Origin of the sequence: Streptomyces sp. NPDC091292 (assembly GCF_044757265.1) — a bacterium.
In the GTDB taxonomy this organism is placed as follows: Bacteria; Actinomycetota; Actinomycetes; order Streptomycetales; family Streptomycetaceae; genus Streptomyces.
On the sequence record NZ_JBIVUQ010000003.1, the window covers coordinates 167448 to 225118 of the forward strand.

The window sequence follows — 57671 nt, forward strand, 5'->3', positions numbered from 1 at the left end:
GGCACCACCGTGCCGGTCGAGGATCTGCCGATCGCCGTCGGTGTGCCCGAGGGCGCCGACCCGGCCGCACTCGCCGGGGACTGGAAGGTCGACCTGGCCCCGCCCGCCACCTCCCAGGACACCGGCGTCTCCGGCATGATCATGCGGGTCACCCCGCCGGCCGGCGCCGACCCGGCCGCGCAGGTCGCGCTCGCCGTCGACACGACCGCCTTCGCCGATCTCTACGGTCCCCAGGCGGCCGACCGCTTCGGCCTGATGCTGCTGCCCGACTGCGTCCTGGACGCCCCCGACACCGGCGACTGCGCCGCCGACGGCGGGACGACGACCCTCTCGGGCAAGAGCGACGCGCGGCCGGAGCGACTGCGCAGCACGATCGAGCTGGTCCCGGCGGGCGAGGCACCCACCCGCTCCCCGGCCGCCAAGAAGGCCGCCACGCGCAAGATCCTCTCCGGCTCGGTGCCGGTCGCCGGCCTGCTGGGCGACGACACGAAGGCGACCGACTCCGGTGCCTCGGCCCGTACGGCCGCCCTTTCCGCCGTCGACGCCTCCGGCCCCCAGGTCGTCGGCGCCCTCGACACCGGCTCCTCCGCCGCCGGCGACTACACCGCCGCCCCCCTGCTCTCCTCGGGCTCCTGGTCGGCCGGCTCGTCCTCGGGCGCCTTCACCTACGGCTACCAGATCCAGGTCCCGGAGGCGCCCGGCGGCCTCACGCCGAAGGTGAATCTCGCCTACTCCTCGCAGTCGGTGGACGGCCGCACCTCCGCCTCCAACAACCAGGCGTCCTGGATCGGCGACGGCTGGGACTACAACCCGGGCTCGATCACCCGCACCTACGCCAACTGCCGCGAGGACTCCAAGAAGGCGGGGTCGAACAACAAGACCCACCGCACTGCCGACCTGTGCTGGGGCTCGGAGAACGCCACCCTCTCCCTCGGCGGCACGACCACCGAACTGGTGTGGGCGGGCGGCACCTGGACGACCGCCAACGGCGACGGCTCCAAGGTCGAGCTGATCAAGGACCCGGCCACCGACAACGGCGCGCGGAACGGCGAGTACTGGGTCGTCACCACGCGCGACGGCACGAAGTACCACTTCGGCAAGCACAAGCTCCCCGGCTGGACCTCCGGTCAGCCGGTCACCGACTCCGTCCTGACCGTGCCGGTGTACGGCAACCACGAGGGCGAGGACTGCTACAAGGCCGGTGACTGGGCGGGCTCCTGGTGCACCCAGGGCTGGCGCTGGAGCCTCGACTACGTCGAGGACATCCACGGCAACGCCATGTCCCTGTGGTGGCAGAAGGAGAAGAACCACTACGCCCGCAACTTCAACTTCAAAGCACCGGTCTCCTACGACCGGGGCGGCTGGCTCGACCACATCTACTACGGGCAGCGCAAGGACAGCGTCTTCTCCGCGACCGCCCCGGCCCGCGTCGGCTTCACGGTCGACGAGCGCTGCTACGCCGAGTCCACGCTGACCTGCTCGGAGGCGAACTTCAGCGACAAGGACCCGGGCAAGTACCGCATCTGGTACGACACCCCGGCCGACCTGCGCTGCCAGTCCGGAAAGAAGTGCTGGAACGCCGGCCCGTCCTTCTGGTCCCGCAAGCGCCTGGCCGAGATCACCACATCGGCGCAGCGGCGTACCGACACCACCGCCCGTCAGGTGGTGGACAAGTACACCCTCAAGCAGAGCTTCCCCGTCCTGAAGACCGGTCCGAACACCGCCCTGTGGCTGGAGTCGGTCCAGCGGACCGGCTTCGCCCGCCGCGGCTCCACGGACGACAGCGTCACCCTCAACGCGGTGCGCTTCGAGTCCAACGCCGAGGACATGCCCAACCGGGTCATGCGGCCGAACGACCCGCGCCCCGGCTTCTCCCGGCTGCGGATCTCACGCGTCATCAACGAGTACGGCGGCGAGACCGTCGTCACCTACAAACCTCCCACCGACGGGTGCGCCACGGGCACCGGCCTGCCCGGCAAGAAGGACACCGCGGACCTCAAGGCCAACGACCGCCTGTGCTACCCCGCGTTCTGGAACCCCGACCCCGAGGTCGAGGACATCGACTGGTTCCACAAGTACGTGGTGGACACCATCGAGGAACTTCCCAACGTCGACGGCGCGTTCGCGACCCAGACGGCCTACGCCTACAAGAACCCGGGCTGGAAGCTCGCCGAGGCGGAGTTCACCAAGAAGTCCACCCGCACCTGGTCCCAGTTCGCCGGTTTCGAGCAGACCGCGGTGATCACGGGCTCGGACGAGCCGTCGATCGGCAGCAAGAAGTCCAAGTCCGTCACCCGCTTCTTCCGCGGCATGGGCGACACCGTCCCGGTCAAGGACATCACCGGCGCGGAGATCGCCAAGGACCGCGAACCCTTCGCCGGCCGCATCGCCGAGGAACTCACCTACAGCAACGCCGGTGACGCGGACACCGACTGGCTCTCCCGCAGCGTCACCGTCCCCGAAGCCACCGAACTCGCCAAACGCGACCGCGACGACGGCCTGACCCCGCTGCGCGCCTGGCGCGTCACCGAGCCCGAGGAGATCGCGTACACCCGCTCCTCCGGCACCGGCGACGACAAGCGCACCCTGCGGACCGTCAGAACCACCACCACGTACGAGCCGACGCACGGCCTGCCCACCAGGGTCGAATCACTCGGCGACACCGGTAAAACGGGCGACGAGTCCTGCACCAGCCTGGAGTACGTCCACCAGACCGCCAAGAACCTGATCGGCCTGACCAAGCAGGTCCTGGTCTCCCCGACCACCTGCGCCGCTGCCGACTTCGGTGATCTGTCCACCCTGAGCGGCGCGACCCGCACCGCGTACGACGGCCAGAACTACGGGACCGCGCTCGGCGCCGGCACGCTCGGCGAGGCGAGCCAGACCTGGTCGCTGAACGGCACCGGAACCGGTTTCCAGCCCGGTCTCAGGACCGAGTTCGACGACGTCGGCCGTGTGGTCAAGCAGATCGATCCGGACGGGAATCCGGCCAGCATCACCTACGACCCGCCCAGCGGCCAGGTCTTCACGGTCACCGAGACCAACGCCCTCGGCCACTCCCAGAAGCAGGAGCTGGAGCCGGGCCGTTCGACCACTCTGAAGACCACCGACGCCAACAACCTGGTCAGCGAGGCGAAGTTCGACCCGCTGGGCCGCCTCAGCGAGGCATGGGCGGCGGGCCGCACCCCGTCGGACTCGGCCGTACCGGACTTCAAGGCCGTCTATACGATCCCGGCCTACGACCCGCAGAACCCGGACCGCAAACCGCCGTACATCACCACCGAGGCGCGCGGCCACGAGAACCGGATCGAGACCTCCGTCACCCTCTACGACGGCCTCGGCCGCGAACGGCAGACGCAGGAGGAGGCCGACGGCGGCGGCCACCTGATCACCGACACGCTCTACAACACCTCCGGCGAGGTCTGGCAGACCAACAACGCCTACCTCACCCACGAGGCGAAGTTCGGCGAACTGTTCGCCCCGCTCGCCGACACCGCCGTACCGAACATCACCCGCTACTCCTACGACGGCCTCGGCCGCGTCCTGGCGGAGACCCCGGTACTCAAGGTCGCCGACCCGGTGACGCAGGAGGCGTCCTCGCAGCCGGTCCCGGAGCGGGCCACCCGCTACGAGTACGGCCAGGACTGGTCGAAGGTGATCAACCCGACCGGCGCCTCGTCCTACCGCGTCTACACCGACGCCCTCGGCCGGACCTCCCGCGTCGACACCTTCAACCCGGAAGCGCCCGACGGCTTCACCTCGACGCGGTACGCGTACGACCGGCACGGCCGTCTGGACAACGCGACCGCCTCCACCGACACCAAGCACCCGTGGTCGTGGACGTACGACCACCGCGGCCGGCAGGAGACCGCCACCGACCCGGACTCGGGCACCAGCAAGACCACGTACGACACGTTCGACCGCCCGCTGACCACCACCAACGCGCGGGGCGTCACGGTCTGGAACGGCTACGACGTCCTGTCGCGGCCGACCGAGCAGCGGCTGAACGACGCGGGCGGCACGCTGCTGGCCGCGATGGACTACGACAAGGCGCCCGGCGGCAAGGGCATGCCGTACTCCGCGACCCGCTACACCGACAAAGAGGCGTACACCCAGAAGGTCAACGGCTACACCAAGGACTACCAGCCGACCTCGACCACGCTGACGCTTCCCCAGTCCATCAAGGACACCTGGGGCCTGGACACCTCGTACACGTACGACTACAAGTACAACGACACCGGCATGCTGGACGAGGCCACCCTCCCGAAGGCGGGGCGCTTCGACGCCGAGAAGCTGGTCGTCCGCTACAACGAGGACGGCAACCCCCTCTCCATCTCCGGCAAGGACTGGTACGGCGCCGAGACGGTCTACGACTCCTTCGGCCAGGTGCTCCGCTCGACCCTGGGTACCCAGCCGTACCGGGTGTGGACGCAGGCCCTGTACGACGAGTCCGGCGGTGAGCTGACGGAGCAGTCGGTCTACCGTGAGCAGACCGGCGACCAGAACGTGGTCACCGGCAACCTCGTCTCCAAGCGGGCCTACTCCTACGACCCGGCCGGAAACGTCACCTCGATCCGTGAGCACTCCACCGGGATCGCGGAGCGCCAGTGCTTCACGTACGACCCGCTGGGCCAGTTGAAGACGGCGTGGACGGCGAAGGACCAGACGTCGTGCACGGGCCCCAAGAACACCGACGGCACGCTCAACGTGGCGGCCGGGAAGGACAGTTCGGGTTTCTGGCAGGAGTACGACTACGACCTGGCCGGCAACCGCACGAAGCTGACCGAGAAGGACCTGACGGGCGCCACGTCCAAGGACGCGACGACCAGCTACGCCTACGGCAAGGCGGACGGCACCCAGCCGCACACCCTGACCAAGGTGTCGAAGACCTACACCACACCGCAGGGCGCGCAGGTCAAGGCCGAGGCGGAGCGCCTGTACGAGCTGACGGGTGAGACCAAGTCCATCACGTCCGTGCAGAACGGCGACAAGCAGGAGCTGTCCTGGACGTATGACGGACAGGTCGACCGGATCAGCGGCCAGGGCTCGGGCGGGAAGACCCCGTACGTGGGTCTGGCCGGCAAGTGCCTCGACCTGAAGGGCGGCCTCGCGGCAGCCGGGCAGGCCATCCATCTGTACCCCTGCTCCACGGTTCCGGGCCAGACCTGGCGCTTCACCCCGAGCCCGGGGCAGACGGATCGCGACCGGGGCGCCCTGTCCACCTACGACGACTGGTGCGTCCAGCCGGCCGGGAACACGGCGGGTTCGGCGGTCCAGTTGCAGAAGTGCGACGGTTCGGCGGCGCAGGAGCTGAGGCGTACGACGTCGGGTCAGCTGACGCATGTGCCCTCGGGTCTGTGTGTGGCGGTGAAGGACGCCAACTCGGCGAACTCGACCCCCACCGTCCTGGCGGCCTGCGACGCGACCAAGACGGAGCAGCTCTGGTACCCGCAGAACGACACCCGGCACATCTACGGCCCCGACGGTTCGCGTCTGCTGACGGTCCAGGGCAAGCAGGCCACCCTGCACCTCGGTGACACCGAGGTGACGATCGCGCAGGGCGGGGTCCTGATCAACACCCAGCGCACCTACTCCGCGCCGGGCGGGGCGGTGCTGCGGTACTCGTACGGCCAGGGCAACGAAACACTGGTCGCGCTCGCCGGCGACCACCAGGGCAGTACGTACGCCGAGGTCGCGCTCAACAGCAGCAACACGGTGCGTATCCGCAAGCAGGATCCGTTCGGGAACCAGCGTGGTACGAGCACGGTCGGCATCAACTACCAGTCCCATACGGGGTTCCTGGGTGCGACGCGTGACGACGCCTCGGGTTTCCAGCCCCTGGGGGCGCGGCTGTACGACCCGGTGGTGGGGCGATTCCTGTCCGCCGACCCGGTCGTGGACCTGAACGACGTACTCCAGTCGAACGGCTACGCCTACGCCCACAACAACCCGGTGACGATGTCCGATCCGACGGGTCTGGCGATCAGCCTGACGGCGTCGGAGCGGGCGGCGGCGCTGGCGGGCGCGGGGCTGTCGGCGGCACAGGTCGCGCAGGCACAGTCCATGATGGGCAAGTCGCTGACCTCGGTGATCCTGTCGGTCGCGTGGGAGACGCTGAAGGACTTCGTCGGCATCAATGACGCGATGGCGTGTTTCGGCGGCGACATGTGGTCGTGCGGCAGTCTCATCATCGGCGCGATTCCCTGGACGAAGCTCGGGAAGATCCCGTCGGTGCTGAAGGCCGTCAACCGCACGATCAAGGCCATCGAATCGTTCCGGGCCGCGAAGCGCGCGGCGGAGCTGGTGCTGAAGGCGGCGAAGTCCGCCGAAGCGGCGGCCCTCCGGGCGAAGAAGGCGGCGATCGAGAAGGCGAAGAGGGAAGCCGCCCAACGCGCGAAGAAGAAGGCAGCGGAACAGGCGAAGAGAATCGCCGACGCGGCGCTCGCCGCGAAGAAGAAGACCGGCAACGCCGTCCAGAAACAGGCCCAGGCGAAGGCGGCCCCGAAGGTCTCGACGAGTAAGCCGCCCGCCCGTGGCGGCGGGGGCGGCAGCTCGGCCAAGGGCAGCTCCAAGCCGGGCGGCAACTCCGGCGGATCGTCGCGCGGCAGCGGGGGCTCCAGCGGCAGCGGGGGCTCCGGCAAGGCCGAGAGCGGCGGGTCGTGCAACAGTTTCGTGCCCGGCACCAGGGTCCTGATGGCCGATGGCACCACCAAGCCGATCGAACAGATCAAGGCCGGCGACAAGGTCGTCGCGACCGACCCGAAGACGGGCGAACGACGGACCGAGACGGTCACCGCCGAGATCACCGGCAAGGGCGTGAAGCACCTGGTCAAGGTGGTGATCGATGTCGACGGAAAGAAGGGCAAGAAGACAGCCCAGGTCACGGCAACCGACGGCCACCCGTTCTGGGTCCCGGAACTCGGAGAGTGGATCAAGGCGACAGACCTCCGGTCGGGCCAGTGGCTGCGGACGAGCGCGGGCACGTACGTCCAGATCACGGCACTGGAACGCTGGACGGCCCAGACGAAGACCGTCCACAACCTGACGGTCAGTGATCTGCATACGTACTATGTGGTGGCGGGGCAGACGCCGGTCCTGGTTCACAACTGCGATGAGGACCCCCAGAGTGCTCCCGGGGGACAGAACGGCGCTGCCGTTAGCATCAAGCAGGTGAAGATGGCGTTGGGCCGAGCGGGCATGAGTGTTTCGGATTATGACATCGAGCACGTGCCGGAGATTTACACCGCTGGGGATGGTCTGCCGGCGTACGGGGAAAGTCCTCATGACGGTGGCGGAACTCCGTACCAGGGTTCACGAGGACGTCCGCTAATCAATATTTCAAATATGGGATTGGCTGACATGGATACGGCTGTGGCCACGATCTTCCACGAGATCTATCACCACCGGTCCTGGGCCAATTGGGGCGTGCCGGGGACAGAGGGTGCTGCTGAATCGTACGGCCAAGCCATGCTCGGCGTTTTCAGGCGAAGGACGGGTTAATGATTCAGGTAACGCGCTTCACTCCCTCGGAAATCGAGACACTCGGAAGAGATAGAAATTTCCTCCGAGACCAGTCGGAGTGGCTTTGTCCTTCGTGCGGAGAGGTTTCGGTTCGCACTTACCTGAGAAATACGCAACACGCGGATCGTCCTGCTGTGATCAGCTACACGTGGTGTGCTGCATGCCGCAAGATGTCTGGCTCAACCGGTCCTCTGCCACCCGGTCTGACCATTTCGGATCCATGGCGGGAGTTGGACCCAGCAGAATGGGAACAGTTCGACACGAGCCTGCCCAGGCTCTTCGCCAGGCTCGATCGGCTATGGGAGGCCGGCGTGCTGCCACAAAGCGTCGCCTGGACGCGGTAGTAGAGCGTCGATCATGCTCGCGGGAAGAATTTCCAGCGGAAGGTGGTACGACCTGGATGGCTGAGACAAGCTCAGATCCCACGTGCTGTTTCTGCTGTCTCGTCATTCGACGTAGTGAGGATCCGTTGGCCATGCGAATCAAAGTGGGCTCGCTAGTCGGCGAGGTCAGTCAAATTCTCTATGCACACTCGCACTGCTTTCGTGCCCGGTTGCATGAGGAGATTGATTTCTGGTGGGAATACTGAGGTAGCGGGCGACCGGGCCGCCGGAGACGCACCGTTCAGCGGTCGGCGCTGCCTGGTGGTACCACCCATTCGGCGGGCTGGCCGGTGAGGGAGGCGATCATCTCGAAGTCGCCGTCGTAGTGGAGGACCGTCAGCCGGTTCAGTTCCGCTGTGGCGGCGATGAGGAGGTCGGGCAGTGACAGTGCCCGGTGGAACCCCGCGTTGAGAGCGTGGCGCTGCACCTCCAGTGCGCGGGTGAAGGTGCCGTCGTCACTGGAAATGTAGTCGAAGGCGTGGAGCCAGGTGCTGATTCGCGTTGCCTCGGCGGTATCCCGGGCCGAGTGGATCATCTCGTACTCGGTGGGTTGGCAGACTGCGAGCAGATAGCGCTCGTGGAGAGGCTTCAGCACCTCTCTCACACCGGGCTTCGTCCAGCGTGCCAGAGCTGATTTGTCGATCAGAAAGCGGTCCTGCATCAGGCGGCCCGGCCGCCATCGCGCTTCAGGGTCCCGTCGGCATTGCGAGGACCGGTGCTCTCGATGATCTCGCTGAAGTCGAAGTCGCCGGCGTCCATGGCGTCGAAGCCCTCTTGCCGCAGGTGCCGCTTGACGGCGTCCTCCATGGCGAGCCGTACGGCCTGGGCTTTTGTCTTCGTGCCGAAGATGCGCATCGCCGCGGCGACCATGGTCTCATCAAGGTCGATCACTGTCCTTGCCATGTGCTGGTCTCCTCGGATGATCGGGTACGCCAAACGATATCACCTTGCCTTGAGTGGCGATATCGTTTGGTGTTCTTCCGTGGGTTCGCCGGAGCGCCTGCGGAACGGGGTCGGCTGGAGTGCCAGCCACTGTTTCTCGGATCCCTCGACGCGAGTGGGGTGTTGGGGTCAGGCGGTCGGCACGGGTCGTGGTGATACGGCGATTGCGGAGTGGGATCGGATGAAGCCTGCCTCGTGGTGCGCGATGGGGTCGGTGGCGGTATGACGTGGAGGCGGGGAATGAATTTCAGCGCACCTGATCGAATGTTCAAGGTCTGGTCCTATTCGGTAACGCACAGGTCTCTACTCCTGCGTAGCGATTCCGACCTCGCACTCCGGCCGGCGCCACGGATCGAACTGTGCGCGGACAGCGTTCAGGTCATGTTTCTCCGACCTTTGATGCGAGGGCTGGCAGTCCGAAGGGTCTCGAATGATGAGGAGGCTGAGGAACTGGCGCGAAAGTATGATATCCGAGAGAACGTGGAATTCATTTTTCTGGCGGAGTCCGCCAGCGGAGAAGGGCTTATCGTCTCCGGTATTCCGTCCTGGGCGAAGGCGACCTGTCCCATTGATGCACCGTCGCTCTTCTCTCGATCTGGTGAGACCCATAGGTACGCCGACGGCTCGACCGGTCAGATTCAGTGACCAATTGGGCCAAGTCCAAGGTCGACTGTGACGGAGAAGGGCGCGACGGCTTTGACCACGCCGGTGAAAACATCGCCTTCCCGGTAAGTCCTGTTGGCTGGATCGAGAACGTACGTGTAGACGATCGGAACGCCAGTGGCAGCTTGCTCGATACGCCAGTAAAAGGGGATCCCGGCTTTGGCGTACTGATCCACCTTCACGATCCGGTCAGTGGTCTCCGAGTCGGGCGACACGACCTCGATCACGAGGAGCACATGCTCTGGACGAGTGGGTGTGAGGTCGATGGTCTCGGCCCGGTACACGGTGACATCCGGACGACGATTGGTGAGGGGCACGTCTTGCAGACGGACGTCGAAGTCCGTATCAGCGTTCCAGTCAGGACCTGCGGCAGCGTCCAGGGCGTTGGCCAGGATTCGAGCCAACCGGTGGTGCCGCTTGGACGCACTCGGGTCCACCACGACCATCCCGTCCACGATCTCAATGCCTGCGCACTGCTCCTCGGACCAGGAGTCGTACTGCTCCGCGCTGATCTGCGTGTGCATCCACGCGGGCGCGACCATCTCTGCGGTCATGGCGTACCCCCTTCGAGGATGTCCGTCAGGTCCGGAGCTGCTCGACTCGACGTACTGAGCATCCCGGTCGGCACACCGGCGCAGGACAGGAGCAGAAGCCCATCCACCCCGAGAGCGACCTCTGCACAAGTGGGTGGACCGGTTTTGACGGCCACCTGTGTCGCCACAAGCCGACCCAGCGAGCCAGGTGCTCGTCTTGCAGCAGTCGCCAGTGGCCCGACCGGGCGAAGGACAGGTTCCGAGGGGCCACGGCACGGACACCGTCCAGTGGATCGGATTCTCAACGTGGCGTGCCGTCCGAACGGCGGTGCCTGGATGCCCGGCGGCCTCGTAGGGCCGTGAGTTGCATGACAAGCGCACACGGGGAGTGATCGGCATGCGATAGTCGTCGGAAGTGGCGTTGTTGTGTCCAGGTGGGCCAAGTGGGGGAACGTTGGCGCAGTGGATGGAGCAGCTGGTCCAGGCAGTGGACGAGGTGCTGGCCGGTGAGAGCCGCGCCGGTGGCCGTTCGGAATCCCCAGGGCACACGCGGGTCGGGGACGTGCACTACCTGGAGGACGGCTGGTACGGGTTGCCCACCTATGCGAGCCGGATCGATCCGGACGACCTCCAGGACATGCGGCTGGCCACCGGGGCTGGGCCCGAGGATCGGAGGGGCCGGTCGTTCACTGTCCTCGGCTGGCGGGTCGAGTCGGAGCGGGTCCGCCTCCAGGTGGCGGCCCACGCACCCCAGACCGGACTGGCGCTATGGGCGGTGCGGCGCCCGCCTGATTTCCTGCTGCGCTCGCTGCGCGAGGCGCTGGCAGGCATGCCGGACCCCGGACTCGCGGAGCGGCTGGTCGGCGGCCGTATCGACACGGTCGCGCCCGCGGACAGTTCGGCCTGCGGTGGTGTCCTGAAGGGCGGTCAGGCACAGGCTTACCTGGCCTGCACCTCTCCGGGCCTGCGGCTGATCTGGGGGCCGCCCGGCACCGGAAAGACGACCGTGCTGACCCGTGCGTTGAGCGACCTGGCCCTTCGGGGCAAGCGGGTCCTGCTGGCCTCCGGCACCAACGTGGCGGTGGACAACGCGCTGGAGGGGGTGCTCAAGGAACGCGCTTCCCTTCCGCCTGGCCTGATGGTCCGGGTCGGCTCTCCCGCGCTCCGTCACGTGGCCGAGGACCCGCGAGTGTCGCTGCCCTCGCTGGTGCAGGCGAAGGTGGCGGAGGCCGAGCAGGCAGTGGAAGAGATCGCCGAGCGACTCGCCGCCTCGGCAAATGATCCGGCGCTGACGGAATTGCGCGAGACGGAGAGCCGACTCACCGGTTTCGACCCCGACATGTACGAACAGGCCAAGGGTCGTCTTGCTCACGGCGCTCTGGTGGAGCGCCTCGCGGTCGAACTGGAGGCGGCCGAAGCGGGCGAGGAGGAAGCCCTGACGCGGAGTGAGGATGCCTCCGACACGCATCGGGAGGCGCGAGAGCGCTGGGAGAGCTGGGCGCCTCAGCGGGCTTTGCTGGAGCAGGCGGCGCAGTGGCTGACCGAGATCGAGAAGGGGGAGCAGAGCCAGCAGCACCTGCGAGCCGCGCTGTTCGACGCCGAAGCCGCGCTGGCTGCGCTGGACACGGAGGAACGTGAACTGGACGGGCGAGGTCGCCTCAGGACCAAGCGGCGGCGTGGCGAGATCCAGCGCGAGCGAGCTGAGCAGACCCGACGCCGAGCTGCCCTCCAAGCGCAGGTCGCGCAGGCCGCCGAGACCTACTCCGCTCATCATGAGGTGCTGCGCCGACGCATCGGCCAGGCGCGGGCCGAGGCCCATCCCGTCGATGACGCCGCGCTGAGCCTGCAACTGGCCCTGATCGATTCGACCGCCGTCGATCAAGACAAGGTGGACCGGGATCTCACGATCGCCCGGCGGACGACCCAGGCCGCCGGGCATCGACTGCGGACGGCCCGGCAGGACCACCACCCCCGGCCCGGGGACGCCGATCTGGTAGCAACCTCCGAAAGCGCCGGACTGCCCCAACTAGCTGTACGGCTGCGGAAATTGAGAGTTTCCTGTGCCGGGCGACTTTCCATCCAGAAAGAGTTGGAGCGCGAGCACGAACGTCTTGTACGGGAGTTGGGACGGCGACGCTCCCAGGCCGAGCCGGAGATCATCCGCGGGGCGAGGGTGGTGGCCACCACCCTCGCCCGGTTGCGGCTACACCGGACCGTGGCCGAGGGGCCTTACGACGTCGTCCTGGTCGACGAGGCCGGGGCTGCGCTGTTGCCCGAACTGATCGTCGCGATAGCCAAGGCCAAGGAGACCGTCGTCCTGTTCGGCGACTTCTGCCAGCTCGGCCCGGTTATGCCCAAGCGCGTGCCGAAACAACCAGAGCTGGGTCGGTGGATCCGCATGGACTGCTTCGAGTGGACGGGCATTCGCACGCCGGCCGATGCGCTGGCGCACCCTGGTTGCGCGGCGCTGCTCACCACTCACCGGTTCGGGCCCGACACCACCGACCTGGTCAACCGGATCGCCTACGGCGGTACGCTCAGGTCGACGCGTCCGGTGCGGGATCGTGCCCTCGACCCGGAGATCGTTCTGGTCACCACCGACGGGCTCGGCGAGGGAGGCGACGGAATCGCCACCGTGCGCCGGGTGGCAGGCGGAACGGGCCGCTGGTGGGCGGCCGGCAGCCTGCTGTCGACCGCGCTTGCCGAGCGCCACCACGACGAGGGCGAGAGCGTCGGCATCGTCACGCCGTACAAGGTGCAGGCCCAGGTAACGCATGACTGGCTCCACGACCAGGGCCGCCTCTTCCGCACCCCTGCGGTGGAGGTAGGCACGGCGCACCGCTTCCAGGGTCGGGAGTTCGATGTGGTCATCCTGGACCTGGTGGAGGACGGTGCGCTTCCCGGCTGGGTTGCTGCCGGCGATTTCAAGGACGCGCGCCCCTTCCCCAAGGACGGGGCCAGACTCTTCAACGTGGGTGCGACGCGGGCCCGCCAGCGTGTCTACGTGCTCGTGGCCTGGGACGCCCTGGCCAGGGCGGCGGACGGAACAGTACTGGGCCAGTTGCGGGACATGGCGAGAGCGGAGCCCGAGGCGCTGGTGCGCGGTGTCCGTTCCGATCAACTCCTCGGCCTGCCCTCTGGCGAGTCGACGGGGCTGACCCCGTTGCAGCATGAGATCTGGCAGGCATTCGAAGGCCAGGTCCGATACACCGCAGTCCATGACGAGGACACCTATTTCCCGGACGCCCTCGATGCCATGGACCAGGCCCGCCACAGCATCTGGCTCTGGTCCCCCTGGTACACCAAGCGCATGTGGGAGGTTCTCTCGCGGCTTCAGGACGCGCGCCGCCGTGGTGTGCGGATCCACCTCTTCGTCACCAACGAGAGCGACAGCCTGCTGCAGGGCCAGCTGGCGAACCCGGCCACCGCGGCCGATGCTCAACGCCGACTGCCGGAACTCAAGGCGGTGGCCGACACTGTGGTGGAGATCAAGGACATGCACCAGAAGATCCTGGTGATCGACGAGCAGCTCTGCTTCCTCGGCAGCCTGAACACTTTGTCCCACGCACCCGGCAGTCAGGGCCGACGGGAGATCATGGTCCCGTTCCGAGGACGTCGCTTCGCCCGTCACATCCTTGACCACGAGAACGCCGACCTACTCCTCCACCCACCCACCTGCCCCGACCACGGGGGCCAGGCCGAACTGCGCAAATTCACCATCCCGCCCAAGCAGCGCCCCGTACGGACCTCGCACACGACCAACCACCCGGCCCAGCGCTACTTCGCCTGGGCCTGTCCGGCACGCACCACCGTGACCAAGCCCGACGGGTCAACTCGCACGAGCGGTTGTCCTCGCCGGAAGGCTCTGCGCGTTGACGAGACCGGTTACTTGGGGAAACAGCCGCCGCTTTAGCATCCCGGCTGCTGCTGCCTCGCGTCAGTGCTCGGGCGCCTGAACTGCCCGCAGCCGGTGTCCCGCAGAAAGGTCCACTACTCGGCAGATCCATTCGCGGACCCTGTAGAGGCAGGCCGGGTTCCACGTTCAAGGTCGGGGCGCTGTGAGAGGCTGGAACGTATGAACCGGCTGGCTGGTGTGACCTCGCCTTATCTGCTTCAGCATGCCGACAATCCGGTCGACTGGTGGCCCTGGACGCCTGAGGCTTTCGAGGAGGCGCGGCGGCGGGACGTGCCCGTTCTGCTGTCCGTCGGCTACTCCGCGTGTCACTGGTGTCATGTCATGGCGCACGAGTCCTTCGAGGACGAGACCACCGCCGCGGTCGTCAATCAGCATTTCGTCGCCGTCAAGGTCGATCGCGAAGAGCGGCCCGATGTCGATGCCGTGTACATGGAGGCCGTGCAGGCCGCCACTGGGCAGGGTGGGTGGCCGATGACCGTGTTTTTGACGCCCGATGCCGAGCCGTTCTACTTCGGTACGTACTTTCCGCCCGAGCCCCGGCACGGGATGCCGTCGTTCCGGCAGGTGCTCGACGGGGTGTGGCAGGCGTGGGAGGGGCGGCGCGGGGAGGTCGCCGAGGTCGCCGGGAAGATCACCCGGGACCTCGCCCAGCGCGAACTTACCTTCGGGGGCGGGGAGATGCCCGGCGACCAGGAGCAGTCGCACGCTCTGCTCGCGCTCACCCGGGACTACGACTCCTCCTACGGCGGATTCGGGCAGGCGCCCAAGTTTCCGCCCTCGATGGTCATCGAGTTCCTGCTGCGGCACCACGCCCGCACCGGGGCCGAGGGCGCCCTCCAGATGGCGCTCGACACCTGTGAGCGGATGGCTCGCGGTGGGATCTACGACCAGCTCGGCGGAGGGTTCGCGCGGTACTCCGTCGATCGGCAGTGGGTCGTGCCCCATTTTGAGAAAATGCTTTACGATAACTCCCTTTTGTGCCGGACCTATGCCCATCTGTGGCGCTCCACCGGGTCCGCGCTTGCCCGCCGCGTCGCCCTGGAGACCGCCGACTTCATGGTCCGCGAACTCCGCACCGCCGAGGGCGGATTCGCCTCCGCCCTCGACGCCGACAGCGAGGAGCCCGGTGGGTCGGGGCGGCACGTCGAGGGTGCCTTCTACGTCTGGACCCCCGAGCAGTTGCGTCACACACTCGGTGCGGAGGACGCGGACATCGCCGCGCACTACTTCGGCGTGACCGACGACGGCACCTTCGAAGAAGGCTCCTCCGTGCTCCAACTCCCGCAGAGCGACACCGTGTTCGACGCCGAGCGGATCACCTCCGTACGGGAACGGCTGTTCGCCGCGCGTGCGTTGCGTCCGGCGCCGGGGCGCGACGACAAGGTGGTCGCCGCCTGGAACGGGCTCGCCATCGCCGCCCTCGCCGAGACCGGCGCCTACTTCGACCGGCCCGACCTCGTCGAGGCCGCTACCGCCGCCGCCGATCTGCTCGTACGGCTGCACATGGACGAGGCCGCCCGGCTGTCCCGTACGTCGAAGGACGGCCGGGCGGGGGCCAACGCCGGGGTCCTTGAGGACTACGCCGATGTCGCCGAAGGCTTTCTCGCGCTGGCCTCCGTGACCGGTGAAGGCGTGTGGCTGGAGTTCGCCGGGTTTCTGCTGGAGCACGTCCTGGACCGGTTCACCGGCGACGACGGCGCGCTGTTCGACACCGCGTCGGACGCCGAGCCGCTGATCCGGCGCCCGCAGGACCCGACGGACAACGCGACCCCGTCCGGCTGGTCGGCCGCCGCCGGCGCACTCCTTTCGTATGCGGCCCTGACCGGCTCCGAGCGCCATCGGACCGCGGCCGAAAGGGCGTTGGGCGTCGTCAAGGCGCTCGGACCGCGCGCGCCCCGCTTCATCGGCTGGGGTCTCGCGGTCGCCGAGGCCGCGCTCGACGGACCCCGCGAGGTCGCCGTCGTCGGCCCCGCGGACGACCCGGCCACCAGCGCGCTCCACCGCGCCGCACTCCTCGGCACCGCGCCTGGCGCGGTCGTCGCCGCAGGCGAACCCGGAGCGGTGGAGCTGCCGCTCCTCGCCGATCGCCCCCTGGTCGACGGGCGCCCGGCCGCGTACGTGTGCCGGAACTTCACCTGCGACGCACCCACCACCGACGTCACACGGCTGCGGGCGGCCATCGGCGGGCGGGACACCGTCGCGTAGCGCCGGTGATCGTCTACGCACGATCACGTAGTGCTGACCGGACGAACCAGCCCGATCACGACAGTGCCGGATACGTCGTACTTCCGAACGCCACCCACCGAAACAGGCTATTTATCGGAACAGCACCCCGGTTTCACATGGCCCCCCTAGTCTCTCCGCATCGGTGGGGGGTGTGACGCGTCGTCGCACCACGGGGGATCTGGGGGGATCCAATTGCTTACGTCTGTCTTCGTCGCGTCCATTTCGCTTGCCCTTTTCTGGATGGCCGCCTTCACGCTGTGGTGGCAGATGCACGCCTGGCGGACACCGGAGACGCTCGCGTCGACCCGGTTCGGCAGCCCGGAGAGCGGCGGCGCGCTGTCGTTCTCGCTGCTGCTGCCCGCGCGCCACGAACAGGCCGTGCTCGACCACACCATTCAGCGACTGCTCGAATCGAGCCACACGGACTTCGAGATCATCGTCATCGTCGGACACGACGACCCGGAGACCACGGAGGTCGCCCGGGGCGCCGCCGCCCGTGACCCGAGGGTGCGGGTCGTCGTCGACACCCACACGCCCAAGAACAAGCCGAAGGCGCTGAACACGGCGCTGCCGCACTGCCGGGGCGACATCGTCGGCGTGTTCGACGCCGAGGACCAGGTCCACCCGGCGCTGCTCACCCATGTCGACCACGCCTTCCGCTCCACGGACGCCGATGTCGTCCAGGGCGGGGTGCAGCTCATCAACTTCCACTCCAGCTGGTACAGCCTGCGCAACTGCCTGGAGTACTTCTTCTGGTTCCGGTCCCGGCTGCATCTGCACGCGCAGAAGGGGTTCATCCCGCTCGGCGGCAACACCGTCTTCGTACGGACCGGGGTGCTGCGGGCGGCCGGCGGCTGGGACGGCGAGTGCCTGGCCGAGGACTGCGACCTGGGCGTACGGCTGTCCAGCGTCGGCAAGAAGGTGGTCGTCGCGTACGACTCCGCCATGGTGACCCGGGAGGAGACCCCCGGGACGCTGATGTCCCTGCTGAAGCAGCGCACCCGCTGGAACCAGGGCTTCCTTCAGGTCTACCGCAAGAAGGATTGGCGGCAACTGCCCACCACCGGGCAGCGGTTGCTCGCCCGGTACACGCTGATGACGCCGTTCCTGCAAGCCTTCTCCGGGGTGATCATCCCGGTCAACGCGGCCGTCGCGATCTTCCTCGACGTGCCGGTCGGGATCGCCTTCCTCACCTTCCTGCCGGCCGTCACCGCCCTGGTCACCTTCGTGTTCGAGCTGGTCGGCCTGCACGACTTCGGCAAGCAGTACGGGCTCCGCGTCCGGTTCACGCACTACGTCAAGCTCGTCGTCGGCGGCCCCTTCTACCAGGTGCTGCTCGCCGGGGCCGCGATCCGTGCCGTGTGGCGGGAGCAGCGCGGGCGCAGCGACTGGGAGCTGACCAGCCATGTGGGCGCCCACCTCAACGCGGGCTCCCTGAACGCGGGCTCCCCGAGCGCCACTTCCGTACACGCCGAGACCACCCGAGAGGACGTCCCCGCGCGACCTCCACCCTCACCGCGGTGGACACCCCTGACATCCAGGGTGTTCCCGCGCAGCGCTCCCGCGTGTCCAGGCGCGTCCTGACGCGCCGCCCGGTCGTCCGCTTCCGCCGCTCCCCGGCCGATCTCGCCCTGTGCGCCGTCCTGTTGGCGGCCATCCTCACCGTCCAGGGCTGGAACATCGCCGACTATCCGGCGCTCAGCGACGACGAGGGCACCTACCTCGCGCAGGCGTGGTCGGTCCAGCAGGGCACGGGGCTCGCCCACTACACGTACTGGTACGACCACCCGCCCGTCGGCTGGATGCAGATAGCCGCGCTGACCTGGGTACCGTCCCTCCTCAGCCCCGAATCGATGACCGTCGGCACCATGCGGATCGCGATGCTCGTGGTCAGCGCGGCGAGCGCGGTCCTCCTCTACGTGCTGGCCCGGCGGCTGTGGCTGCCGCGCTGGGCGGCGGGCCTGGCGATGGCGCTGTTCGGTCTGTCGCCGCTGTCCGTGGTGCTCCAGCGGGAGATCTTCCTCGACAACATCGCCGTGATGTGGATGCTGCTCGCGTTCTGCCTGGCCGCGTCGCCGAGCCGACATCTGTGGCACCACTTCGGCGCCGGGATCGCGGCGGCGACCTCGGTGCTCAGCAAAGAGACGATGCTCCTGCTGCTGCCCGCGCTGCTGCTCACCATGTGGCGGCACAGCCACCGCGACACCCGCAAGTTCGCGCTCACCGGCGCGATCACCGCATGCGCCCTGATCGGCCTGTCGTATCCGCTGTTCGCCCTGCTCAAGGGCGAGTTGCTGCCGGGCGTCGGCCATGTGTCGCTGTGGGACGGCATCACGTACCAGATGAGCCGCCCCGGCTCGGGGTTCATCCTCGACCCGGGCTCCGGGTCGTACGGGGTGCTTCAGTCGTGGCTCTACTACGACCGGGTGCTGCCGATCGGCGGGCTCGCGGGCGCGCTGCTGCTGCTCGCCACCTGGCGCTGGTCGGTGACCGCGCGGGCGCTCGCCGGACCCTCGCTCGCGGTCGCCACGCTGGCCCTGGTCGCGATGCGCCCCTCGGGCTATCTGCCCGCGATGTACGTGGTGCAGGCGCTGCCGTTCCTGGCGCTGGTCCTCGCCGGAGGCGCGGCGAGCGTCGCGCACGCCGTGCTGAGAAAGGGCGGGCGGCCGGACGAACGGCAGGTCGTACGGGGTGTACGGATCACGGTGGCGGCGGTCCTGGTGGCGGCGGGCGCCGCCTATGTCGTACCGCGCTGGTACGACGGGAACCACACCGCGGTCACCGCCGACGCCAACGCGCCCTACCGGCAGGCCGCCGCCTGGATGGCGACCGAGGTGCCCGACCCCTCCACGACCCGGGTCCTCGTGGACGACGCGCTGTGGCTGGATCTCGTGCACGCCGGTTACGCACCCGGCCTCGGCGCCATCTGGTTCTACAAGGCCGACCTCGACCCGGCGGTGACGAAGACGCTGCCCGACGGCTGGCGCGACCTCGACTACGTGGTGGCGTCACCGACGGTACGGCGGGACGCGGTCGACCTGCCCAACGTCAAGGCGGCGCTGGAGCATTCGACGGCGGTCGCCACCTTCGGCGACGGCGAGGACCGGATCGAGATCCGGCGGATCACGGGGGGCGACCGATGACGGGGTACGAGGGCGGGGCGCCGCGCGAGCTGGGGGTGCCGGGCGAGTTGGGGGCGCCCGGCGAGTTGGGGGTGCCGGAGGGGCTGGCGGACGGGCTGGCGGAGGACTTGCCGGAGCCGGGCGCCGTCACCGTCGTGGTGCCGACCTTCAACGAGGCGGGAAACGTACGGGAGTTGCTGCGCCAGGTCACCATGTCGGTGGAGTCGCGGCTGCCGTGCGAGGTCGTCTTCGTGGACGACTCGACCGACGACACCCCGGCGGTGATCACCGAGGCGGCGCGCGACTGTCCTTTTCCGGTCACGTTGATCCACCGGGACAAACCGGCCGGCGGCCTCGGCGGCGCCGTCGTCGAGGGCATCCGGGCGGCGACATCGGACTGGGTCGTCGTGATGGACGGCGACCTCCAGCATCCGCCGTCGCTGCTGCCGGAGTTGGTCGCCGCCGGTGAGCGCGCGTCGGCGACCCTCGTCGTGGCCAGCCGCTACACCAAGGGCGGCAGCCGCGCCGGACTCGCCGGAGGCTACCGGGTCGCCGTGTCGCGGGCGTCGACCTGGCTGACGAAGGGCCTGTTCCCGCGCAGGCTGCGCGGCATCAGCGACCCGATGAGCGGATTCTTCGCGATCCGGCGCACCGCCGTCACCGCCGACGCCCTCCAACCGCTCGGCTACAAGATCCTCCTGGAGCTGGCGGTGCGCTGCCGTCCCCGTACGGTCCACGAGGTGCCGTTCGTGTTCCAGGACCGGTTCGCCGGGGAGTCCAAGTCGGGCGTCGCGGAGGGGCTGCGGTTCCTGCGGCACCTGGTCGGCCTGCGCACCGCGTCGCCGCTGGCCCGCATGCTCGTGTTCGGGCTGATCGGACTCACCGGTTTCGTGCCGAACCTGGCCGCCCTGTGGGGGCTCACCCACGCGGGCCTGCACTATCTGCCCGCCGAGATCATCGCCAACCAGGCGGGCGTCGCCTGGAACTTCCTGCTGATCGAAATGCTGCTGTTCCGGGACCGCAGGCAGCACCGGCACTGGGCCGACCGCACCGCCCGGTTCGCGCTGCTCGCCAACGCCGATCTGGTGCTGCGGATCCCGCTGATCGCCCTGTTCGTGAGCGCGTGGCACCTCGCGGTGCTGCCCGCCACCGCTCTCGCTCTCCTCACCACCTTCGTCCTGCGGTTCGCCGGCACGGAGGCCCTGGTGTATCTGCCGCGCCGCACCCGCAAGGACCGCAAGACCGGTGCCCCCAACGCCGACAGCACGAGCCGCACCGGACCCACCTCCAGGAGCACGGCATGACACGTACATCCACCCGCGTACGGTCAGGCGTACGCACACGGTTCCGCCTCGGCGGGCGAAGAACGGCGGCCCTCGCGGGCGTCGCCGCCCTCACCGCCGGACTCCTCCTGACCTCACCGCAGTCCGCGTCCGCCGCCAACCTCATCAAGAACCCCGGCTTCGAGACCGCCGGTACGGACGGGATGCCGTACTGCTGGGAGAAGTCCGGGTGGGGTGACAACGACTTCACGTTCACGACGGTCGCCGACGCGCACTCCGGCGACCATGCCATGAAGGTCGAGCTGACGCGGCGCGTGGACGGCGACCGCAAGGCCCTGATCACCGAGTCGGCGGCCTGCGCGCCGGTCGTCCAGGAGGGCAGGCAGTACGACCTCGGGCTCTGGTACAAATCGACGACGCCCGATGTGTCGGTCACCCTCTTCCGGCACGACACGGTGGCAGGGTGGCAGTACTGGACCGACCTCAAGACCCTCCCCATCAGCGTGAATTGGTCGCAGGCAGAGGTCCGTACGCCCGAAGTGCCCCCCGGCACCGACCAGATCACCTGGGGCGTCTCCGTCTACGGCACCGGGTCCGTCACCACCGACGACTACACGATGCAGGACGTGTCGCCCACACCGCCCGACCCGGTGTGCACGGGCACCCCGCAGGAGTGCGCGGACGGCCGGTGGGACGTGCTGCCGACGCAGAACCCGGTCCGCTCGATGCACTCGGTCGTCCTCAACAACGGCAAGGTGCTGCTGATCGCCGGATCGGGCAACAGCGAGGAGATGTTCGAGGCGGGCACCTTCACCTCGGCCGTGTACGACCCGGTGGCGGGCACGTACAAGACGATCCCCACACCGAAGGACATGTTCTGCGCCGGGCATGTGCAGTTGTCCGACGGGCGGGTCCTGGTGATGAGCGGCAACAAGGCGTATCCGGCGGCGGACGGGTCGCACGGGTACGAGGGGTTCAAGGACTCGTACCTCTTCGACCCGGTGTCGGAGACGTATCAGAAGACGAACGACATGAACGACGGCCACTGGTATCCGTCGGCGACCGCGCTCGGCAACGGGGACGTGATCTCCTTCGGCGGGCTGCGCGAGGACTCCACAGGATCGGTGACCGCCGAGCGGTGGTCGGCGGCCGAGGAGAAGTGGCTGCCGCTGTGGCAGGTGAACCAGACCTGGTCGTACTGGGGTCTGTACCCGTCGATGATCCTCATGCAGGACGGACGGCTGTTCTACTCGGGCAGCCATGTCTTCGGCAACGGCACCCCCGGAACCGGCTCCTCGATCTACGACTACGACGCCAACACCGTCACCGATGTGCCGGGCCTCCAGCGCAAGGACGAGCGGGACCAGTCGGCGAGCGTGCTGCTGCCTCCGGCGCAGGACCAGCGGGTCCTCACGCTCGGCGGCGGCAACATCGACTCCAACCCGGACGCGAACCGGCTCACCGACCTCATCGACCTGAAGGCCGCGAACCCGGCGTACGTGGCCGGGCCGCCGCTGCCGCAGGGCACCGTCGACCTGGGCGCGGGCAAGCAGCCGCAGACCGGGCAGATGGGCAAGATGTACGTGTCCGCCGTGCTGCTGCCCGACGGGAAGGTCCTGGAGACCGGGGGCGCCCTGCACAACCGGGCCGACCCCGTCTTCGAGTCGTCGCTGTTCGATCCGGTGACGGAGACGTTCGACCCGGTCGCGGCCGACCCGGAGGCGCGCGGCTACCACTCGTCGTCGTTCCTGCTGCCGGACGGCCGGGTCATGTCGACGGGCGACAACCCGGGCAACGGCACCTGGAACCACAACGTGTCGATCTACACCCCGCCGTACCTGCTGAAGGGCCCCCGCCCGCAGATCACCTCACTCATCGACAGCGAGTGGCAGTACGGGGACACGCAGCGGATCACCGTGGACCGGCCGATCGCCAAGGCGGAGTTGATCCGTCCGGCGGCGGTCACGCACTCGTCGGACCCGAACCAGCGGTTCGTGGACCTGCCGCTGACGGTCGACGGCAACAACATCGACCTGAACGTGACGAGCAACCCGAATCTGGCGCCGCCCGGCTGGTACATGCTGTTCGCGGTCGATGCGAACGGGGTGCCGTCGGTGGCGAAGTGGGTGCACCTGGACGGACCCGCCGCGCTCTCCCGGGCCGCCGCGTCGCCGCACGTCCACGACTTCGCGGACGCGCCCGCCGCGCAGGCCAAGAAGCCGCAGAAGAAACGGAGTTCGGTCAAGGTCAGCCCGACGCTCTCCGGCTGCGACCGGCACTACGGCTCCGCCAACGTCTGCGTCCCGACGGACTTCCCACCGACGGTGAAGGCGACGACGGCCGCCCGCTGCGACTGGCTCGCGAAGAACGACTACGGCCGTCTGAAGGTCAACGGCAAGGACGATCCGCTCCGCCTGGACCCGAACGGGGATGGTGTGGCGTGCGGAAAGGGGGATGTGCGCGGGCGCTAATCAGACGGGGTTCCTTGGGCTCCGAACTCGGCGAGGGCGTCCGCCACCATCTGTTCCAGACGGTCGTGGTGGGCGCCCCGCCAGTACACGCGGGCGCAGTCGGCGCACTGCGCGAACACGTCGTACGAGCGCTGGGTGCCGCCTTCGAGCAGGTCGGCGACCTCGTCCCTGGTGGCGGTCTTGAGGAGCCCGTTGCAGGCGGTGCACCGGGTCCAGGGCCGCAGCTCGGGCGCGAACCGGCCCAGTACGTCCCGGAGTTGGTCGTCAGGCCGGTCGCTGTAGACATAGGCGCCGGCCCACAGCTCCCGGCGGCGCAGCAGCCCCCGGTCCCGGCTGAGCAGGACCCGCCGCTCCTCGGCCGACCGGGTGGCGAGCGCCGGGTCACCGATGTCGGTGGACTCGTACGCGGCGTCGACACCGAGGACGCGCAGCCGCCGGGCGAGGGTGCCGAGGTGGACGTCGAGCAGGAAGCGGAGGGGAGCGCCGGGGATGTGCTGGGGCCGGTCGACGGCACGGACGTCGACACGGTCACCGGGAAGGGGCACGTAGGCGGGCGGAGTGGCGCGCCCTTGTACGAAAAGCCCGCCGACCTCGGTCAACGGCACCCCCATCGACTCCACGACATGCCCCAGCGAGGACACCCCGTCGACCCGTACGGGGGTGCTTTCACCCCGGCGCCCGACGAACACCCCCAGCTCGGGGGCGACTTCCACGACGATCTCGAACCCGTTCACGGGGTCAGAATGCCACGGGGGCGCGCGGCGACTAATGGAGTATCGCGCCCCGAAACCTCCGGGCTATGCTCCCGGGCAAGGCGGGGTCGTAGCACAGAGGTAGTGCGCCTACACAGCATGGAGGAGGACGCCGGTTCGAATCCGGCCGCCCCGCCCCTTCAAGGCAGCGTTCACGCGGGGTCCCGTGTCTCCCGGGGCAGCCCCGAGTCCAGGGTCGTCAGGGCCCGGTCGATCAGGTCTCTCAGGTCGTCCCTGTGGTCGTGTTCCGCCCAGTACATCGTCGCTTCCTGGAGGCCGCCGATGAGGGCCATCGCGTAGACGCGGACGTCCAGGTCGTCGGGGTCGCGGCCGGTGCGTTCGGCCACGACTCGGCACAGCATGCGGCCGGTGACCGACATGCTTTCCATCATCCGGGACCGTACGGACGGCACTTCGACCATGAGGCGGGTGCGCAACACCGTGGCCTCGGGTTCTTCCTGAGTGCCGAGGGTCAGCACCCTGCGCAGGACGTACCGCAGTGAGTCGATGAGCGGTTCGTCGGCGGGCCTGGCGCGGAGTTCCTCCTCCAGGAGCGGGTCGAACTCGTCGGTGAGGACGATGTCCTCCTTGGTCGGGAAGTACCGGAACACGGTGCTCGGGGAGACCTCGGCCGCCTCCGCGATCTGCTCGACGGTCGTCGCCTCGTACCCCTGCTCGGTGATCAGCCGGTAGGTCGCGTCACGGATCGCGATGCGGGTCTTGATCTTCTTGCGCTCCCGCAGCCCCGGGCGGGGTGGGTCTGCGGGTGGGGACGGGGGCTGTGCGGTGGCGGACATGCTCTTCATTGTCGGACATCGGAGGGTGGCGGGGCCATGTCCGGGCGTGTATCGGGTTGCGGGTCCGATGCCGGTTCCGCGCCCGGCAGCAGGAGCGCCGCGAGCAACGCCGTGACCAGGGCCGCGATTCCGCTGACGATCAGGACGAGCCCCATGCCGTGCATGTAGGCGGCGTCGGCGGACGCCGTGAGCGACGCGTCGCCGATCCGCTCCGCGACCAGGTGCGCGGCCACCACCGACTCCCGCGCGGTGTCGGCGGCCCCCGCTGCCAGCCCACCGGTGTCGACCTCGCGCGCGTACGCGCTCGCAAGGAGCGAGCCGAGCAGCGCGATCCCGAGCGCGGTACCCACCTGCCGTACGGTCATCAGCAGCCCCGACCCGCTGCCCGCGCGCTCCGCCGGCAGCGTGCCCAGCGCGTTGTCCATCGCGGGCACCACGGACAGCCCGAAGCCGAGCCCGGCGAGCGTCAGCCACAGCGCCGTGAACCCGTACCCGGAGCCGACCTCGGTACGGCTGCCGAGCAGCGCCGCGAACGCCGTCACCACGAGCCCCGCGCTGATCACCGCCCGCGCCCCGAACCGCGGTACGAGCATCGCCGCGCCTCGCGCCGCGACGAGCAGCCCGCCCATCATCGGCAGCATCCGGACCCCCGTACCGAACGCGTCGTTGCCGAGGACGGCCTGGAGGTACAGGGGCAGGACGAACATCAGGCCCGACAGCACGAACATCACCAGCGTCGCGGTGAGCGTGTTCAGCAGGAAGCCGCGCCGCCCGAGGAGCGACAGGTCCAGCATGGGCCGCGCGGACCGCCGTTCGCGCAGGACGAGTCCGGCGACAAGGGCGACGGAGGCCGCGAACAGGCCGACGATCAGCGGGTCGCCCCAACCCCGGTGCGGTGCCTCGATCACGGCGAAGATCAGGGCGCCGAGGCCGCTCGCCGTGAGCGCCGTGGAGACGAGGTCGACCCGGGGCGCCGACGGGTCGCGGGTCTCGGGCAGCAGGAAGACGCAGGCGGCGACGCCGATGGCGACCATCGGGACGTTGACGAGGAACACCGAGCCCCACCAGAAGTGGTCGAGCAGCCAGCCCCCGACGATCGGCCCGAGCGGCAGGCCCAGCGCCGACGCGGCCGACAGCGCGCCGACCGCCTTGGTCCGCTCGTCCGGTGCGAACAGCGACGGCAGTACGGCGAGGGCGAGCGGCATCACCAGGGCGCCGCCGACGCCCATCACGGCACGGGCGGCGACAACGAGCGCGACACCGTCGGCGAGAGCGCCGAACACCGAGCCGACCAGGAAGACACCGAGCCCTGCGATGAGGACGCGCCGGCGCCCGAAGCGGTCACCGAGGAGACCGGCCGGGAGCATCAGGGCCGCGAAGACGATGACGTACGCGTCGGCCATCCACTGCTGCTCACCCGTGGACGCGCCGAGTTGGGCGGCCATCGTCGGCAGCGCCACATTGAGGATCGTCAGATCGAACCCGAGCACGAGCAGACTCGCGACCAGGGCCCCGAGGGCCCACCAGCGGCGGGGATCACGCCGCGCCTCCGAATGACTGGTGACAGCAACCATGAAGTGAGAGTAACTGTCAAAAGGTGGTGTGTGTCAATGGTGAGGGTGTTCGGGGGCATGGGAAAGTGGCCACGGCGGTGGTGCTGCCGTGACCACGGGGGAGGGGGTGCGTCGGGGGCTACGCGCTGAAGTCGTACTCCAGGATGTAGGAGCCCGAGTCGAGGGTCATCTCGTTGACTTCGACCACCCTGCCGTCCTCGGTGGAGGCGGTGCGGCAGATCAGCATGACCGGCGTTCCCGTTGCGAGTTGGAGCTGGTCGGCCTCCTCCCGCGAAGGCATCCGCGCCCGCACCTCTTCACGGAACCGCGCGGGCGCGTGCCCCAACTCGGCGAGCCGGGCGTAGATCCCGCCGGCCCCGGTGTCTGTCTCGGTGATGGCGGACCCGGCGACGAGATCGGCGGGGAGATAGGAGACGGCGAGGAGGACGGGTTTCCCGTCGAGCACGAAACGCCGAGCACGTACACAGAGGGGTTCACCGGCGGGGACTTCCAGCACCCGGGCGATGGCTTCCGGCGCGCCCTCTTCGCGTACGGAGACCCGGTCCACGACGAGTTCCCGTTCCCCGACGTCCGAGTCCCAGACGGACCTCCCCGACACCCACTCCTCCCGCGCGAGCCGCGCGATCCCGTGCCGTCGCAGTTCCATCCGGCCTCATCCCCTCACCTCTCAGGGCATGTCGTACTCGGCTGACAGTTGGTGGTTCTGTCCGAGCAGGTCCATGGCGTACTCGGTCACCATGCCGTGCTGGTCCCAGTAGTGGTTGGTCCAGGCGAGAACCGGCGTGTCCGGCGGAACCTCAAGGAGCGGTGCCAGGTCTTCCGGTATGCGGCGGAGCGTCACGGTGTCCCGCCTGCGCACGGCTCGGCGGCCGGTCCGCTCCTCGATCAGGCCGAAGGTCATCGTGGGCAGCGGCTCCGTGGAGAGGAGTTCCGGGGCGCTCGCGGCGAAATCGCCTGGCAGCCACGAGGTCGACAGGGCCACCACGCCCTCGTCGTCGACGTACCGGCGCTGCCGCTTGATGACCGGGGTGCCCGCGTCCAGGCCCAGCGCTTCGGCGACCTCGGCCGGGGCCGGTTCGAGTCCCGCGCTCAGCATCTCGACCCGCTCGCCGGGCCGGACCCCGCTGCCGCCGACGCGGAGCATCCGCAAACGATCGGGTCCGGTCGTCTGCTTCCGTCCGAGGTCGGCGAAAGTGCCCTGGGTCGAGGAGCGTACGTACCCCTCGGCCTGGAGTTGCTTGATGCCCTTGGCCGCCGTGGCGGTGGCGACGCCCCACTCCTCGGAGATCTCCGCGATGGACGGCAGCTTCGCGTCCGGAGCGATCTCCCCGTCGAGGATCTTCTGCCGGAAGTGATGAGCGATCTGCATGAACGGCGGCAGCTCACGCCTGACCCGGGGTGCCATCTCGCCTCCAGTGTTCGCCTGAGCGCACTTGAGAAACGTAAGCTAGCATGCGGATTATCCTACGTAAGCTAGCTTACGCTCCCTCCGTGACGCGGCAGTAAATGGTGGCCGTGACTCTCTGAGTCGCGGCCACCTGGGGAACGTAGGAGTGGTGACCCTTACTGGTACGCCACCAGTGAGATGCCCACGTAATGCACCACGAACGCCGCCAGTGTCAGTGAGTGGAACACCTCATGGAAGCCGAACCAGCGTGGTGACGGGTTCGGGCGTTTGATGCCGTAGATGACTCCGCCCGCGCTGTAGAGCAGGCCGCCGACGATCACGCAGACCAGGACCGCGATGCCGCCCGCGCGCATGAAGTCGGGCAGGAAGAAGACGGCTGCCCAGCCCATCGCCAGGTAGCAGGGCGTGTACAGCCAGCGTGGCGCGCCTACCCAGAAGACGCGGAAGACGATGCCGGCCGCCGCGGCGGCCCAGATGCCCCACAGGAGCACCTGCCCCTTCGCGTCGGGCAGCAGCAGCATCGTCAGCGGTGTGTAGGTGCCCGCGATGATCAGGAAGATGTTGGCGTGGTCCAGCCTGCGGAGGACGCCGTCCGCCCGCGGACCCCAGTTGCCTCGGTGGTAGAGCCCGCTCACGCCGAAGAGCAGGCACGCGGTCAGTACGTAGATTCCGCAGGCGACACGCGCCCGGGGCGAGTCCGCGAGCGCGGTCAGCACCAGTCCGGAGACGAGTACGGCGGGGAACATGCCTGCGTGCAGCCAGCCACGTAGCTTCGGCTTGACCTCACGGGCGGGATCGGATGGTTCCGTGAGGGCGTCGGGGACGGGCGCTGTCATATCGGAATCCTACGGGGAGTCCGTGGGCGCCGGGGGGTGCAGGCCCCTCACTGTTCACAGGGTGGTCAGGCTCACGTCGCTCATCCGTGAGGCGCTCTGGACAGATGCGCGGTCGCGTCGGATGATCATATGAGTGCGGTCGGCACCGGATGAGCGCCAAGATTCATCACCGTGAAGCGTCCGGGTCGCAGCCCCCAAGGGGCATAACAAACAAAACCCCTCAATTAGGAGCAATCGTGGCGCGCGACATCGCGGCTCCCCTCTCTACCGGCATCACTGGCACCACCAGCACAGCCCCCACCACCCACGACGGCCTGATCGCCTGGGTGAACGAGATCGCCGAACTGACTCAGCCGGACAGCGTGGTCTGGTGTGACGGTTCCGAAGCCGAGTACGAGCGTCTGTGCGAGACGCTCGTGGCCAAGGGAACGTTCAAGAAGCTCGACCCCATCAAGCGCCCGAACTCGTACTACGCGGCCTCCGACCCGACCGATGTCGCGCGGGTCGAGGACCGTACCTTCATCTGCTCCGAGGAGGAGAAGGACGCCGGACCCACCAACCACTGGAAGGCCCCCGCCGAGATGCGGGCCCTCTTCCAGGGGGAAGACGGTCAGGGCGGGATCTTCCGTGGGTCGATGCGCGGGCGGACCATGTACGTCGTCCCCTTCTGCATGGGCCCCCTCGGCTCCCCCCTCTCCGCGCTCGGCGTCGAGATCACCGACTCCGCGTACGTCGCCGCGTCCATGCGCACCATGACCCGCATGGGACAGCCGGTCCTCGACGAACTCGGCTCCGACGGCTTCTTCGTGAAGGCCGTCCACACCCTCGGCGCCCCGCTCGCCGACGGCGAGGCCGACACCCCGTGGCCGTGCAACTCCACGAAGTACATCTCGCACTTCCCGGAGACCCGCGAGATCTGGTCGTACGGCTCGGGCTACGGCGGCAACGCCCTGCTCGGCAAGAAGTGCTACGCGCTGCGCATCGCCTCCGTGATGGCCCGCGACGAGGGCTGGCTCGCCGAGCACATGCTGATCCTCAAGCTCACACCGCCGCAGGGTGAGTCGAAGTACGTCGCCGCGGCCTTCCCGTCCGCGTGCGGCAAGACCAACCTCGCGATGCTGGAGCCGACGGTCCGCGGCTGGACCGTCGAGACGATCGGCGACGACATCGCGTGGATGCGGTTCGGCGAGGACGGGCGGCTCTACGCGATCAACCCCGAGGCCGGTTTCTTCGGCGTCGCGCCCGGCACCGGCGAGCACACCAACGCCAACGCCATGAAGACCCTGTGGGGCAACTCCGTCTTCACCAATGTCGCCCTCACCGACGACGACGACATCTGGTGGGAGGGCATGACCGAGGAGACCCCGGCCCACCTCACCGACTGGAAGGGCAACTCCTGGACACCGGAGTCCCAGGCGCCCGCCGCCCACCCCAACGCCCGCTTCACCGTGCCCGCGTCGCAGTGCCCGATCATCGCCCCCGAGTGGGAGGACCCGAAGGGCGTGCCGATCTCGGCGATCCTCTTCGGCGGGCGCAGGGCGAGCGCGGTGCCGCTGGTCACCGAGTCCTTCGACTGGAACCACGGTGTGTTCCTCGGCGCCAACGTCGCCTCCGAGAAGACCGCCGCGGCCGAGGGCAAGGTCGGCGAGCTGCGCCGCGACCCGTTCGCGATGCTGCCGTTCTGCGGCTACAACATGGGCGACTACATGGGCCACTGGGTCGACGTCGCCAAGGGCAAGGACGCCGCGAAGCTCCCGAAGATCTACTACGTGAACTGGTTCCGCAAGAACGAGGCGGGCAAGTTCGTGTGGCCCGGCTTCGGCGAGAACAGCCGCGTCCTGAAGTGGATCGTGGACCGGCTCGACGGCCGCGCCGAGGGCGTCGAGACACCCATCGGCATCCTGCCGACGACGGACGCCCTGGACACGGACGGCCTCGAACTGGCCGCTTCCGACCTGGAGTTCCTGCTCACCGTCGACAAGGAGGTGTGGCGCGAGGAGGCCGCCCTGGTTCCCGAGCACCTGAACACCTTCGGTGAGCACACGCCGAAGGAGCTGTGGGACGAGTACCGGGCGCTGGTGCAGCGCCTCGGCTGACCGTCCTCGGCACGGCAAAAACGGTAAAGGTGGCACCCGGTCCGCGCGACACTGCGGGAGCGCGCGGACCGGGGCCGTCTATGGGGGGGGCCTGCCTCAGTGGGCCCCGGTGAGTTCCCGGGCCGCGTCCGCCGCCGCTTCCGCCTCCGGTGCCGGAGACCGCGCCCCCTCCGCCGCATGCGCGTCCATCCGCTCCGCCGCGAGGATCGCGGCGCCCGTGTCGGCGCGCGAAGCCGCCACGACCAGGGCCCGGCCGGCGAGGGCGTGGGCGCGCGCGTGCAGGGCGTGGACGTGGTGGTCCGCGACGGCGGGCGCCGTGGACCGTACGGGCGGAGTACCGCCGCGCAGCCGGGCCACCTCCCGCGCGAGCCGATCGGCCGCCGCGTCGAGATCGCTACCGGCGCCCAAGGCACGCAGCTCGTCCGTGACGGCGAGCAGCGCCGCGAGGTGCCCGGCGAGCTGGATGTCCAGCTCCTCCTCGCGCGAGCGGTGCGGGAAATCGGCGGGGACGTCGGCCATCGTGTGGACCGACTTGGTGCGGATCGGTTCGTACATGGGACGGCCTCCTCTGGAGTGACAGAAACCATCCTAGCTTAGATTCAGTCTAAAGTTGAGCTGAGTCGGAAACTCCGCCCCGGAGCCCGTGCACCCTTGCCCCGAGGCCCCGAGCACCCCCGTCCCGGACCCCCGAGCACCCCCGTTCCGGAGCCCCCCACCCCCCGTTGCATACCGGGATCACCCTGTCACCCCCCGTTCACCCGACGCCGCATGGAACGTTGAATTCCGGGAGCACGCTCCTCCCGTGAAACGCATCCTGGGACTCGTCCTCGCGGTGCTGCTGATCGGCGGCGTGGCAGTCGCCGTCGTGGCGGGCCGCACTGGTAAGGACGCAGGCACGGCAACGAAGACCGTGCACGGAGTGATCGGATCGGAGAAGGCTGAGTTCTTTTCCGATCCCGATGTGGTGAAGGCCCTCGCCGCCAAGGGCTTCACCGTGAAGACGGAGACGTCCGGCTCCTGGGCCATGGAGGGACGCGACCTCAAGGGGTACGACTTCGCGTTCCCGTCCAGCAAGGCCCCCGCCGACGAACTCGCCGAGAAGCACGGCGTGGACCAGCCACTCCCGCGCCCCTTCTACTCGCCGCTCGTCGTCGTCGCCCACCACAGCGCGGCCCAGGTCCTCGCCGACAACGGCCTCGCGACCCTGCGCCCCGGCTCGTCCGACGCGGGCGGCACCGAAGGCGGCTCCGGCACCCTCAAGATGGGCGCCTATCTGAAGGCCGCCGAGGCCGACCGCACCTGGCAGCAGCTCAAGGGCGCCGACAAGTTCGGCGAGCTGACCGGCGCGCTGTCGATCACCAGCACCGACCCCAACACCTCCAACTCGGGCGCCCTCTACCTCGCCGCCGCCTCCTACGTCGCCGACGGCGGCCGGGTCGCCGCCGACGACAAGGACATCGCCCGCACCGCACCCCTCCTGCACAAGCTGATCTCCGTACAGGGCTCGCAGCAGAGCAGCTCGGACGCCCCGTTCCGCGACTTCATCAGCGGTGTCGGCAACCCGCTCGTCCTCGTCTACGAGTCGCAGGTCGCCTCGCTCCTCTTCCAGGGGCAGGACCCCGGCGACCTCACCGTGCTCTACCCGGACACGACAGTCCTGAGCGACCACACCGTCGTACCGCTCACCCCGCAAGGCCGTGAGCTGGGTGAACTCCTCGGTACCGACAAGCGGTTGCGGCAGCTCGCCGTACGGCACGGGTTCCGGCCGCAGGGGGCGGGCGCCGAGTTCACGGCGGCGACCGCCGACCACACCACGTATCTCAACCAGACGCTGAGCGGCTTCCGGCAGGCTCCCGTGCCCAAGGCCGGGGTGCTGAGGAAGATGGCCGCTCGCGCGGGGGACCAGGAGACCAGCCAGTGACCACGCCAGACAGCCTCATGCCGCCCGAGCCCGAGCTGACGCTCACCCCGCCGCAGCCCGTCGCCGCCGTCCCGCGCGAGAAGGCCGGCGGCCTCGTCCCGGTCGACGACTCGGTACGGGACGCCATGGAGCGCCGCGCCGCCGAGTACGTCGACGGACTCGCCGCACTCGACGCCCGCTCACCCGAGTTCACCTCCCGTATCGGCGAGATCGTGGCGCTCGGCAACGGCGAGATGCGCGGCGCCGCCGCCCAGTCGAACCGCATGCTCCAGCGCACCGTCCGCTCCCTCCCCGCAGGCGGTGGCGACGACGTGACCTCACGCGTCTCCACATCGCTGGTCGAACTCCGGCGCACGGTCGAGGACCTGGACCCGCGTGACGTGCCTGGCGGCAAGGCGCGCCGACTCCTCTCCAAGCTCCCCGGCGGCAACAAGCTCCGCGACCACCTCGCCAAGTACGCCTCCGCGCAAGGCACCCTCAACAAGATCGTCGGCTCGCTCAGGGGCGGCCAGGACGAACTCCGCCGCGACAACGCGGCCCTCCAGACCGAACGCGTCCGCCTCTGGGAGACCATGGGCAAGCTCCAGGAGTACGCGGTCCTCACCCAGGCCCTGGACGAGGCGGTCGAGGGCCACATCGCGACCGTCGACCTCACCGACCCGGTCCAGGCGGACGCCCTGCGCGCCGATGTCCTCTTCCCGGTCCGCCAGAAGCACCAGGACCTGCTGACCCAGCTCGCCGTCTGCGCGCAGGGCTACCTCGCGATGGACGTCGTCCGGCGCAACAACGACGAGCTGATCAAGGGCGTGGACCGCGCCGCGACGACGACGGTCTCGGCGCTCCGTATCGCCGTGATGCTGTCGTCCGCGCTGGACAACCAGCGCAAGGTCGTCGAGCAGGTCAACGCGTTGCGCGGCACCACCGAGGACCTGATCCGGGGCAACGCCGAGATGCTCGCCACCCAGTCCGGCGAGATCCAGCGCATCGCGGCGGACCCGGCGGTCGGCGCGGAGACGCTGCGCGCGGCGTTCCAGCAGATCTACCGCACCCTCGACGCGATCGACACGTACAAGGTCCAGGCGACGGAGTCGATGGCCGTGACCGTGGAGTCCCTGACGTCGGAACTCCAGCAGGCCAGTACGTATCTGGCCCGCTCGCAGGCCAACAACTCCCTGGAAGGCGGGGCGCTGTGAATCGCACACCAGTGCCCCGGTCCGCGCCCCTGTCCGGGGGAAGACGCTCCGCCCTCGTCCTTCTCCTCGCCCTTGCGGCGGCGGCCTGCACCACGTCCACCGACGACAAGGCCGACCCGCAGGAAGACCCCAAGTCCCCCCGTACCCTCCGCGTGTTGGCGTCCTCCGAGCTGTCCGACATGAAGCCCGTCCTGGAGCAGGTCCAGAAGGACACCGGCATCACCGTCGAGCCGACCTACACCGGCACGGTCGACGCCGTCGAGCAGTTGGCGGCCGGGAAGACCAAGGGCCGCTACGACGCCGTGTGGCTGTCGTCCAACGACTACCTCACCCTCCGCCCGGAGGCCGCCAAGGCGGTCGCGTCGGAGACCCCGATCATGTCCAGCCCGGTGGCCATCGGCGTCAAGCGGTCGGTCGTCACCCGGCTGAAGTGGGAGCCGACCGACGTCACCTGGTCGCAGGTCCAACAGGCCGTGGCAGACGGCAAGTTGACGTACGGAATGACCGACCCCGCGCGCTCCAACTCCGGATTCTCGGCGCTGATATCGGTCGCGTCCGGTCTGTCGGGCGCGCAGTCCGCGCTCACGACCGCCGACGTGCAGAAGGCGACCCCGGCCCTGACGGAGTTCTTCAAGGGCCAGAAGCTGACCTCCGGCTCCTCCGGCTGGCTCGCCACCGCATACGCCCGCCGGGGCAACGTCGACGCCCTCATCAACTACGAGTCGGTACTCCTCGGCAACGAGACCCGCGCCGACCTCACCGTCATCCGCCCCCGCGAAGGCGTCGTCACCGCCGACTACCCGCTGTCCTCGCTCACCTCCACCGACCGCGCGACCCGTGAGGCCGTGCGCCGCCTCACCGACCGGCTGCGCTCCCCGGAGATCCAGCGGCAGATCACCGACACCACCCTGCGCCGCCCGGTCGTCCCCTCCGTGAAGCCGGCCGCCGCGCTCGACGCCGACAAGCGCCGCGAACTGCCGTTCCCCGGCAGCCGCGCCGTGGCCGACGGCCTGATCGACGCGTACGAGAACAAGCTCCGCAGGCCCTCGCGGACCGTGTACGTCCTGGACACCTCCGGGTCGATGCACGGCGACCGGCTCACCCGGCTCAAGAAGGCGCTGAGCGATCTCACGGGGGACTTCCGGGACCGTGAGGAGGTGACGCTGATGCCGTTCGGATCGCAGGTCAAGGAGGTCCGTACGCATGTGGTGAAGCCCGCCGACCCGCAGGCCGGGCTCGACGCGATCCGCGCCGACACCGGCCGCCTCACCGCCCAGGGCGACACCGCCATCTACACCTCGCTGCGGAAGGCGTACGAGCATCTGGGGCCCGACGACGACACGTTCACGTCGATCGTGCTGATGACGGACGGCGAGAACACGACCGGCGCACCGCCGCAGGAGTTCGACGCCTTCTACAAGGATCTGCCGACCGCCCAACGGGACATCCCGGTGTTCCCGATCCTGTTCGGCGACTCGGACCGCGCGGAGCTGACGCACATCGCCGAACTGACCGGCGGGCGTCTGTTCGACGCGCAGACGGGCTCGCTCGACGGCGCCTTCGAGGAGATCCGTGGCTACCAGTAGAAGAGCCCTCGCGTATTTGGAGTCCCGTAAGAATCTGACCGGCTGTGCGTGCGGTCTGGTCGGGCTGGTCCTGACCTTCACGGGTCTTGCGGGCGCCTACTGGCCCGTGGTCGTCGTCGGCCTCTACGGCGCGGGCGCCCTCGTCGCCCCGCCGGAGCGCCCGGCCGCGCCCGACTTCCCGGACCCCGCCGAGCAACTGGACGCGCTGCGGGAGGACTTCGCGACCCTGCGCACGTATCTGGAGTCGGTGGAGCTGCCGCCCGCCGCCGCCGGACGCCTCACCGAGCTGACCGAACTCCTCACCGCGCTGCTCGACCCGGGCTGGGTCGCGCAGATCCTCGCGCAGGACCCGGAGAGCGTGCACCGGCTGGCCCGCGCGATCCGGCAGGACATCCCGGAGTCGGTCGACACCTTCGTCCGCACCCGCTGGTGGACCCGGCTCACACCCGGCCAACTGCCCCCGGAACGCCATCTGGAACGGCAGTTGACCCTCCTGCACGACGAGGCCGACACGCTGGCCGCCGCGCTGCGCGAGACGGAGGCCCGCCGCCAGGAGTCCCATACGCGGTATCTGGAGGAGCGGGGGCGCTCCAACTAGCCGGTATTTATTGGCAGTTGGGCGGGGTGGCCGGTCATCCGCCGGTGCCCGGTTTCGTCCCCCACACATACACCGCGTCGTCGATCGCGAGCAGGTTCCACAGGGTTTTCGCGTCCGCGAGCCGGAGGTTCACGCAGCCCGCCGAGCCGCCGCCGTCGAACAGGTCGTCGGGGCGGCCGTGCAGGGCCTGCCCGCCGTTGAAGAACTGCGCGTACGGCATCGGGGCGTTGTGGTAGAGGGTCGAGACGTGGTCGCGGTCGCGCCAGTAGATGGCGTGCCAGCCCTTCCGGGTCTCCTCGCCGTCCCGGCCGGTCCGGATCGGCACCGGGGCGAAGACCACCTTCCGCCCCTGCTGGACCCAGAGCAGTTGCCGGTCGAGGTCGACACAGGTGACGCGGAAGTCCCGGACCGGGCACTTGCCCGCCGCGTTCGGGTTGGCGCGGGCCTTGAGCGCGGTCATCGTGCGGTAGGTGACGAGCCGGGCGTAGCCGTCGGCCGGGGTGAGGGACTGGGCCTTCTGGAAGTCGCGGATCGCGGCGCAGTCGGCGGCGGACTGGACACCGTCGACCGGGCGTTTCAGATACTCCTCCATCGGGCGCTGATAGGGGCCCGTGGGTGCGGTGCAGGCGGCGGGGGCGGCGGTGCTCACGGTCGCCGGGGCGGCAAGCGTGAGGGCGAGCGCCGCGCCCACGGTGGTGAGCGCGGCGACCCGCCCGCGTATGCCGCCCCGGCGGCTGTCGGCGTCACGCCTCATCGGGGTCTCCGTCCGTGCGGATGCTGTTGGTCCGGCAAGCTGTCGGTCCGGGGAAGCAGTAGGACCAGGGCTACCAGGGCTACCAGGACCCGGCGATCCGCGCCTTCGGGGTCGGCCGTACGGCCTACTTGTCGCCCTTGCCCGGCTCACCCCGCTTGTTGCTGAGCTTGACGGTGAGCGTCTGGTCGGATTTCACGGTGTACGGGCCGCTGACCGTGTTGCCCGGCAGGACGTACCCCTCGGGCACGGCCGTCTCGCGCAGGTAGTACGTGCCCGGGACCGCGTGGTCGAAGACGCAGACGCCTGCCGTGTCCGTGGAGCAGCCGGGTCCGGTACGGGTGTCGCGGGCCCCGCCCGTCTGGAGCCCGGGGACGCCGTTCGTCTCCCGCCACAGTTCGAAGACCGCGCCGGCCAGCGGCTTGCCGTTCTTGGCGTCGGTCTTCAGCAGCTTGAGCTTGCCGTCCTTCGGGGGGACGGGCGTCTTGGTGTTGTCGGCGGTGACGGTGACTCCGGCCGCCGCGTTCCCGTCGTTGAGGTCGAGCGGTCCGAAGACGGGGTTGGCGGGGAGGTCGTAGCCCGTGGGGGCCTTGGTCTCGCGCCAGTAGTAGACGCCGGTGTCGACTCTGCGTGCGCAGATGCCGTTGGCGCCGGTGGTGCAGGAGGCGCCGACGCGGGTGTCGGGGCGCGTGCCGCCGGTCTGGAGCCCGGGGACGCCGTTGGTTTCCCGCCACAGCTCGAAGACGGCACCGGAGAGCGCTGCGTCCGTCTTCGCGTCGCGCTTGACGACCCGGACCTCACCGGTCACGGGCGGCACCACCGTCTTGGTGTCCTCGGCGGTGACCGTGACGCCCGCCGGCGTGTCCGGCGCCAGGACCAGCGGTCCGAAGACGGGGTTGGCGGGGAGGTCGTACCCGGCGGGGGCCCTGGTCTCGACCCAGTAGTACGTGCCGGGGTCGACGTCGCGGGTGCAGATGCCGTTGTCGCCGGTCGCGCAGGGGGTGCCGACGCGGGTGTCGGGGTCGGTGCCGCCGGTCTGGAGCCCGGGGACGCCGTTGGTCTCCCGCCACAGTTGGAAGACGGCGCCGGAGAGCGGGGCGTCCGTGTCCGTGTCGCGCTTGATGACCGTGACCGGGGCCGGCTGGTTGACGACGCCCGAGCAGTCGGGCAGGTCACCGTCGAAGGGGTACGCGTGGAACTCCTGCCCACCGCCCCCGCTCGCGGCGCTGGTGTGCGTGACCGAACCGGTCGTGAAGAAACGGCCGTTGATCCCGGGCAGGGTCACGGTGGTCTGCGAGTTCGGGTTGCCGATGAGCACGCTGCCCTGGAACTGGCCGGTGCCCACCAGGTCCACGGTCGACGCGTCCGGGAAGTTCCACAGCAGCCGGGGGCGGAGCTGGTTGAGCGGATCGGTGTCCGCGATGCCGCCGCTGTAGGTGTTGATGGTGCGGGCGGCGCCGACGAGGTTGACGAGGACGGTCGCGTTCGCGGGGATGTTCCGGAACACCAGGCCCTGCTGGCCGCCGTTCGCGCTCTGCAGGTTGAAGTCGACGTTGAACACCTGGAGCGCGGAGGTGTTGTCGCCGGTGAAGACGGTCTCGCCGCCGTTGTTGACGGCGGTGCCGGTCGCGGGGCGGGTGCCGTTCGCGGTCCGCGCGTAGCAGTGGCTGGCGTTCGTCAGCGCACCGCGCAGCGGGAGGTACGGGTTCACCGCGTTCGGGTCGGCGACGGAGGTGCCGACGATGGTGCCGTTGGCGGCCCCCGCGTGCCGGACGACGCCGCCCTCGGCGAGGAGCCGCTGTCCGCTCGCCACGGTGACGTCACCGCCGGTGGTGAGGAAGTCCGCGCCGTTGGGCGGCGGCACCCGGGAGCCGACGCCGACGATGCCGACGTTGTAGACCGCGCTGGCCCCCGCCACCTTGTTCTGGTCGAAGTCGCCGAGAACGACGATCCGGCCCTCGGCCTCGGCGGCGCGCTGGCGGACGTGGAAGTCGCCGCCCGCGAAGATGTTGATGCCGTTGTCGCGGCCCTGGATCGGACCGTTACTGACCGGGGGATACGGGTTGGGGCAGTCACCCGGGACGCACGGCCCCAGGCCCCCCGGCAGCGGGGCGGCACTGGCGGGGGTGGCGCCCGGTCCGAGTGCGATGACGGGTGCGGTGGCGGCGGCCAGGGCGTAGGCGAGTCCGGTGGCCCAGGTGCGCCGGCGCAGCTTGGTGAGCATGGCTCTCATGGCGCCGTTCTCGCACCCCGGCGCCGCACCGCCCCCGGCAGACACTCGACCGCGCCCGATTGCGGTACGACAATCACCCGCCCGGGGTGGTGTTCGGCGCGGCGAGCACCGACCCTTGGCCCATGGACGACTTGAGCGCACGGGACTTCCACTGGCGGGCCGACTCCAAGCCGTGGTTCGTGGAGCAGGGGATCTTCCCCCTGGCCCCCCTGCTGCCCCTGACCGCGCTGTTCGCCTTCGTCGCACCGGTCGTGGCGTACCTCTGCGGATTCGCGGGAGTCGTGCTGACCGCCGCGGAGTCGCGGAAGTGGATACGCACCTGGAGGTCGGTGACCGACATCCGGGTGGCACCGGACACCGGCCACCTCGTCCTGCGCCAGCGCTACGGCCGCACCCGCACCTACCCCCTCGACTCGCTCACCGCGCTCCGCCCGCTCCAGGTCGGAGCCGTCTCCTTCGTGTCCGCGGCGCCCGGCGAGGACGAGGAGCGGACCGAACGCGACGAACTCCTGCTGCGCCTCTGCCTCGGCGACCGCGTCCACACCACATACCCCGGCCCGCACCGGACGGCCCAGTTGGCGCCACTGGTGGCGGCGCTGCGCCGGGCCTGCCCCGGCATGGCCGTCGCCGACACCGAATTCCGCAGGCCGATTGCCGTGGACGACGACGAGCGGGGCGCGTCACTGGGCTGAGGGGCGGGTTTTTCCTGTACGGGGAAGCGGCGCGGGTCGAGTCCCGGGGTGGTGCGCGGGCTGGTGCGCGGGGTCGGGTGCGGGGCCGGGTGCCGGGGTCGGCGGATCAGCGGACGCCGTGGGGGCGGAACTGGATGCTGATACGGGGGCCCGTGGCGCGGGTGGTCTTCGGGATGGCGTGCTCCCAGGTGCGCTGACACGAGCCACCCATGACGATGAGGTCGCCGTGGCCGAGTGGACGCCGGACGGTGGACCCTGCGCCACCCCCTCGGGGGCGCAGCAGGAGGTCGCGCGGGGCGCCGACCGACAGGATCGCGACCATCGTGTCCTCGCGGTCGCCCCGGCCGATGCGGTCGCCGTGCCAGGCGACGCTGTCGCGGCCGTCGCGGTAGTAGCAGAGCCCGGCCGTGGTGAACGGCTCGCGCAGCTCGTCGCGGTAGTGGGCGCTGAGGGCGGTGCGGGCCTCGGTGAGGACGGGGTGGGGGAGGGGGTCCTCGGCGCCGTAGAAGCAGAGGAGCCGGGGTACGTCGACCGTGTTCTCGTACATCTGGCGGCGCTCGGCGCGCCACGGGACGTCGGCGGCGAGCCGGGTGAAGAGGGCGTCGGCGCCGTGCAGCCAGCCGGGCAGGACGTCGATCCAGGCGCCGGCGCCGAGGATGGTCCGGCGCATTCCGCCGAGCGCGCCTGGCCGGCCGAGCCGGATGCCGCCGGTCTCGTCGGGGCCGGTCTGGTCGAAGAGGGAACCCTGAAGATGCGCGCGCACCTCTCCACCGTACGCCGCTATTCGAAAATATGCTCGATTAGGGCTGACCGTAGCCGTCGAGGAAGGTACCGATACGGGTGATCGCGTCCCTGAGCTGGGTGGCGGGCGGCAGGGTGACGACGCGGAAGTGATCGGGCTCGGGCCAGTTGAAGCCGGTGCCCTGGACGACCATGATCTTCTCGGCGCGCAGCAGGTCGAGGACGAGTTGGCGGTCGTCCTTGACCTTGAACACCTTCGGGTCCAGGCGCGGGAACAGATACAGCGCGCCCTTCGGCTTCACGCAGGTCACACCCGGGATCTGCGTCAGCAGCTCGTACGCCGTGTCCCGCTGCTCCTTCAGCCGGCCGCCCGGCAGCACCAGATCGCCGATGGTCTGCCGGCCGCTCAGCGCGGCGACCACGCCGTGCTGCCCCGGCATGTTCGCGCACAGCCGCATGTTCGCGAGGATCGTCAGACCCTCTATGTATGAGTCGGCGTGCGCCCTCGGCCCGGAGATCGCCATCCAGCCGACGCGGTAACCGGCGACCCGGTACGCCTTCGACATCCCGTTGAACGTGAGCGTCAGCAGGTCGGGCGCCACGGCGGCGGTCGGGGTGTGGGTGGCGTCGTCGTAGAGGATCTTGTCGTAGATCTCGTCGGAGCAGACGAGGAGGTTGTGGCGGCGGGCGATGTCGGTCAGCCCGCGCAGCACGGTCTCGTCGTAGACGGCGCCCGTGGGGTTGTTGGGGTTGATGATGACGATGGCCTTGGTGCGGTCGGTGACCTTCCGCTCCACATCGGCCAGGTCGGGCATCCAGTCGGACTGCTCGTCGCACCGGTAGTGCACGGCCGTCCCGCCGGAGAGGGACACGGCGGCCGTCCACAGGGGGTAGTCGGGCGCCGGTACGAGGACCTCGTCGCCGTCGTCCAGCAGGCCCTGCATGGCCATGACGATCAGCTCGGAGACACCGTTGCCGATGAAGACGTGCTCCACGTCGGTCTCGATGCCGAGGGTCTGGTTGTGCATGACGACGGCGCGGCGGGCGGCGAGGAGGCCCTTCGCGTCGCCGTATCCGTGGGCGTCCTTGAGGTTGCGGAGGATGTCCTCAAGGATCTCCGGCGGGCACTCGAAACCGAAGGCTGCCGGGTTGCCCGTATTGAGCTTGAGGATGCGGTGCCCTGCGGCTTCGAGGCGCATCGCCTCCTCCAGGACCGGGCCCCTGATCTCGTAGCAGACGTTGGCGAGCTTCGTGGACTGGATCACCTGCATGCGGGCAACTTTACGGCGGGGTATCGGGCGCCGCGCGGTGTTGTCCCCCACACGGGGGCCGTCCTGCCACCGGTCTCCGCCCCGCGCTCGGCTTGCATCCCCGGCCACCCGCCCCGCCGGATCTGGGTGACGGGCGCCCCGCCGGCCCGTAGTTTCGCCCCCGGGGGCGCGGGGCAGCGGCATTTTCGCCCCGTACTGCGGCACCCTTCCTCGCCGGGCACCGGCACCGACGCATCGGTGGCCGCCTTCCGTTCCGGGGGCCGCTGTGACTATCCGGCCATAGCGAGTGCGTCGGCGAGGAGATCGCGCCCGTGGGTCTGCTGGGGCAACATGCGGTAGAGGGCGAGGGCCCGCGTGCGGGTCAGCCCGGTGCGGTAGGAATCGGGCAGCTCGGCATACGCCTGGGCGGCGATGTGAGCGGCTTGCTCGCGGTCGCCGTCGTGGGCCCGGCAGGTGGCCTCGTCGATCGCGATCAGAGCCCGCGTCATGAGCGAGGGTGCCCGCGACAGCTCCAACGCACGGGCCTGCGTCGCGTACGCCCGCCCGGTCTCTCCCAAGAGTGTGAGGGCCTGGCTCATGTGGACGTGGTGCTTCTGTTCGGGGTATCCGAACCAGGTGTCGGCCTGCTGCTGCGGTGTCAGCCGCTCGGACATCGTCTCGACGTCCGCAACGAAGGTCAGGGCCTTGTCCGTGTGACCGCCGATCGCGTACGCCCGGGACGCGACGGCGGATGCCAGCGCGGCGGCGGCGGACGGCTGCTTGCCCGCCAGCCGGCGGGCCTTCTCGGCGAGTTTGGCGGCGGCCTGCGGGACCCCGTAGTTCAGCGGCACCATTGCTTCGCGTCCGAGAACCCACGAGTGGAGGAGGCGGTCTCCGGACTCCTCGGCAGCGCGGGCGGCGGTGTGGAACCAGCCGTGGGACTCGCGGTGCTGCCCCAGGTCGTGGAGGACGATGGCGACCATTCCGGCCATCTGCCCGGTGACATGGCACATCTGCGTGCGGCTCTTGACGGGCTGCGGCAGGGCGAGGAGGGGTTTCATGCCGTCCACGTCTGCGAGCATGTCGGAGAGGACGTCGGCGGGGGCCTGCCCGTGGTAGCCGTACCCGTACCGTTCGGCGGTGCTCTCCCAGTAGCCGAGATCGGCGGTGGTGGCGTCGGCGGCGAGGGCGGTGTCGATGTCGTGGCGGGTGGTTGTCAAAGCGGCGAGCCCGGGACCTGCCAGACCGGCAGCGAGCGCGCCGCGTAGTACGTCGCGGCGCTTCATGGGGTCGTCTCCGGCTCCCTCTGATCGTTGGTGCGCGGGAGTTGATGGCTCCCACGGCCTTGTCGCCAAGCCTAAGCGGCGGCCGGGAATCCGTAGTCCGTCGCAGACTTTCTCCAGCGCTTGCAGGGTCGTGACCGTGCCGTCGCCGCGTGCGAGCTTCCCGACGCGTTCGGCCTTGATCGCGGTTGCTTCGCTCAGCCGGTTGAAGCTGATGCCCGCTTCGTCGTGGGCCAGATGGAAGACGGCACCGATGTCCCGGCGGGCGAGAGCCGCCGCCATGCGGCGGTCTGCCAGCAGCGATGCCGGAAGTGCCGCTGGTGACAGCGGATAGTCCATGCCTGCCCCCTCAGTTGGTCCTACCCCCCACGGAATGTACCCACCGTGGGGCCCCCTTCATGGGGTTACCGCCGATAGCAGACGGCCGTTCACTGGACTTGCCTGCTCGATCTTGACGGGCGGTATCCACGACGCAACGGCCCTTTCGTGACGTGCCCGTTGGCGTCTCCCTTCGAACGGAACGAGGCGACAGTCCCCATGACCGCGCATCCCCGCCACCGGCCGGACACCGCGCCGGAGGTGAGCCAGAACACCGCCGCCGGCCAGGTGCCCGGCGCCACCTTCCACCCCATGAACTCGGGCGAAGCCTCGCCGAGACCGCAAGCACGATGAACAGAAAGGGCACTCCATGGACGACCTCATGCCGCCTGCGAAGCGCACCACCCGCGCAGAGCGCCTGTTCACGACGAAGGCGAACCGCCGGGTCCAGACCCCCGGCGAGTGCCACGAGTACAAGAAGACCTCCGGGTCGTCCGACGGCGCGAAGACGTACGACACCACCGCCACCTGATCCGCCCCGTCCGCCCGGTGGGTCGCCCCCGACGCACCCACCGGGCCCCCTTCGGAAGGCTCACATGATCAAGCTGCGTCTGACCCCGTACGCGAACACCGCCTGGACCTGGGACATGGCCACCGGCCTCTACCGCACCGCCGGCGGCCGGAGTGAGATCACCCCGCTGGACCACCCGATGCTCGAACACCTCGCGCTCACCGACGGCACCCGAACCCTGGTCGTCGTCCGAGAGCGCACGGCAGGACGGGCATCTGCCCGGCCCGAACCGCGCACGCTCACCCCGGCCGACTTCGACACCGCCCGTGCCGCCGCCGAGAGTTGGCCGCTGGACTACGTCCTCGTCGAGACCGCCCCCAATGTGCCCGTGCGGGTCACCACTGGGCCGTGCGGCATCGCCCCGCTGTACGTCGCGCACGACGGCACGACACTGTTCGGGTCCTGGGACATGGCCGACCTCGCCCAGTACGCCCGCACGTTGAGCCCGCGCGAGGTCGCCCGCCTGCTGATCTACCGTCCCCGCTACAGCCAGGAGACCGTCTTCCAGGGCATCCACCGCGTCACCGAACGTGCCACCGCGCACTTCGGCGGCCACCTTCATGTGCAGTACCCGGAGCTTGCTCTGCACAGCGGCCCCCGCGAACTCACCGAAGACGCCGACGTCCTGGGCGCGTTCGTCGCTGCCCTGGACGACGCCCTGGACGCTCGCCCGCTGGATGCGGGCACCACGGTCTTCCACCTCACCGGCGGCTTCGACTCGGGCACCGTCGCCACCCGGGCCGCCGAACGCCTCCCCGGCCAGTACGCGACCTCCACCCTCCTCATCGCAGGTCCCGGACGGGAGTCCCAGTTACGCCGCCGTGCGCAGATACGCGACGCGGTGTCCTTCGCCGACACCGATCTCGTTGTGGACGCCGTCGAATCCGGCGTGCTCGCCCCCGGCTGCGTCCGCCGTGGCGGGGCACGGATCAGCCCGTACGAGGAGCCGTTGCACCACCCGTTCACGCGCATGACACACCTGATCGCCCACCACGGGGCCCGGACCGTCGTCACCGGGCTCGGGGGTGACGAGATGGTGGCCCTGTCCCAGCAGGAGTATCCGCACAAGCCGATGGGCGAGATCAGCGACGCCCTGCCCTGGATCGGTGCACGGGCCCGAGCCGCCCTGGAGTTCGCCGACGACGCCATCGCCCCGCCCGCCCGCGTGAATTCCATGACCCTGCTGTCCCTGGAGACGACCGCCCCGGTTCTTCTGCGCGCCGGGATCTGGCCCGTCCACCCCTTCACCGATCCCGACATGATCCAACTCGGCGAGTGGCTGCCCTACGACTGGCGCGAGTTGAAACAGCTCCAGCGACGCCGCCTCGCCGCCCTCGGGCTCGGAGCGGACGTGACGCAGTCCCGCACCCGGGAGTCCTTCGCGGAAGTCGTCCAGCACGCACTGGCCACCGAGGCCCGGCCGTTGTTCGACGTGATGCTCAAGGACGGCTCGCCCCTCTTCGAGGAGGGACTGATCGACCCCGACGGCCTCCGCGAAGGGCTGCGGCAGCTCGACTCTGGCCCGTACCGGGAGGACGGTGACGCTCAGCTCCTGGAAGTCGTCGACCTCCACCTGGCCGCCGCCGCGTTCCTGTAGACCAGGCTTCACCCAACCCCTTCAAGGAGGGCCCGATGTACCTCGTCCGCCCGGCCACGGCCGCCGACATCCCTGCCGTCCGCGCCCTCGTCCTGGCCCGCTCCGCATGGCTGGAAGAGCGGCAGATGCCCTCGTGGCGGGAGAGTGCGGACGACGTGGCCGGGCAGGCCGAGAACACCGACGGGACGATGTGGCTCCTCACCGAGGAGACCTCGGGGCGGGTCATCGGATGCACCACCGTCCAGCAGGAGAGCCCGCCGTGGGGGTGGACCGAGCTTGAGCTCTCAGAGCCCGCCGACTACCTGTATACGACCGTGACGGACCCGGCCGATCGTGCACACCGCCCCGGCACTCTGATCGCCCTGTGGGCGGTGGACCGCGCAGCCCGCCAGGGCCGGACATGGGTGCGAAGGGGCTGCATGTTCCCCGGCCTCGTCCGCCACTACGAGACCCAGGGCTTCAGTCTCATCCATGAGGTCCAGCGCACGCACAACCACGTCTACCTCATGGGCCGCAAGGCAGAAGAGCTGCCCGGACTGCCCGTAAGGACGCAACCCTGAGCCGACCGGCACTCGGATCTCCCCAAGCTGCAGGGCAACGGCCCCCGGCTCGTCGGTCTCGGCGGTGATCCGCTCCATGTCCGCCTGGTGGGCGGCGTGCTTCTCGCCGGTGCTGCAGCGGGCAACCGTGCCCAGCAGAGCCGCCGAAGCACCCCCGCCCGGCTTGCATCCCCGCCCCCCGCCCCGCCGGATCCGGGTGACGGGCGGCCCACTCGCCCTCCCGGGCGAGCCACCGGGCCTTTCCGCCCCGTGCTGCGGTACCGCCCATGTCCTGTCGGGGTGCCGACACCTACGCGCCTCGCCGACCCGGCACTCCCACCCACTCCACGAACGTCTCTCAGGGCAGCTTGAATGACTTCGGCCCACGGCATTCGGCGCACACCGGCATCATCGTCTGCGGATTCGGCTCGCTCGCCCAAAGCTGTTCAGGTGAACCGACATCCCTTCGACACTTGCCGCAGATGTAACGCGGCTTCTCTCGGCGCTTGCGGTTCTTGGCCATCTCGCCCGGCCGCCTTCCTGATCAAGGTCTCGCATGGGCCTTGCAAGGGCGGAGCTATTCCTTTGGGCAGCTTGAGCAAGGCTGATTGTTGCCGCTGTGTGAGCGGATGTGCCAGTCGGAGTGCTGTGTCATCGCTGGTGCATCCTTCCCGTGTCGCCCAAGACCTGTGCGGACGCGTTGATGTCCAGCGCGTCCGCCTGGGTGTGAGTGTCGTGTGTTCAGACGTCGGGGTGGCTGACGTGGTCGATGAACGCGGACCACGCTGCGGCGCGTACCCGCATCTCGGGGATGTTGGTGTCTTTGCTGTCGCGGGCGCGGACCGTGCCGGGGTGGTTCGGGTCTGTGACCTTTACCTCGACGCAGTTGTCATTGACGCCGCTGTATGAGCTGATGTGCCAGTCAGTCTGTTGTGTCATCGCTGGCGCCTCCTTCGTCGGTCCCTCAGACCTCGGGGTGGCTCACGTAGGTGATGAACGCGGTCCATGTTGCGGCGTGTACCTGCATCTCGGGGATGTTGGTGTCTTTGCTGTCGCGGGCGCGGACCACGTCGGGGTGGTTCGGGTCTGCGGTCTTCACCTCGACGCAGTCGTCGTTGTTGCCGCTGTGTGAGCTGATGTGCCAGCCGGAGTGCTGTGTCATCGCTGGTGCATCCTTCCCGCGTCGCTCATGACCTGTGCGGACGCGTTGATGTCCAGCGCGTCCGCCCGGGTGTGAGTGTCGTGTGTTCAGACTTCGGGGTGGCTGACGTGGTCGATGAATGTGGACCATGTTGCAGCGCGCACCCGCATCTCGGGGATGTTGGTGTCTTTGCTGTCGCGGGCGCGGACCGTGCCGGGGTGGTTCGGGTCTGCGACCTTGACCTCGACGCAGTCGTCGTTGCTGCCGCTGTGTGAGCTGATGTGCCAGTCGGAGTGCTGTGTCATCGCTGGTGCATCCTTCCCGCGTCGCCCAAGACCTGTGCGGACGCGTCGGTGTCCAACGCGTCCGCCGGGTGTGAGTGTCGTGTGTTCAGACCTCGGGGTGGCTGACGTGGTCGATGAACGCGGACCACGCTCCGGCGCGCACCCGCATCTCGGGGATGTTGGTGTCCTTGCTGTCGCGCGCACGAACCACACCGGGAAGGTTCGAGTCTGCGACCTTTACCTCGACACAGTTGTCGTTGCTGCCGCTGTACGAGCTGATGTGCCAGTCAGAGTGCCGTGTCATCGCTGGTACTTCCTTCGTGCGTCCCTCATGGCCTGTGCGGACGCATCGGTGTCCAACGCGCCTGCCTGGATGCGATCGTAGATCCTCTGGAACCTATCGACGTCGCTGGGCTCGTGGTAGTAGGTACCCGTGTTGAACCCCTCGGCGTAGGCGGTTCGCGTACCGTCCTGGAGCGTCAGGAGGCTGATGGAGCCGGGCACGGCCGGCTGATCGGTCGGGAGCACCTGGATGTGGATGCACGGGCGCTCGCCCATTTCCAGCATGTGATCGAGCTGCCTGGCCATGATCTCGGGACTGCCGTGGACCTGGTAGAGGGCCGGTTCGGCAAGCACCACCCACAGCCACGGAGGGCTCTCCCTCTCGAAGACCTCTTGCCTCTCGCTCCGTCGGACGACCGATGCTTCCAGGCCCTCGGGATTGTCCGTGAAGTCCACTGACATCAGCGCGCGGGCGTAGCCAGGAGTCTGGAGCAGACCCGGGATTCCCGGCGAGAACTCATGTATGGACCTGGCAATGGCCTGGTCGCGAAGGAATCGCTTGGCGTAATGCTTGAACGCCTCGGCCCGGATGAGTGTCTGGAGTTCCAACAGGGCGCCCTCCGGGGCTTCGAGCACCTGCTCCAGCTTCAGCGTGAGGTCCCGCCCAGGCGGGTCGTTCGCGGTCTCGATCGAGCTGATCCGGCCGGGGCTGACGAACACCTTCGTCGCGAGGTCGGTGGTTTCCCACCCCTTCGCCAGCCTCAACTTGCGGATTTTGGACCCGAGTAAATCCTCCACGCTCTTCTCGGGCGTCAGGTCCTTCGGCGGCCTCGCCATGTGTGCAACTCCGTTTTTTCGCGTTGGGGACTCGGATTTATTACACCTAGTGATCGTACGGCTACTCGCTCAACCTGGTTGCGGAACACCGAAGTTCATCTCCCGCCCCCCCACGAATCGAGCGAGCATGCGTCCGCAGCGCACCACCACCCCTCTCCCCAAGCGCATCCCTCAACGCACCCTCATGCGCAGTGAGATCAACCTGGAGCACATCCCCCTCGCCCGTGCCCACGCCGCCTACACAAGGCTCTACACCGCGCTCGTCTCGCACGGGGTGAATCTCCGCAGCATGAGCCTGCGCGAGGACGCGCCGATGAACCCGCTCATCGTGCTCGGCGGCATCAACATCCCCACCGCCGAGAGGCTGATCGAGGCCCTGGAGAAGGCCACGGACCGCGCCGTGGAGGCGGACGTCCCGGGGGAGGGAGCGTCGTGAGCTTCCCCGTAGGAGCCGTGGTCAGAGACCACACGCGGGCGGCACGGGGCAGGATCTGGAAGCGCTCGGGCGACCTGCTCCACCTTCAGAACAGGGCCGGTTACTCGTGGACGGTGCTGGAGAAGCGCTGCACGCTCGTGGACGACGCGCCCGAGAACCGTCCCGCGCCGCCCCGGCACACGCTGCCGACGCGATGCGCGCCCAACGAGATCCGCGTAGGTGACTTCGTCCCCCTGGACAACCGCTTCCACCGCGTGAACGACATGCGCGGCAAGGGCGGCGCCTCGTGCCGGATCTTGATCCTGGAGCGCTACGGCCCCTGGGTCATGACGTCCACACGCGAGATCTACCGCCCCATCGTCTCCGCCTCGGCCTCGGCCTGAAGGCGATCGGAAGGACGACGACATGAACATCATCGAGGCACTGCCGTTGGGCAGGTCGGCGCCGGTCGCCCAACGGCCGTCGTGCATCCGCCCGTACGCGCTCCACGGCGACCAAAAGAACCCGCTGCTGCACGCCGAGGGTGGAGACCCGGGGGACACCGAGTGACTGTTCTCGTTGTGGACAGCCCGTTCGAGGCCGGCACCGACTTGATCGTCGGTGAGCTGGCCTCGGCGGGGGTCCCCGTGTTCCGTATGGACACGGCCGAGTTCCCGACCGGGCTGGAGTTCCGTGCGACGTTCAGCGGGAGCCGTTGGGAGGGTGTGCTCGCCGACGGCGAGAGGTCCGTGGAACTGTCGGCCATCAAGGCCGTGTACTGGAATCGGCCGGGCACGTTCAGGTTTTCCGGGCTGTCCGAGTCCGACGAGCACTACGCCCGTGGAGCGGCCAGGATCGGTTTCGGTGGGGTCGTGACGAGCCTGGACGTTCCGTATCTGAACCATCCCGCCAAGGCGTCGGCCGCGGAGTTCAAGCCGCGTCAGCTCCAGGTGGCGAGCGTGGCAGGGCTCTCGGTTCCCCGGACACTGGTGACGACGGACGCGGAAGCCGTCCGGCGCTTCGCGCGCATGGTCGACGGCCCGATCATCACCAAGGCTCTGGGAATGCCGGTCGTGGCCCATGAGGCGGGGTACGAGTCCGTCTACACCCGGGAAGCGGACCTTGACGCCCTTGAAGGCGTCGACATGACCGCTCATATGTTTCAGGAACGGATCGAGAAAGACTTCGAGGTCCGTGCGCTCTTCATCGGGGACGAGTGCCTCTGCGCCCGTATCGACGCGGCGAGCCATCAGGCCCGTATCGACTGGCGTGCGGACTACGACTCGATCCGGCTCACCGCCATGCCGACACCCAAGTCCGTACTCCAGTCGTTGCAGCGATACGCGGCCGTGATGGATCTGGCCTACTTCGCCGCGGACTTCATCGTGCGGCCCTCCGGGGAGTGGATCTTCCTGGAGGCCAACCCGTCCGGCCAGTGGGCCTGGGCCAACTCCCCTGAACTACCTGTCGCGATGGCGATCTCTACCGTTCTGGAGGAATGGTGCACTCTCTGAACTGGGGGCCCAAGGCCCGCTCCCTCGCGGATTCGCTGCGCGCGTCCGGGGACATCAGGTCGCAGCGCGTGTACGAGGCCGTGGCCGCGACCCCACGGCACGCCTTCGTACCGACGTACTTCCAGAACGCCGGGGGTGTTCCGACGCTGTGGAGGGAGCGCGCGGAGCGGGACGGCGTCGCGTGGGTGGAGCCGATCTACGCCAACACCTCCCTGGTGACCGAGTTGGGCTCCGCCCGGCAGGTGGAGGGCGGCGGTTGGCACGGCGTCCCCACGTCGTCGAGTACGCAGCCGAGCCTCACGGTGCGGATGCTCGAAGACCTCGGTATCGAGCCCGGCGACGAGGTGCTGGACGCGGGTCTGGGGACCGGATACCAAGCCGCGCTCATCCTGAAGTTGGTGACCGGGGAGGGGCAGCTTGTTGCCGGCGACATCAGCGGTACGGGGGTCGCCGGGGACCGTCTGGAGGCGTTGGGTTACCGGCCCGAGATCATCGAGGCGGACGCCACTTCTCACCGGTGGTCGAAGCAGTTCGACAAAATCGTCTTCTCCTTCGGGCTGCCGTATGTCACCCATTCGATCCGCACGGCGCTGGTGCCGGGCGGCAAGCTCATCGCCAACGTGTTCGGTCCCCTGAGCGCCGGTCTCGTTCTTCTGGAGGCTCGGCCCGATGGAACCCTCGCGGGTCGGTTCGCCAAGGACGGCGGGTCGTTCATGCCGGCCAGGCGCGAGGCGAAGCCCGTGGCGGCCGATCTCAACGCGCGCTCCGACGGCCTCTCCGCCATCCCCGTCGAGGACTTCGACAACCACCACCTGAAGTTCCTGCTGTCCGCCCGACTGCCCGGCCTGGACCTCCAGTACGGAACGGAGGACGACGGTCGGCGGACGCAGACGCAGACGCGCCGCCTGACGATGCCCGGCGGCCAGTGGGGCGAGGTCACCTACCGCGATGGCAGGGGGACTTACCAGGACCACGGTCAGGGCTTCTGGGAAGTCGTCGAGACGACGTGGTCCTGGTGGATCGCGCACGCGAAACCCGCCTGGGATCAATTCGGCCTCACGGTCGGCCCGGACGGACAGCACACGCTCTGGCACCAGTCGCCTCGCGGGGACTCGTGGAGCGTGCCGACCGCCCACCTCGGATGAGCGCCATGCGTCAGTGCACCGCCACCGCCGATGTGCCGCGCGCCGCGCTCCTCTTCGCCGTACTCGCCGGGCAAGGGCGGATCTACGGCGACGATCTGGGCTACGCGCCCCGGCGGGTCCGCTGCGAACTCGGGCTCCGGCACGAGGGTGAGCACGCCGACCATGTGTGGGACTGGCCCGACGGCCTGGCGCCGCCCCTGTGGGCCCGCTGGGACACCGGCGGAACGCTGCGGTTCGAGTCCCTGCCCTGGTGCGGGAGCGAGGGCGGCAGATACGGGGACGCGTGCGCGCTTTATCGGGATCACGCCCCGGCGCACTCGTGGAGCGTGCGCGACCCGGATACCGAGTCGCTGCGCCGCCGGGTCCTGGGCGAAAGCGGCCCGCTGATCCGGTGGTTGCGGAGGAAGCGGAGGAAGCGGGACTAGAGCGCTTCGCTTTGGCCTGCGCGCAGGCATCCCGGTGATCTAGAACAAGACAGCCGCCACGAACGTGCTCTCAGGCCGGGGATCACCCAATCGGTCAAGGGCCGCACCGTATGGGGCAAGTGTCGCGTCAAGGCGGTCACGAAGAGAGCGTGTCCGGTCGACAGGTCGCACCCGGGTCCCCCACACAGACGCATCCCACCATCGGTTGGCCACTGGCCGTATTGGATCTAGTGCGCTCAGTGACGTCCTCTTTAGGGTCAAGGCGACATAAACACCGTATGCATGGAGGATTTGTGGCACGCTTCCGCACTCGTCTGGCCCTGTTCGCCTCGGCCGCGGCTCTTGCCGCAGGCGCTGCCGTCCCCGCGCAGTTCGCCGGGGCACAGCCCGCCGCCGCGGCCCAGGACTACCAGTGGGCCGCCCTGGGGGACTCCTACACCGCCGGGGTGATCCGGGCCGCGGGCGACACCTTCGAAGTCCCGCGCGACGGCTGTGAGCGAACCGACCAGTCCTACCCCCAGGTCGTAGACCGCGACCTCGGCAGTCTCTTCAAGCTGACCAACGTGAGCTGCGGCGCCGCCACCATCGAGAACGTCACCGACACACCCCAGTACCCGATCGGCCGTCATCTGCCGCCCATCTCCGAGGACCCGGACTACCCCTTCCCCGCGGTGCCCCCGCAGTCCGAGGCGGTGGGTCCCGCCACCGACGTCATCACCGTCGGCGTGGGCGGAAACACCCTCGGCTTCGCCGACTTCCTCGCCAAGTGCACGGAGTTGGGCGGCGAAAGCGGCGGCGAGGGCACCCCGTGCAAGGACGCCCTGGCCGCCGGCATCCCGGCCCGGCTGAACAAGGTGAGCAAGGAGTACGACCGGATGCTCACGGTCCTCCACAAGCGCGCTCCGAAGGCGAAGATCCTGACCGTCGGCTACCCCACGGTCATCCCCAAGAACACCTCCAAGTGCGCCTTCGGCAACGTGACACAGTTCGGCACGATCACCCAGGGCGACCTTGCGTGGCTGCGCCATGACGTCCTGGAACCCCTCAACAAGGCCATCGAGAAGTCGACCGGCACGCAGGGAGCCGCCAGCTTCGTCGACCTCTACACCTCCTCCCAGAACCACAGCGTCTGCGACGACGCCAAGTGGGTCGAAGGCTTCTTCACCCTCCCCGACCAGCTCTCCCTCGTACACCCCAACGCCCTCGGCCACCGCAACGCCGCCGACCACGTCGAAGAAGCGATGCTGAACATCATCAGCTGAGCCGTCCCGTACCCGGCACCCCGCCGACAACCCCACAGCGAACTGGCCTCCGGCACCAACCGGGGGCCAGTTCCGCGTTCCCGTCCTTTCGGGGTCGTTTCGGGGCGGGCTTTGGAACACTTGCGGCACGCTCTTGTCGAGGGAGGCGCAGTGAAGATCGGTACTCTCCCCACCGCCCTACGCGGCCCCGGACACCGTTCCGGCCGCTGGTTGATCCGGGTCCTGGCCACCGCCGTACTGGCCACCGCCCTCCCGCTGTTCGCCGCGACCGAGGCGCAGGCGGGCAGGCACGTCGTCACCTCCTTCGGTGTCGCCGACTGGGACGGTGACGGCCATCCGGACATCATCGCCAGGGACTACAACACCGGCTATCTGTGGCTTCACCCCGGCGACGGGCGGCGCGGGTACTCCGCCGAGACGCGCGTGAGAATCGGCAACGGCTGGAGCGGCTTCACCTCCTTCGGCATCGCCGACTGGGACGGCGACGGCCACCAGGACATCGTCGCCCGCGACGACGCGACCGGTGATCTGTGGCTCTACCCCGGTCAGAGCCGACGCGGCTACTCCACTCAGGCGCCGGTCAAAATCGGGTACGCCTGGGGCCTGTTCACCCCCTTCGGCGTGACCGACTGGGACGGTGACGGCCACCAGGACCTCGTCTTCCGGAACGACTCGACCGGTGATTTGTGGCTCTACCCGGGCGAGAGCCGACGCGTTTCCTCCAGCCAGGCCATGGTGAAAATCGGTAACGGCTGGGGCGGTTACACGCCCTTCGGGGTGGCGGACTGGGACCGGGACGGCCATCAGGACGTCATCGCCGAAGACGCGGCCGGCTATCTGTGGCTCTACCCCGGCGAGAGCAAGCGCGGCTACTCCGGTCAGACACGGGTCAGAATCGGCAACGGCTGGACCTGGTACGACTGCTTCGGTATCGCCGACTGGGACGGCGACGGTCATCAGGACATCCTCGCCCGCTACTACACCACCCTTGACCTGTGGCTCTACCCGGGGCAGAGCAAGCGCGGCTACTCCGGTCAGGCGCCGGTGAGAATCGGCGACAACTGGTACTGATTCCTCGATCTCACACCGTCCCCGTACCCCGTACCGTGCGGCCCGCGAGGGTGTTTGTGCGGTGGCCGTTCTCGATGACGAAGCGGCCGTCGATCAGGACGTGGGGGATGCCGGTGGGGAGGGTGCGGGGGGCTTCGAAGGTCGAGCCCGCCGCGATCGTGTCCGCGTCGAACAGGACCAGGTCGGCCCGGTAGCCCTCGCGGATCACGCCCCGGTCGGTGAGGCCCAGGCGGGCGGCGGGGCGTGACGTGAGATGAGCCACGCAGTCGGACAGGCCAAGTACGCCCAATTCCCTTACGTACCGGCCGAGATACTGCGGAAAGGTCCCGTACGCGCGCGGGTGCGGCTTGTCTCCCTGGAGGATGCCGTCCGAGCCGCCGGTGTGGACGCGGTGCCGCATGATCGCGCGCACGTTCTCCTCGTGGCCGACGTGCTGGAGGATCGTCGGGCCGAGGCGGTCGGCGATCAGCAACCTGCGCGCGGTCGTCCACGGCTCCTCGCCTCGATCGGCGGCCGACTCTCGTACCGTACGCCCGACATACGCGGCCAGGTCCGGGGCGCCTGTGCTCACGCCCGAGATCTCGATGGTGTCCCAGTCGATCGGTACGCCGTGGCAGCCGTCCGCGCCGATGATCTCCATGTGGTGGCGGATGCGATCCGCTGTCTCGTCGTCCTGGAGGCGCGCGAGCGTCGCCTCGGGGCCGCCCTCGCTCGCCCAGCTCGGCAGCATCGCCACGAGCGTGGTGCAGCCGGGGGTGTACGGGTACGTGTCGAGGGTGATGTCCGCGCCTTCGGCGAGGGCGCCGTCGAGCAGGGCGAGCAGGTCGGGGGCCTTGCCCTTGTTGACGCCGAAGTTCATGGTGGCGTGCGCCAGGTGCAGGGGGCAGTTCGCCTCGCGGGTGAGGTCGATCATCTCCTCGTACGCCTGGAGGGCGCCGGCGCCGTAGCTGCGGTGGTGGGGGCAGTAGTAGCCGCCGTGCGCCGCGACCACCTTGCAGAGTTCTGTGAGTTCCGTGTCCTTCGCGTACATGCCGGGTGTGTAGGTCAGGCCCGACGACATGCCTACCGCGCCCTCGCGCATCCCCTTCGCCACCTCGTGGCGCATCCGGTCCAGTTCGGCCGGAGTCGCCTCGCGGTCCTCCCAGCCGACGGCGAGCATCCGGATCGTGCCCTGGGGGAGGAGGTACGCGGCGTTCACTGCGATGCCCTCGCCGCCGTGGGCTCCGTCGAGGGTGTCCAGGTACTCCGCGACCGTGCGCCACGTGAAGTCGACGCCGTCGGTTCCGTTCCAGCCGGCGATCGTGCGCTGGATGTGGGTGAGGGTTTCGTCGTCCACCGGGGCGTAGGACAGGCCGTCCTGGCCGATGACTTCGAGGGTGACGCCTTGGGCGGCCTTCGCCGAGTGGTCGGGGTCGCGGAGTAGGGCCAGGTCGCTGTGGGCGTGCATGTCGATGAAACCGGGGGTGAGGGTCAGTCCCTGGGCGTCGAGGGTTCGGGCCCCCGTGAGGCGGGGGCCGCCTGCTCCCTCTTCCCGGATCTCGGCGATTCGGCCCGCCTGGACGGCGAGGTCTGCTCTGCGGGCGGGGGTTCCGGTGCCGTCGATCAGGTGGGCGTCGCGGATGACGAGATCCATAGGGGGTCCTCCGTCGGTTGATCGGTTTCGTTTTCCCGCCCGCCCACCCGTGCGGGTCTCGTCGTCGGCTGCGGGTGGCCCCTGCCGGGGTGACCCACCATCGGCGGCTGCCGCGCCGCGGTCGGCTTCTTTCCCCCACCCGCCCACCCGTGCGGACCGTGGGCGAGTGCGGGTGGCCCCTTCCAGGGTGGCCCGCCGTCGGCGGCTGCGGCTCCGTGTGTGGTGCTCCCGGCCTCCGGCCGGGTTGTGCTCCCACCCGCACCACCCGTGCGGATCGTGGGCGGGTGCGGGTGGCCCCCTCCCGGGTGACCCACCGTCGGCGGCTGCGGCTCCGTGGGTGGGGAATCCGGGTGTGCCCCGTTGTCGCGCCGAGGTAATGAGGGTGGGTGGGTGGGAAATAACTAGAAGAACGTGCGGATGTACTCCGTTACCGTGCCGTCCGTCTCCGTCAGTGGGATCAGTTGCCACTTGTCGAAGGACGTGCACGGGTGCGAGAGGCCCAGGCCCAGCCAGTCGCCGACCGCCAGGTCGGTGCCCGGGGCCGTGCGGAGCCACCCGTGTTGGTCCGACAGGGCCGTCAGTTCGATGTCCGCCGGGTCCGCCGCGCCCCTTACCTCCCGTACCGCAGGCAGATCCAGGTCATAGGCCGCGTCCCGCTTGCCCGCGTTCACGAACGCCTGTTCCAGGGACGGGCGGGACACCACCTGGGTCCAGAGGCGGAAAGCGGGGTGCAGAGCGCCCTCTTCCGGTACGCGGTTGAAGGGGGTGAGGCGGCGGTAGTGGCCCTCGTCGTGCGATACGTATGCGCCCGAGCGCAGCAACTTCAGAGTGGGGAGGGAGAGTTCCGGGATCTCCTCGAAGACCTCCGCCACCGCGTCGAACCACGCGCTGCCCCCCGCACTCACCACCACCTCGTCCACCCCCGCCCCCGCGAAGCGCCCTTCGCCGTCGAAGGCGACCGCGAGACCGACCAGCCGGCGCAGCCACTCCCGTACCCGCTCCGGTGTGGCCCCCGGTACCTCGCCCTCGTAGCCCGCGACGCCCACCAGGCGGAGCGTCGGCACGCCCGCCACCGCGTCCGCGACCGCCGTGCAGTCCGCCTCCGTGCGGGCGCCGGTCCGGGCGCCGGGGCCCGCGCCCAGCTCCACCACCACGTCCACCGGCCGCCCCGCCCCGGCGTCCCGCAGCGCGGCGTCCATCAGTTCCACGCCCCGTACCGAGTCCACGTAGCAGATGAAGCGGAAGTCGGGGTCCTGGTCGAGTTCGGCGGCGAGCCAGCGCAGGGCCGCCGCGTCGACGAGTTCGTTCGCCAGGAAGATCCGGCCGCCGACCCCGAACGCCCTTGCCACACGCACCTGGTGCGGTACGGCGAGGGTGATGCCCCAGGCGCCGCGGTCGAGCTGCCGTGCGAACAGTTGCGGCGCCATCGACGTCTTGCCGTGCGGCGCGAACGCCAGGCCGTGCCGGGTCGCGTACGTCTCCATCAGCGCCAGGTTGTGTTCCAGGCCCTCGGCGGACAGGGCGAGGACAGGGGTCGTGAAGCCGTCCGTGAAGAGGTTCCGGCGCTGGGCCGCCAGCTCGCCCACCGTCAGCCCGTCGGCGTCCGGCGGCAGCCCCTTGAAGCGGTGGTCGACCCGTTCGTCGTCCAGAGCGGCCAGCGCGGTACGTGCTTCGGGGGCGGGGGCGGGCATGGGGCCTCCTTGGTAGTCGGGCGGCACATTGCCAACTCTATGCATTGCATTCTCTGCAACACTCATTGCGTATGTCGCTTACTGCTGTCTAACATCCCAGCGGACGCCGGGTCAACGGAGCCGGGCGCCTCCCGGCGACGGGAACCAGCGAGGAGCCAGACTGCCGTGACCGCAC

General features: G+C 69.2%; 47 protein-coding genes, 1 tRNA gene and 1 pseudogene (2 of these 49 cut by a window edge). 27 read left to right on the forward strand and 22 right to left on the reverse strand.

Features of this window, described 5'->3' with window-relative positions:
• Positions 1-7500 carry the 3' portion of a ricin-type beta-trefoil lectin domain protein gene (locus ACIQNU_RS12120; RefSeq protein ID WP_401364714.1) on the forward strand. Its footprint begins 300 nt before the window's first position, so only the last 7500 of its 7800 coding nucleotides appear in the window; its start codon lies beyond the left edge, outside the window; it ends in the stop codon at positions 7498-7500.
• A gap of 645 nt (positions 7501-8145) precedes the next feature.
• On the opposite strand, the gene ACIQNU_RS12125 is transcribed toward ACIQNU_RS12120, so the two are convergent.
• The 3 genes from ACIQNU_RS12125 to ACIQNU_RS12135 form a co-directional block, all read right to left on the reverse strand.
• Positions 8146-8565 (reverse strand): PIN domain nuclease, encoded by a 420-nt coding sequence (locus ACIQNU_RS12125; RefSeq protein ID WP_401364716.1) that lies wholly within the window; start codon positions 8563-8565, stop codon positions 8146-8148.
• A complete protein-coding gene (locus ACIQNU_RS12130; RefSeq protein ID WP_401364718.1) occupies positions 8565-8807 on the reverse strand; it encodes a type II toxin-antitoxin system VapB family antitoxin in 243 nt (80 codons plus the stop codon). Before ACIQNU_RS12130 ends, ACIQNU_RS12125 begins: the two co-directional genes overlap by 1 nt.
• Before the next feature lie 677 nt (positions 8808-9484).
• Positions 9485-10063, reverse strand: coding sequence for a Uma2 family endonuclease (locus ACIQNU_RS12135; RefSeq protein ID WP_401364720.1), 579 nt, complete (start codon positions 10061-10063; stop codon positions 9485-9487).
• Positions 10064-10508: 445 nt separating this feature from the next.
• Here ACIQNU_RS12135 and ACIQNU_RS12140 point away from each other — a divergent pair, with 445 nt between their 5' ends.
• The 6 genes from ACIQNU_RS12140 (at position 10509) to ACIQNU_RS12165 (ending at position 23060) form a co-directional block, all read left to right on the forward strand.
• Positions 10509-13955, forward strand: a complete 3447-nt coding sequence (locus tag ACIQNU_RS12140) for an AAA domain-containing protein (protein WP_401364723.1) — start codon at positions 10509-10511, stop codon at positions 13953-13955.
• 162 nt (positions 13956-14117) lie between these two features.
• On the forward strand, positions 14118-16163 hold the full coding sequence (locus ACIQNU_RS12145) for a thioredoxin domain-containing protein (protein ID WP_401364726.1): 2046 nt from the start codon (positions 14118-14120) through the stop codon (positions 16161-16163).
• A gap of 213 nt (positions 16164-16376) precedes the next feature.
• Positions 16377-17768, forward strand: coding sequence for a glycosyltransferase (locus ACIQNU_RS12150; protein ID WP_401364729.1), 1392 nt, complete (start codon positions 16377-16379; stop codon positions 17766-17768).
• Positions 17705-19327: an ArnT family glycosyltransferase gene (locus ACIQNU_RS12155; protein ID WP_401364732.1), complete on the forward strand. Its 1623-nt coding sequence runs from the start codon at positions 17705-17707 to the stop codon at positions 19325-19327. Before ACIQNU_RS12150 ends, ACIQNU_RS12155 begins: the two co-directional genes overlap by 64 nt.
• Entirely contained in the window at positions 19324-20610 is a 1287-nt protein-coding gene (locus ACIQNU_RS12160; protein ID WP_401364735.1) for a glycosyltransferase, read from the forward strand. The genes ACIQNU_RS12155 and ACIQNU_RS12160 overlap by 4 nt, the downstream gene beginning before the upstream one ends.
• Positions 20607-23060, forward strand: a complete 2454-nt coding sequence (locus ACIQNU_RS12165; protein WP_401364738.1) for a galactose oxidase-like domain-containing protein — start codon at positions 20607-20609, stop codon at positions 23058-23060. The genes ACIQNU_RS12160 and ACIQNU_RS12165 overlap by 4 nt, the downstream gene beginning before the upstream one ends.
• On the opposite strand, the gene ACIQNU_RS12170 is transcribed toward ACIQNU_RS12165, so the two are convergent.
• Positions 23057-23794 carry a Mut7-C RNAse domain-containing protein gene (locus ACIQNU_RS12170; protein WP_401364741.1) on the reverse strand — a complete coding sequence of 246 codons (738 nt, stop codon included), beginning with the start codon at positions 23792-23794 and terminating at the stop codon, positions 23057-23059. The two genes, ACIQNU_RS12165 and ACIQNU_RS12170, sit on opposite strands and share 4 nt — an antisense overlap.
• An 80-nt stretch (positions 23795-23874) precedes the next feature.
• Here ACIQNU_RS12170 and ACIQNU_RS12175 point away from each other — a divergent pair.
• Positions 23875-23949, forward strand: a tRNA-Ala gene (locus ACIQNU_RS12175).
• A 15-nt stretch (positions 23950-23964) separates the two neighbouring features.
• Here ACIQNU_RS12175 and ACIQNU_RS12180 read toward each other — a convergent pair.
• From ACIQNU_RS12180 to ACIQNU_RS12200, 5 genes and pseudogenes are all read right to left on the reverse strand, one after another.
• Positions 23965-24609 carry a TetR/AcrR family transcriptional regulator gene (locus ACIQNU_RS12180; RefSeq protein ID WP_401364744.1) on the reverse strand — a complete coding sequence of 215 codons (645 nt, stop codon included), beginning with the start codon at positions 24607-24609 and terminating at the stop codon, positions 23965-23967.
• Between the two features lie 5 nt (positions 24610-24614).
• Positions 24615-26183: an MFS transporter gene (locus tag ACIQNU_RS12185; protein ID WP_401364747.1), complete on the reverse strand. Its 1569-nt coding sequence runs from the start codon at positions 26181-26183 to the stop codon at positions 24615-24617.
• Between the two features lie 118 nt (positions 26184-26301).
• Positions 26302-26823 (reverse strand): annotated as a pseudogene (locus ACIQNU_RS12190) (GntR family transcriptional regulator); the annotation flags it as partial.
• Between the two features lie 27 nt (positions 26824-26850).
• Positions 26851-27588 (reverse strand): GntR family transcriptional regulator, encoded by a 738-nt coding sequence (locus tag ACIQNU_RS12195; RefSeq protein WP_401364750.1) that lies wholly within the window; start codon positions 27586-27588, stop codon positions 26851-26853.
• A 158-nt stretch (positions 27589-27746) separates the two neighbouring features.
• Complete coding sequence (locus ACIQNU_RS12200) at positions 27747-28427, reverse strand: hemolysin III family protein (protein WP_401364753.1); 681 nt, start codon at positions 28425-28427, stop codon at positions 27747-27749.
• A gap of 236 nt (positions 28428-28663) precedes the next feature.
• Between ACIQNU_RS12200 and ACIQNU_RS12205 the strand changes: the two genes are divergently transcribed.
• Positions 28664-30523 (forward strand): phosphoenolpyruvate carboxykinase (GTP), encoded by a 1860-nt coding sequence (locus ACIQNU_RS12205; protein ID WP_401364755.1) that lies wholly within the window; start codon positions 28664-28666, stop codon positions 30521-30523.
• A gap of 96 nt (positions 30524-30619) precedes the next feature.
• Here the strand turns inward: ACIQNU_RS12205 and ACIQNU_RS12210 are convergent, their stop codons facing one another.
• Positions 30620-31078 (reverse strand): hypothetical protein, encoded by a 459-nt coding sequence (locus ACIQNU_RS12210; protein WP_401364758.1) that lies wholly within the window; start codon positions 31076-31078, stop codon positions 30620-30622.
• Between the two features lie 247 nt (positions 31079-31325).
• Between ACIQNU_RS12210 and ACIQNU_RS12215 the strand changes: the two genes are divergently transcribed.
• The 4 genes from ACIQNU_RS12215 to ACIQNU_RS12230 are packed head-to-tail and all read left to right on the forward strand — an operon-like array spanning position 31326 to position 35821.
• The gene (locus ACIQNU_RS12215) at positions 31326-32444 is read left to right on the forward strand and encodes a hypothetical protein (RefSeq protein ID WP_401364761.1); all 1119 of its coding nucleotides are present in this window, start codon (positions 31326-31328) and stop codon (positions 32442-32444) included.
• Between the two features lie 17 nt (positions 32445-32461).
• Positions 32462-33637: a toxic anion resistance protein gene (locus ACIQNU_RS12220; protein WP_401365609.1), complete on the forward strand. Its 1176-nt coding sequence runs from the start codon at positions 32462-32464 to the stop codon at positions 33635-33637.
• Positions 33634-35223 (forward strand): substrate-binding domain-containing protein, encoded by a 1590-nt coding sequence (locus ACIQNU_RS12225; RefSeq protein ID WP_401364764.1) that lies wholly within the window; start codon positions 33634-33636, stop codon positions 35221-35223. The genes ACIQNU_RS12220 and ACIQNU_RS12225 overlap by 4 nt, the downstream gene beginning before the upstream one ends.
• Positions 35210-35821 carry a hypothetical protein gene (locus ACIQNU_RS12230; RefSeq protein ID WP_401364767.1) on the forward strand — a complete coding sequence of 204 codons (612 nt, stop codon included), beginning with the start codon at positions 35210-35212 and terminating at the stop codon, positions 35819-35821. The genes ACIQNU_RS12225 and ACIQNU_RS12230 overlap by 14 nt, the downstream gene beginning before the upstream one ends.
• A gap of 34 nt (positions 35822-35855) precedes the next feature.
• On the opposite strand, the gene ACIQNU_RS12235 is transcribed toward ACIQNU_RS12230, so the two are convergent.
• Positions 35856-36575 carry a L,D-transpeptidase family protein gene (locus ACIQNU_RS12235; protein WP_401364770.1) on the reverse strand — a complete coding sequence of 240 codons (720 nt, stop codon included), beginning with the start codon at positions 36573-36575 and terminating at the stop codon, positions 35856-35858.
• A 124-nt stretch (positions 36576-36699) separates the two neighbouring features.
• Positions 36700-38805 carry a choice-of-anchor A family protein gene (locus tag ACIQNU_RS12240; protein ID WP_401364773.1) on the reverse strand — a complete coding sequence of 702 codons (2106 nt, stop codon included), beginning with the start codon at positions 38803-38805 and terminating at the stop codon, positions 36700-36702.
• 122 nt (positions 38806-38927) lie between these two features.
• On the opposite strand from ACIQNU_RS12240, the gene ACIQNU_RS12245 reads away from it, so the two are divergent.
• Positions 38928-39497, forward strand: coding sequence for a hypothetical protein (locus tag ACIQNU_RS12245; RefSeq protein ID WP_401364776.1), 570 nt, complete (start codon positions 38928-38930; stop codon positions 39495-39497).
• Between the two features lie 106 nt (positions 39498-39603).
• Here ACIQNU_RS12245 and ACIQNU_RS12250 read toward each other — a convergent pair whose 3' ends face one another.
• The 3 genes from ACIQNU_RS12250 to ACIQNU_RS12260 all read right to left on the reverse strand — a co-directional run bounded on the left by ACIQNU_RS12250 (position 39604) and on the right by ACIQNU_RS12260 (position 43110).
• Positions 39604-40260 carry an alpha-ketoglutarate-dependent dioxygenase AlkB gene (locus tag ACIQNU_RS12250; protein ID WP_401364778.1) on the reverse strand — a complete coding sequence of 219 codons (657 nt, stop codon included), beginning with the start codon at positions 40258-40260 and terminating at the stop codon, positions 39604-39606.
• 37 nt (positions 40261-40297) lie between these two features.
• Positions 40298-41509, reverse strand: coding sequence for a pyridoxal phosphate-dependent aminotransferase (locus ACIQNU_RS12255; RefSeq protein ID WP_401364781.1), 1212 nt, complete (start codon positions 41507-41509; stop codon positions 40298-40300).
• Positions 41510-41778: 269 nt separating this feature from the next.
• Positions 41779-43110, reverse strand: coding sequence for a hypothetical protein (locus ACIQNU_RS12260; protein WP_401364784.1), 1332 nt, complete (start codon positions 43108-43110; stop codon positions 41779-41781).
• Between the two features lie 198 nt (positions 43111-43308).
• Between ACIQNU_RS12260 and ACIQNU_RS12265 the strand changes: the two genes are divergently transcribed.
• The 4 genes from ACIQNU_RS12265 to ACIQNU_RS12280 all read left to right on the forward strand — a co-directional run bounded on the left by ACIQNU_RS12265 (position 43309) and on the right by ACIQNU_RS12280 (position 45817).
• A complete protein-coding gene (locus ACIQNU_RS12265) occupies positions 43309-43443 on the forward strand; it encodes a hypothetical protein (protein ID WP_401364786.1) in 135 nt (44 codons plus the stop codon).
• A 28-nt stretch (positions 43444-43471) separates the two neighbouring features.
• Positions 43472-43621: a hypothetical protein gene (locus tag ACIQNU_RS12270; protein WP_266661705.1), complete on the forward strand. Its 150-nt coding sequence runs from the start codon at positions 43472-43474 to the stop codon at positions 43619-43621.
• Between the two features lie 64 nt (positions 43622-43685).
• The gene (locus ACIQNU_RS12275; RefSeq protein ID WP_401364789.1) at positions 43686-45257 is read left to right on the forward strand and encodes an asparagine synthase-related protein; all 1572 of its coding nucleotides are present in this window, start codon (positions 43686-43688) and stop codon (positions 45255-45257) included.
• Positions 45258-45292: 35 nt separating this feature from the next.
• A complete protein-coding gene (locus ACIQNU_RS12280) occupies positions 45293-45817 on the forward strand; it encodes a GNAT family N-acetyltransferase (RefSeq protein WP_401364792.1) in 525 nt (174 codons plus the stop codon).
• Between the two features lie 720 nt (positions 45818-46537).
• Here the strand turns inward: ACIQNU_RS12280 and ACIQNU_RS12285 are convergent.
• From ACIQNU_RS12285 to ACIQNU_RS12305, 5 genes are all read right to left on the reverse strand, one after another.
• Positions 46538-46735 carry a DUF397 domain-containing protein gene (locus ACIQNU_RS12285; RefSeq protein ID WP_401364795.1) on the reverse strand — a complete coding sequence of 66 codons (198 nt, stop codon included), beginning with the start codon at positions 46733-46735 and terminating at the stop codon, positions 46538-46540.
• 25 nt (positions 46736-46760) lie between these two features.
• Entirely contained in the window at positions 46761-46958 is a 198-nt protein-coding gene (locus ACIQNU_RS12290) for a DUF397 domain-containing protein (RefSeq protein ID WP_401364798.1), read from the reverse strand.
• Positions 46959-47044: 86 nt separating this feature from the next.
• Complete coding sequence (locus ACIQNU_RS12295; RefSeq protein WP_401364801.1) at positions 47045-47242, reverse strand: DUF397 domain-containing protein; 198 nt, start codon at positions 47240-47242, stop codon at positions 47045-47047.
• An 85-nt stretch (positions 47243-47327) separates the two neighbouring features.
• Positions 47328-47525, reverse strand: coding sequence for a DUF397 domain-containing protein (locus ACIQNU_RS12300; protein ID WP_401364804.1), 198 nt, complete (start codon positions 47523-47525; stop codon positions 47328-47330).
• Positions 47522-48340, reverse strand: a complete 819-nt coding sequence (locus ACIQNU_RS12305; protein ID WP_401364807.1) for a helix-turn-helix domain-containing protein — start codon at positions 48338-48340, stop codon at positions 47522-47524. The genes ACIQNU_RS12300 and ACIQNU_RS12305 overlap by 4 nt, the downstream gene beginning before the upstream one ends.
• 127 nt (positions 48341-48467) lie before the next feature.
• Between ACIQNU_RS12305 and ACIQNU_RS12310 the strand changes: the two genes are divergently transcribed.
• The 8 genes from ACIQNU_RS12310 to ACIQNU_RS12345 all read left to right on the forward strand — a co-directional run bounded on the left by ACIQNU_RS12310 (position 48468) and on the right by ACIQNU_RS12345 (position 54172).
• Positions 48468-48776: a hypothetical protein gene (locus tag ACIQNU_RS12310; protein WP_401364809.1), complete on the forward strand. Its 309-nt coding sequence runs from the start codon at positions 48468-48470 to the stop codon at positions 48774-48776.
• The gene (locus ACIQNU_RS12315) at positions 48773-49159 is read left to right on the forward strand and encodes a hypothetical protein (RefSeq protein ID WP_401364812.1); all 387 of its coding nucleotides are present in this window, start codon (positions 48773-48775) and stop codon (positions 49157-49159) included. Before ACIQNU_RS12310 ends, ACIQNU_RS12315 begins: the two co-directional genes overlap by 4 nt.
• 22 nt (positions 49160-49181) lie before the next feature.
• Complete coding sequence (locus ACIQNU_RS12320) at positions 49182-49325, forward strand: hypothetical protein (protein WP_401364815.1); 144 nt, start codon at positions 49182-49184, stop codon at positions 49323-49325.
• Entirely contained in the window at positions 49322-50269 is a 948-nt protein-coding gene (locus ACIQNU_RS12325) for an MvdC/MvdD family ATP grasp protein (RefSeq protein WP_401364818.1), read from the forward strand. The genes ACIQNU_RS12320 and ACIQNU_RS12325 overlap by 4 nt, the downstream gene beginning before the upstream one ends.
• Positions 50254-51414 carry a hypothetical protein gene (locus ACIQNU_RS12330; RefSeq protein ID WP_401364820.1) on the forward strand — a complete coding sequence of 387 codons (1161 nt, stop codon included), beginning with the start codon at positions 50254-50256 and terminating at the stop codon, positions 51412-51414. Before ACIQNU_RS12325 ends, ACIQNU_RS12330 begins: the two co-directional genes overlap by 16 nt.
• Positions 51415-51419: 5 nt before the next feature.
• Entirely contained in the window at positions 51420-51839 is a 420-nt protein-coding gene (locus ACIQNU_RS12335) for a hypothetical protein (protein ID WP_401364823.1), read from the forward strand.
• Between the two features lie 293 nt (positions 51840-52132).
• Positions 52133-53101, forward strand: a complete 969-nt coding sequence (locus ACIQNU_RS12340) for an SGNH/GDSL hydrolase family protein (RefSeq protein WP_401364825.1) — start codon at positions 52133-52135, stop codon at positions 53099-53101.
• A gap of 150 nt (positions 53102-53251) precedes the next feature.
• On the forward strand, positions 53252-54172 hold the full coding sequence (locus tag ACIQNU_RS12345; protein ID WP_401364828.1) for an FG-GAP repeat domain-containing protein: 921 nt from the start codon (positions 53252-53254) through the stop codon (positions 54170-54172).
• A 10-nt stretch (positions 54173-54182) separates the two neighbouring features.
• Here ACIQNU_RS12345 and ACIQNU_RS12350 read toward each other — a convergent pair whose 3' ends face one another.
• Both ACIQNU_RS12350 and ACIQNU_RS12355 read right to left on the reverse strand, forming a co-directional pair.
• Positions 54183-55805 carry an amidohydrolase family protein gene (locus tag ACIQNU_RS12350; RefSeq protein WP_401364831.1) on the reverse strand — a complete coding sequence of 541 codons (1623 nt, stop codon included), beginning with the start codon at positions 55803-55805 and terminating at the stop codon, positions 54183-54185.
• Positions 55806-56206: 401 nt separating this feature from the next.
• Positions 56207-57496: an amino acid deaminase gene (locus tag ACIQNU_RS12355; RefSeq protein ID WP_401364834.1), complete on the reverse strand. Its 1290-nt coding sequence runs from the start codon at positions 57494-57496 to the stop codon at positions 56207-56209.
• 165 nt (positions 57497-57661) lie between these two features.
• On the opposite strand from ACIQNU_RS12355, the gene ACIQNU_RS12360 reads away from it, so the two are divergent.
• Positions 57662-57671, forward strand: the start of a protein-coding gene (locus tag ACIQNU_RS12360) for a sugar kinase (RefSeq protein ID WP_401364836.1). Its footprint extends 1094 nt past the window's final position; 10 of the gene's 1104 nt are visible here — the first part of the coding sequence; its start codon is at positions 57662-57664; the stop codon falls past the right edge of the window.

Bases quoted from the DNA above. Each gene is read 5' to 3' on its own strand.
- ACIQNU_RS12125 (WP_401364716.1), bottom strand. From the start codon at position 8,565: ATGCAGGACCGCTTTCTGATCGACAAATCAGCTCTGGCACGCTGGACG.
- ACIQNU_RS12130 (WP_401364718.1), bottom strand. From the start codon at position 8,807: ATGGCAAGGACAGTGATCGACCTTGATGAGACCATGGTCGCCGCGGCG.
- ACIQNU_RS12135 (WP_401364720.1), bottom strand. From the start codon at position 10,063: ATGACCGCAGAGATGGTCGCGCCCGCGTGGATGCACACGCAGATCAGC.
- ACIQNU_RS12140 (WP_401364723.1), top strand. From the start codon at position 10,509: ATGGAGCAGCTGGTCCAGGCAGTGGACGAGGTGCTGGCCGGTGAGAGC.
- ACIQNU_RS12145 (WP_401364726.1), top strand. From the start codon at position 14,118: ATGAACCGGCTGGCTGGTGTGACCTCGCCTTATCTGCTTCAGCATGCC.
- ACIQNU_RS12160 (WP_401364735.1), top strand. From the start codon at position 19,324: ATGACGGGGTACGAGGGCGGGGCGCCGCGCGAGCTGGGGGTGCCGGGC.
- ACIQNU_RS12165 (WP_401364738.1), top strand. From the start codon at position 20,607: ATGACACGTACATCCACCCGCGTACGGTCAGGCGTACGCACACGGTTC.
- ACIQNU_RS12180 (WP_401364744.1), bottom strand. From the start codon at position 24,609: ATGTCCGCCACCGCACAGCCCCCGTCCCCACCCGCAGACCCACCCCGC.
- ACIQNU_RS12185 (WP_401364747.1), bottom strand. From the start codon at position 26,183: ATGGTTGCTGTCACCAGTCATTCGGAGGCGCGGCGTGATCCCCGCCGC.
- ACIQNU_RS12195 (WP_401364750.1), bottom strand. From the start codon at position 27,588: ATGGCACCCCGGGTCAGGCGTGAGCTGCCGCCGTTCATGCAGATCGCT.
- ACIQNU_RS12200 (WP_401364753.1), bottom strand. From the start codon at position 28,427: ATGACAGCGCCCGTCCCCGACGCCCTCACGGAACCATCCGATCCCGCC.
- ACIQNU_RS12210 (WP_401364758.1), bottom strand. From the start codon at position 31,078: ATGTACGAACCGATCCGCACCAAGTCGGTCCACACGATGGCCGACGTC.
- ACIQNU_RS12220 (WP_401365609.1), top strand. From the start codon at position 32,462: ATGCCGCCCGAGCCCGAGCTGACGCTCACCCCGCCGCAGCCCGTCGCC.
- ACIQNU_RS12235 (WP_401364770.1), bottom strand. From the start codon at position 36,575: ATGAGGCGTGACGCCGACAGCCGCCGGGGCGGCATACGCGGGCGGGTC.
- ACIQNU_RS12240 (WP_401364773.1), bottom strand. From the start codon at position 38,805: ATGAGAGCCATGCTCACCAAGCTGCGCCGGCGCACCTGGGCCACCGGA.
- ACIQNU_RS12245 (WP_401364776.1), top strand. From the start codon at position 38,928: ATGGACGACTTGAGCGCACGGGACTTCCACTGGCGGGCCGACTCCAAG.
- ACIQNU_RS12255 (WP_401364781.1), bottom strand. From the start codon at position 41,509: ATGCAGGTGATCCAGTCCACGAAGCTCGCCAACGTCTGCTACGAGATC.
- ACIQNU_RS12260 (WP_401364784.1), bottom strand. From the start codon at position 43,110: ATGGACTATCCGCTGTCACCAGCGGCACTTCCGGCATCGCTGCTGGCA.
- ACIQNU_RS12265 (WP_401364786.1), top strand. From the start codon at position 43,309: ATGACCGCGCATCCCCGCCACCGGCCGGACACCGCGCCGGAGGTGAGC.
- ACIQNU_RS12270 (WP_266661705.1), top strand. From the start codon at position 43,472: ATGCCGCCTGCGAAGCGCACCACCCGCGCAGAGCGCCTGTTCACGACG.
- ACIQNU_RS12275 (WP_401364789.1), top strand. From the start codon at position 43,686: ATGATCAAGCTGCGTCTGACCCCGTACGCGAACACCGCCTGGACCTGG.
- ACIQNU_RS12280 (WP_401364792.1), top strand. From the start codon at position 45,293: ATGTACCTCGTCCGCCCGGCCACGGCCGCCGACATCCCTGCCGTCCGC.
- ACIQNU_RS12285 (WP_401364795.1), bottom strand. From the start codon at position 46,735: ATGACACAACAGACTGACTGGCACATCAGCTCATACAGCGGCGTCAAT.
- ACIQNU_RS12290 (WP_401364798.1), bottom strand. From the start codon at position 46,958: ATGACACAGCACTCCGGCTGGCACATCAGCTCACACAGCGGCAACAAC.
- ACIQNU_RS12295 (WP_401364801.1), bottom strand. From the start codon at position 47,242: ATGACACAGCACTCCGACTGGCACATCAGCTCACACAGCGGCAGCAAC.
- ACIQNU_RS12300 (WP_401364804.1), bottom strand. From the start codon at position 47,525: ATGACACGGCACTCTGACTGGCACATCAGCTCGTACAGCGGCAGCAAC.
- ACIQNU_RS12305 (WP_401364807.1), bottom strand. From the start codon at position 48,340: ATGGCGAGGCCGCCGAAGGACCTGACGCCCGAGAAGAGCGTGGAGGAT.
- ACIQNU_RS12310 (WP_401364809.1), top strand. From the start codon at position 48,468: ATGCGTCCGCAGCGCACCACCACCCCTCTCCCCAAGCGCATCCCTCAA.
- ACIQNU_RS12320 (WP_401364815.1), top strand. From the start codon at position 49,182: ATGAACATCATCGAGGCACTGCCGTTGGGCAGGTCGGCGCCGGTCGCC.
- ACIQNU_RS12330 (WP_401364820.1), top strand. From the start codon at position 50,254: ATGGTGCACTCTCTGAACTGGGGGCCCAAGGCCCGCTCCCTCGCGGAT.
- ACIQNU_RS12335 (WP_401364823.1), top strand. From the start codon at position 51,420: ATGCGTCAGTGCACCGCCACCGCCGATGTGCCGCGCGCCGCGCTCCTC.
- ACIQNU_RS12350 (WP_401364831.1), bottom strand. From the start codon at position 55,805: ATGGATCTCGTCATCCGCGACGCCCACCTGATCGACGGCACCGGAACC.
- ACIQNU_RS12355 (WP_401364834.1), bottom strand. From the start codon at position 57,496: ATGCCCGCCCCCGCCCCCGAAGCACGTACCGCGCTGGCCGCTCTGGAC.